At 70.3% G+C, this 56477-nt stretch carries 53 protein-coding genes (2 of these 53 cut by a window edge); 25 read left to right on the forward strand and 28 right to left on the reverse strand.

Going from position 1 to position 56477, the window contains the following annotated elements:
* The 3 genes from treZ to LW587_RS03705 form a co-directional block, all read right to left on the reverse strand.
* Nucleotides 1–1502 carry the 5' portion of a malto-oligosyltrehalose trehalohydrolase gene (gene treZ / locus LW587_RS03695; RefSeq protein ID WP_232628246.1) on the reverse strand. 304 nt of this gene lie to the left of the window's left edge, so the window shows 1502 of its 1806 coding nt (coding positions 1–1502); the start codon lies at nt 1500–1502; its stop codon lies beyond the left edge, outside the window.
* Between the two features lie 253 nt (nt 1503–1755).
* The gene (locus tag LW587_RS03700; RefSeq protein ID WP_232628247.1) at nt 1756–2232 is read right to left on the reverse strand and encodes a DUF2852 domain-containing protein; all 477 of its coding nucleotides are present in this window, start codon (nt 2230–2232) and stop codon (nt 1756–1758) included.
* A gap of 60 nt (nt 2233–2292) precedes the next feature.
* On the reverse strand, nt 2293–2919 hold the full coding sequence (locus LW587_RS03705) for a TetR/AcrR family transcriptional regulator (protein ID WP_232628248.1): 627 nt from the start codon (nt 2917–2919) through the stop codon (nt 2293–2295).
* A 189-nt stretch (nt 2920–3108) separates the two neighbouring features.
* Here LW587_RS03705 and LW587_RS03710 point away from each other — a divergent pair, with 189 nt between their 5' ends.
* The 3 genes from LW587_RS03710 to speG all read left to right on the forward strand — a co-directional run bounded on the left by LW587_RS03710 (nt 3109) and on the right by speG (nt 4254).
* Nucleotides 3109–3324 (forward strand): hypothetical protein, encoded by a 216-nt coding sequence (locus LW587_RS03710; RefSeq protein WP_232628249.1) that lies wholly within the window; start codon nt 3109–3111, stop codon nt 3322–3324.
* 5 nt (nt 3325–3329) lie between these two features.
* Nucleotides 3330–3617 carry a hypothetical protein gene (locus LW587_RS03715; protein WP_232628250.1) on the forward strand — a complete coding sequence of 96 codons (288 nt, stop codon included), beginning with the start codon at nt 3330–3332 and terminating at the stop codon, nt 3615–3617.
* 88 nt (nt 3618–3705) lie between these two features.
* The gene (speG, locus tag LW587_RS03720; protein ID WP_232628251.1) at nt 3706–4254 is read left to right on the forward strand and encodes a spermidine N1-acetyltransferase; all 549 of its coding nucleotides are present in this window, start codon (nt 3706–3708) and stop codon (nt 4252–4254) included.
* A 4-nt stretch (nt 4255–4258) separates the two neighbouring features.
* On the opposite strand, the gene zwf is transcribed toward speG, so the two are convergent.
* The 6 genes from zwf to LW587_RS03750 form a co-directional block, all read right to left on the reverse strand.
* Nucleotides 4259–5764, reverse strand: coding sequence for a glucose-6-phosphate dehydrogenase (gene zwf / locus LW587_RS03725; RefSeq protein WP_232628252.1), 1506 nt, complete (start codon nt 5762–5764; stop codon nt 4259–4261).
* Nucleotides 5765–5870: 106 nt separating this feature from the next.
* Nucleotides 5871–7466 (reverse strand): efflux transporter outer membrane subunit, encoded by a 1596-nt coding sequence (locus LW587_RS03730; RefSeq protein ID WP_232628253.1) that lies wholly within the window; start codon nt 7464–7466, stop codon nt 5871–5873.
* Nucleotides 7466–10756: an efflux RND transporter permease subunit gene (locus LW587_RS03735; RefSeq protein WP_232628254.1), complete on the reverse strand. Its 3291-nt coding sequence runs from the start codon at nt 10754–10756 to the stop codon at nt 7466–7468. Before LW587_RS03735 ends, LW587_RS03730 begins: the two co-directional genes overlap by 1 nt.
* An 88-nt stretch (nt 10757–10844) precedes the next feature.
* Nucleotides 10845–13985 carry an MdtB/MuxB family multidrug efflux RND transporter permease subunit gene (locus LW587_RS03740; RefSeq protein WP_232628255.1) on the reverse strand — a complete coding sequence of 1047 codons (3141 nt, stop codon included), beginning with the start codon at nt 13983–13985 and terminating at the stop codon, nt 10845–10847.
* A 133-nt stretch (nt 13986–14118) separates the two neighbouring features.
* Entirely contained in the window at nt 14119–15531 is a 1413-nt protein-coding gene (locus LW587_RS03745; protein WP_232628256.1) for an MdtA/MuxA family multidrug efflux RND transporter periplasmic adaptor subunit, read from the reverse strand.
* Between the two features lie 167 nt (nt 15532–15698).
* On the reverse strand, nt 15699–15893 hold the full coding sequence (locus tag LW587_RS03750; protein ID WP_232628257.1) for a hypothetical protein: 195 nt from the start codon (nt 15891–15893) through the stop codon (nt 15699–15701).
* A gap of 531 nt (nt 15894–16424) precedes the next feature.
* Here LW587_RS03750 and LW587_RS03755 point away from each other — a divergent pair.
* The 3 genes from LW587_RS03755 (at nt 16425) to LW587_RS03765 (ending at nt 19355) form a co-directional block, all read left to right on the forward strand.
* Nucleotides 16425–17582 (forward strand): aminotransferase, encoded by a 1158-nt coding sequence (locus tag LW587_RS03755; protein WP_232628258.1) that lies wholly within the window; start codon nt 16425–16427, stop codon nt 17580–17582.
* 84 nt (nt 17583–17666) lie between these two features.
* Nucleotides 17667–18104, forward strand: coding sequence for a DUF4112 domain-containing protein (locus LW587_RS03760; protein WP_232628259.1), 438 nt, complete (start codon nt 17667–17669; stop codon nt 18102–18104).
* A gap of 36 nt (nt 18105–18140) precedes the next feature.
* A complete protein-coding gene (locus LW587_RS03765) occupies nt 18141–19355 on the forward strand; it encodes an ABC transporter permease (protein ID WP_232628260.1) in 1215 nt (404 codons plus the stop codon).
* Between the two features lie 6 nt (nt 19356–19361).
* Here the strand turns inward: LW587_RS03765 and LW587_RS03770 are convergent, their stop codons facing one another.
* The 5 genes from LW587_RS03770 to gloB all read right to left on the reverse strand — a co-directional run bounded on the left by LW587_RS03770 (nt 19362) and on the right by gloB (nt 25225).
* Complete coding sequence (locus LW587_RS03770; protein WP_232628261.1) at nt 19362–21599, reverse strand: glycoside hydrolase family 3 N-terminal domain-containing protein; 2238 nt, start codon at nt 21597–21599, stop codon at nt 19362–19364.
* 232 nt (nt 21600–21831) lie between these two features.
* Complete coding sequence (locus LW587_RS03775) at nt 21832–23034, reverse strand: GGDEF domain-containing protein (RefSeq protein ID WP_232628262.1); 1203 nt, start codon at nt 23032–23034, stop codon at nt 21832–21834.
* 119 nt (nt 23035–23153) lie between these two features.
* On the reverse strand, nt 23154–24131 hold the full coding sequence (locus tag LW587_RS03780) for a tyrosine recombinase (RefSeq protein WP_232628263.1): 978 nt from the start codon (nt 24129–24131) through the stop codon (nt 23154–23156).
* The gene (locus tag LW587_RS03785) at nt 24128–24280 is read right to left on the reverse strand and encodes a histidine kinase (protein WP_232628264.1); all 153 of its coding nucleotides are present in this window, start codon (nt 24278–24280) and stop codon (nt 24128–24130) included. The genes LW587_RS03780 and LW587_RS03785 overlap by 4 nt, the downstream gene beginning before the upstream one ends.
* 165 nt (nt 24281–24445) lie before the next feature.
* Complete coding sequence (gloB, locus tag LW587_RS03790) at nt 24446–25225, reverse strand: hydroxyacylglutathione hydrolase (protein WP_232628265.1); 780 nt, start codon at nt 25223–25225, stop codon at nt 24446–24448.
* Between the two features lie 297 nt (nt 25226–25522).
* On the opposite strand from gloB, the gene LW587_RS03795 reads away from it, so the two are divergent.
* The 4 genes from LW587_RS03795 (at nt 25523) to LW587_RS03810 (ending at nt 28787) form a co-directional block, all read left to right on the forward strand.
* Nucleotides 25523–26257, forward strand: coding sequence for a class I SAM-dependent methyltransferase (locus tag LW587_RS03795; protein ID WP_232628323.1), 735 nt, complete (start codon nt 25523–25525; stop codon nt 26255–26257).
* Between the two features lie 150 nt (nt 26258–26407).
* Complete coding sequence (locus LW587_RS03800) at nt 26408–27085, forward strand: MarC family protein (protein WP_232628266.1); 678 nt, start codon at nt 26408–26410, stop codon at nt 27083–27085.
* A 65-nt stretch (nt 27086–27150) separates the two neighbouring features.
* Nucleotides 27151–27948: a 4-hydroxy-tetrahydrodipicolinate reductase gene (gene dapB / locus LW587_RS03805; protein WP_232628267.1), complete on the forward strand. Its 798-nt coding sequence runs from the start codon at nt 27151–27153 to the stop codon at nt 27946–27948.
* Nucleotides 27949–28148: 200 nt separating this feature from the next.
* Nucleotides 28149–28787: a 2,3-bisphosphoglycerate-dependent phosphoglycerate mutase gene (locus LW587_RS03810; protein WP_232628268.1), complete on the forward strand. Its 639-nt coding sequence runs from the start codon at nt 28149–28151 to the stop codon at nt 28785–28787.
* A 10-nt stretch (nt 28788–28797) separates the two neighbouring features.
* On the opposite strand, the gene bchI is transcribed toward LW587_RS03810, so the two are convergent.
* Nucleotides 28798–29811 (reverse strand): magnesium chelatase ATPase subunit I, encoded by a 1014-nt coding sequence (gene bchI, locus LW587_RS03815; protein WP_232628269.1) that lies wholly within the window; start codon nt 29809–29811, stop codon nt 28798–28800.
* 199 nt (nt 29812–30010) lie between these two features.
* Here bchI and LW587_RS03820 point away from each other — a divergent pair, with 199 nt between their 5' ends.
* From LW587_RS03820 to lptB, 5 genes are all read left to right on the forward strand, one after another.
* Complete coding sequence (locus LW587_RS03820; RefSeq protein ID WP_232628270.1) at nt 30011–30367, forward strand: ComEA family DNA-binding protein; 357 nt, start codon at nt 30011–30013, stop codon at nt 30365–30367.
* Between the two features lie 72 nt (nt 30368–30439).
* The gene (locus tag LW587_RS03825) at nt 30440–31066 is read left to right on the forward strand and encodes a ribonuclease D (protein WP_232628271.1); all 627 of its coding nucleotides are present in this window, start codon (nt 30440–30442) and stop codon (nt 31064–31066) included.
* A 208-nt stretch (nt 31067–31274) separates the two neighbouring features.
* On the forward strand, nt 31275–32030 hold the full coding sequence (locus LW587_RS03830) for a lipopolysaccharide-assembly, LptC-related protein (protein WP_442919088.1): 756 nt from the start codon (nt 31275–31277) through the stop codon (nt 32028–32030).
* Nucleotides 32027–32767: an LptA/OstA family protein gene (locus LW587_RS03835; protein ID WP_232628273.1), complete on the forward strand. Its 741-nt coding sequence runs from the start codon at nt 32027–32029 to the stop codon at nt 32765–32767. The genes LW587_RS03830 and LW587_RS03835 overlap by 4 nt, the downstream gene beginning before the upstream one ends.
* Nucleotides 32768–32784: 17 nt before the next feature.
* A complete protein-coding gene (gene lptB / locus LW587_RS03840; protein ID WP_232628324.1) occupies nt 32785–33648 on the forward strand; it encodes an LPS export ABC transporter ATP-binding protein in 864 nt (287 codons plus the stop codon).
* 320 nt (nt 33649–33968) lie between these two features.
* Here lptB and LW587_RS03845 read toward each other — a convergent pair whose 3' ends face one another.
* Nucleotides 33969–35165 carry a lytic murein transglycosylase gene (locus LW587_RS03845; RefSeq protein ID WP_232628274.1) on the reverse strand — a complete coding sequence of 399 codons (1197 nt, stop codon included), beginning with the start codon at nt 35163–35165 and terminating at the stop codon, nt 33969–33971.
* 287 nt (nt 35166–35452) lie between these two features.
* Between LW587_RS03845 and rpsD the strand changes: the two genes are divergently transcribed.
* The gene (rpsD, locus tag LW587_RS03850; protein ID WP_232628275.1) at nt 35453–36070 is read left to right on the forward strand and encodes a 30S ribosomal protein S4; all 618 of its coding nucleotides are present in this window, start codon (nt 35453–35455) and stop codon (nt 36068–36070) included.
* Between the two features lie 99 nt (nt 36071–36169).
* On the opposite strand, the gene LW587_RS03855 is transcribed toward rpsD, so the two are convergent.
* Both LW587_RS03855 and LW587_RS03860 read right to left on the reverse strand, forming a co-directional pair.
* Complete coding sequence (locus LW587_RS03855) at nt 36170–36349, reverse strand: DUF1328 domain-containing protein (RefSeq protein WP_232628276.1); 180 nt, start codon at nt 36347–36349, stop codon at nt 36170–36172.
* Between the two features lie 73 nt (nt 36350–36422).
* Nucleotides 36423–37748 (reverse strand): chloride channel protein, encoded by a 1326-nt coding sequence (locus LW587_RS03860; protein ID WP_232628277.1) that lies wholly within the window; start codon nt 37746–37748, stop codon nt 36423–36425.
* Between the two features lie 335 nt (nt 37749–38083).
* Here LW587_RS03860 and LW587_RS03865 point away from each other — a divergent pair, with 335 nt between their 5' ends.
* Nucleotides 38084–38521 (forward strand): DUF3429 domain-containing protein, encoded by a 438-nt coding sequence (locus LW587_RS03865; RefSeq protein WP_332839817.1) that lies wholly within the window; start codon nt 38084–38086, stop codon nt 38519–38521.
* 85 nt (nt 38522–38606) lie between these two features.
* Here the strand turns inward: LW587_RS03865 and LW587_RS03870 are convergent, their stop codons facing one another.
* From LW587_RS03870 to LW587_RS03890, 5 genes are all read right to left on the reverse strand, one after another.
* Nucleotides 38607–40550, reverse strand: a complete 1944-nt coding sequence (locus LW587_RS03870; protein ID WP_232628279.1) for a PAS domain S-box protein — start codon at nt 40548–40550, stop codon at nt 38607–38609.
* Nucleotides 40547–41335, reverse strand: coding sequence for an alpha/beta fold hydrolase (locus LW587_RS03875; RefSeq protein ID WP_232628280.1), 789 nt, complete (start codon nt 41333–41335; stop codon nt 40547–40549). Before LW587_RS03875 ends, LW587_RS03870 begins: the two co-directional genes overlap by 4 nt.
* A gap of 117 nt (nt 41336–41452) precedes the next feature.
* Nucleotides 41453–42166 (reverse strand): ligase-associated DNA damage response endonuclease PdeM, encoded by a 714-nt coding sequence (pdeM, locus tag LW587_RS03880; protein ID WP_232628281.1) that lies wholly within the window; start codon nt 42164–42166, stop codon nt 41453–41455.
* Between the two features lie 42 nt (nt 42167–42208).
* Nucleotides 42209–44737 carry a ligase-associated DNA damage response DEXH box helicase gene (locus LW587_RS03885; protein WP_232628282.1) on the reverse strand — a complete coding sequence of 843 codons (2529 nt, stop codon included), beginning with the start codon at nt 44735–44737 and terminating at the stop codon, nt 42209–42211.
* A 39-nt stretch (nt 44738–44776) separates the two neighbouring features.
* Entirely contained in the window at nt 44777–45739 is a 963-nt protein-coding gene (locus tag LW587_RS03890; protein ID WP_232628283.1) for an alpha/beta hydrolase, read from the reverse strand.
* 172 nt (nt 45740–45911) lie between these two features.
* Between LW587_RS03890 and LW587_RS03895 the strand changes: the two genes are divergently transcribed.
* From LW587_RS03895 to LW587_RS03915, 5 genes are all read left to right on the forward strand, one after another.
* Complete coding sequence (locus LW587_RS03895; RefSeq protein ID WP_232628284.1) at nt 45912–46265, forward strand: DUF6460 domain-containing protein; 354 nt, start codon at nt 45912–45914, stop codon at nt 46263–46265.
* 205 nt (nt 46266–46470) lie between these two features.
* Complete coding sequence (locus LW587_RS03900) at nt 46471–47871, forward strand: heterodisulfide reductase-related iron-sulfur binding cluster (RefSeq protein ID WP_232628285.1); 1401 nt, start codon at nt 46471–46473, stop codon at nt 47869–47871.
* A 111-nt stretch (nt 47872–47982) separates the two neighbouring features.
* A complete protein-coding gene (locus LW587_RS03905; RefSeq protein WP_232628286.1) occupies nt 47983–48369 on the forward strand; it encodes a response regulator in 387 nt (128 codons plus the stop codon).
* Between the two features lie 126 nt (nt 48370–48495).
* The gene (locus LW587_RS03910; protein ID WP_232628287.1) at nt 48496–49791 is read left to right on the forward strand and encodes an O-acetylhomoserine aminocarboxypropyltransferase/cysteine synthase family protein; all 1296 of its coding nucleotides are present in this window, start codon (nt 48496–48498) and stop codon (nt 49789–49791) included.
* A 6-nt stretch (nt 49792–49797) separates the two neighbouring features.
* On the forward strand, nt 49798–50343 hold the full coding sequence (locus LW587_RS03915) for a L,D-transpeptidase family protein (RefSeq protein ID WP_232628288.1): 546 nt from the start codon (nt 49798–49800) through the stop codon (nt 50341–50343).
* A gap of 73 nt (nt 50344–50416) precedes the next feature.
* Here the strand turns inward: LW587_RS03915 and LW587_RS03920 are convergent, their stop codons facing one another.
* Nucleotides 50417–51292 carry a hypothetical protein gene (locus LW587_RS03920; protein ID WP_232628289.1) on the reverse strand — a complete coding sequence of 292 codons (876 nt, stop codon included), beginning with the start codon at nt 51290–51292 and terminating at the stop codon, nt 50417–50419.
* Between the two features lie 283 nt (nt 51293–51575).
* Between LW587_RS03920 and LW587_RS03925 the strand changes: the two genes are divergently transcribed.
* On the forward strand, nt 51576–52589 hold the full coding sequence (locus tag LW587_RS03925; protein ID WP_232628290.1) for a zinc-dependent alcohol dehydrogenase family protein: 1014 nt from the start codon (nt 51576–51578) through the stop codon (nt 52587–52589).
* Between the two features lie 14 nt (nt 52590–52603).
* Complete coding sequence (locus tag LW587_RS03930; RefSeq protein WP_232628291.1) at nt 52604–52954, forward strand: hypothetical protein; 351 nt, start codon at nt 52604–52606, stop codon at nt 52952–52954.
* 43 nt (nt 52955–52997) lie between these two features.
* On the opposite strand, the gene LW587_RS03935 is transcribed toward LW587_RS03930, so the two are convergent.
* Together LW587_RS03935 and LW587_RS03940 are read right to left on the reverse strand one after the other, a co-directional pair.
* Complete coding sequence (locus LW587_RS03935) at nt 52998–53732, reverse strand: RNA methyltransferase (protein WP_232628292.1); 735 nt, start codon at nt 53730–53732, stop codon at nt 52998–53000.
* A gap of 55 nt (nt 53733–53787) precedes the next feature.
* Entirely contained in the window at nt 53788–54336 is a 549-nt protein-coding gene (locus tag LW587_RS03940) for a formaldehyde-activating enzyme (RefSeq protein ID WP_003597938.1), read from the reverse strand.
* Nucleotides 54337–54609: 273 nt separating this feature from the next.
* Between LW587_RS03940 and LW587_RS03945 the strand changes: the two genes are divergently transcribed.
* A complete protein-coding gene (locus LW587_RS03945; RefSeq protein ID WP_232628293.1) occupies nt 54610–55821 on the forward strand; it encodes an NADP-dependent isocitrate dehydrogenase in 1212 nt (403 codons plus the stop codon).
* 44 nt (nt 55822–55865) lie between these two features.
* Here LW587_RS03945 and LW587_RS03950 read toward each other — a convergent pair whose 3' ends face one another.
* Nucleotides 55866–56162 (reverse strand): hypothetical protein, encoded by a 297-nt coding sequence (locus LW587_RS03950; protein ID WP_232628294.1) that lies wholly within the window; start codon nt 56160–56162, stop codon nt 55866–55868.
* Between the two features lie 242 nt (nt 56163–56404).
* On the reverse strand, nt 56405–56477 hold the end of the coding sequence (locus LW587_RS03955) for a plasmid stabilization protein (protein WP_232628295.1). 245 nt of this gene lie beyond the right edge of the window; the window shows 73 of its 318 coding nt (coding positions 246–318); the start codon falls outside the window, past its right edge; its stop codon occupies nt 56405–56407.

A 56477-nucleotide genomic window follows, 5' to 3' on the forward strand; every position in this document is an offset into this window, starting at 1 on the left:
TCGGCCTCGTCCCAGTCGATCTTGGAATCGGTGAAGGTCTTGGCCTCGGTCGGATCGGGGATGACGGACGTGTCGTCGGCGAAGGCCGCGAAGCTCTTGAATTCGCGGCGACGCCCCTCGCGCACCGCCTTGTTGAGGTCCTCGTCCGGCGCGAAATCGACGAAGAACAGGAACGGCGCGGAGGCCGACCATTCCTCGCCCATCCACAGCATCGGGATCTGCGGCGCGAGCAGTAGCCCGGCGCGGGCGAGCGCCAGCTTCGACGGGTCGGACAGGTGGCTCAGCCGCTCGCCGAGCGCCCGGTTGCCGACCTGATCGTGGTTCTGGAGGAAGGTGACGAAGGCCGAGGGCGGCAGGTGGCCGGACGGTTCGCCCCGGGGGTGGTTGTCGAGGGCCGGGAACGGCTCGCCCTGGTAAGCGAAGCCCTCGGCGAGGCTGCGCGCCAGATGTTCGAGGGGCTTGTCGGCGAAGCTCCCGTAATAGCCCGCACTCTCCCCGGTCAGCAGAACGTGCCAGCCGTGATGCAGATCGTCGGCCCATTGCGCCGTGTGCAGGGCCGGCTTGCCCGCCGTGTCGCGCTCGAGCCAGCGCGCTTGATTCGCCTCGTTCTCCAGGATCAGGTGAACATGGCGATCCGGGAAGGTCCGGCGGATCGTGGCGCCGAGTTCGCCCAGGAAATGCGTCTCCGAATCGTCGAGGATCGCGTGCACCGCGTCGAAGCGGATGCCGTCGAAATGGTATTCCTCGAGCCAGTACAGCGCGTTCTCGATGAAGAAATCGCGCACGATCCGGCCCGATTCTTCGCCGTCGAAATTGATCCCGGCTCCCCAGGGGGTCTGGTGGCGCTCGGTGAAGAAGGTCTTGGCATAAGCGTGGAGGTAGTTCCCCGCCGGCCCGAAATGGTTGTAGACGCAATCGATCAACACCATCAGGCCTTTGGCATGGGCCTGATCGATCAACCGCTTCAGGTCCTCCGGGCGGCCGTAGACGGAATCCGGCGCATAGGGCAGCACGCCGTCATAGCCCCAGTTGCTGGTTCCCTTGAAGTCGGCGAGCGGGAGCAACTCGATGGCGGTGATGCCGAGATCGACGAGGTCGTCGAGCTTCTTCTCCAGGCCGGCATAGGTGCCCTCGGGCGTCGCGGTGCCGACATGCACCTCGTAGACGACCGCCTCTTCCCAGGCGCGGCCGCGCCACGCCCCGTCGGTCCAGTCATAGGCCTGCGGGTCGATCACCTCGGAGAGGCCGGACACGTCGTCGGGCTGGAAGCGGGAGGCCGGATCGGGCACCACCAGATCGCCGTCGATGCGGAAGCCGTAGCGCGCTCCGGCGCCGACCCCCGGCACCGTCGCGACATACCAGCCATCGCCCGTCTCGAAGGCGGGACGATCGGCGCCGTCCACCACCAGGGTCACGTCCTGGGCGGTGGGCGCCCAGAGCGCGAACCGCACACCATCCTCGGCCAGCTCGCTGCCGAATCGCATCGTATGGGCGCGCCGCATCAGGCCACCGCTCTCCGCTAAAAAGTCGAAACGTCGTCGAGGCGTGGCCGCCGCTGCCTCGTGTCTCACAAGGCGCCGGGCCAAGGCTTGTTCCCCGACCGGGCAGTTATGGCGCCGGGCGCCTGCGACAACCGGCTTGCACCGGGAATCGCTGCACTGCACACACAATCCTCGCGGATACGCGAAGGGCTCCCCGCCAGCTTGGCGGGGAGCCCTGATCGTCGCGTCAGCCGGGGAGACGAGCGGGACCGGATCAGGCCTCGATGGTCGGCCCGCCGCCTTCCGAGCGGCGCTTGGCCATGAAGGCGTCGAACTGCTCGCGGTCCTTGGCCCGCTTCAGCTCCTCGACGAACTCGGCGAAGGCCCGGCTCTCTTCTTGGAGGGCCCGACGACGGGCCTCCAGCCGATCGAGCTCGGCCTTGCGGTATTCCTCGAAGGCCCAGTTGCCGGTCGTGGCGCGGTAGACGCCGCTTTCCTTGGCCGTCTCGAAGGCACGGGCGAAGCGCGATTGACCTTCGCCGCTGGCGAAGCTCCAAGAGCCGCTGCGGGCGAACTCGCGCATCCGGTCGAGGGCGGGGTAGCCCGCGATCTTCCAGGCCACATAGGCGACGGCGACGGGCCAGACGTAGATGAAGCTCACCACGATCGCACCGATCTCGAGGGAGCGCTTGGGGAAGGGGCCACTGCGCGACGCGCCGCAGGACCAGGGAGAGGTAGAGGACGTGTTCACGGCTGGGGGCTCCGGGTGTGAATGTGAACAACATTCACATGCGGGCCCGCTCCAACCGTTTCAAGGGGCGGCTCTCGGCCTTTCGCCGGCCCCGTGCACCAGGGCAAGCACGCCCGCACGCAGCAACTCGTATTTGTCCGGCCCGCCCTTCGGCAACTGGCCCGCCGCCGCCAGCGTCGCGATGCCGTGGGAGAGCGCCCAGACCTCAAGCGCCAGGAAGCGGGGATCGACACCGTTGAAGCCGTCCGGAAAGGTCGAACGCAGGGCCTCCACCAGCAGATCGAAGGGGTTCGGCCGGTCCGGAGCGGGTGATGCCACCGCGGCGCCGCGCACCTCGAAAATGGCAGCGTAATAGCCCGGCTCTTCCTCGGCGAAGGCGAGGTAGGCCTCGCCCATGCGGGTGAACCGCTCCAGGGGCGTGCCGCGGCCGCCGAGTGCCCGGGCCAGCCGCTCGGCCAAATCCGAGAAGCCGCGACCGGCCACCTCCTCGAGCAGCGCTTCGCGGCCGCGGAAATGGCGATAGAGGGCGGCCGGCGTCACACCGACGAGGCGGGCGGCATCGACCAACGTGAAACCGCCGATCCCCCGCTCGGCGATGAAGCGGCGCGCGGCCTCGATCAACGCCTCCTTGAGGTTGCCGTGGTGATAGCTGCGCCGGTCGCCCGGTCCCTCACGCCAGGGTCGCACCCCGCTCCTCCCGCCTCTCGAAACCGCTCGCCGGTCCGTCCTCCAGTGACGCGCGGACCGGCCGCCGGTTTCCCGCACTCGCGCCTTTTCCCGCGACTCGCTTAGGGAGTCGACCGTCTTTCCTCGCAGACCGGGCTTGACGGTGGCAGACTACGCAACGTTATAAAGTTGCGAATATCAGGAGCGCCGATGTCATCCGCCGATTCCCGCCTGCCCGTGACCGGACTGATCGACGAAGAATGGGCACCGGAACACCCGCTCTGGTTCGAGGAACGCGACGACACCCGCGCGCACCTGCCCGAGGCCTACGGCATCGCTGCCTTCGTCGACCGGCTCCACCGGCCCTTCGACCCGGGACGGTTGCAGGCCGTCGTGAACACCCCTGGGCGCATAGGGGCGGGCTGACCGGGATGGGTCTCGTCAGCCTGACGGCATGGCGTGCCCGCTCGGCGGGACTCGCCGCCGCGGCCACCCGAGCCAAGGCTCTGATCCGCCCGGCGCTCGGCCTCTCCGAGGGGGACGCGCTCTCGGTCAACGAAATCGTCTGCGCCGATCCGGCCTGCCCGGGCATCGAGACGGTGGTGCTGGTGATGCGGGCCGGCGAGCCGACCCGGGCCCTGCGCCTACCCCGCCCCCTCGCCGAACTCAGCGAGGCAGACGCGCGGGTGCTTGCGGGAGAGGAGGCCGCTTTGCGCTAATTTTGAGAGCCGACTTTCATCATTCCGTCTTGGGACGAGTGGAGGTAAGACTCTCGAACCACCCGTCACCACTGACCGAGTCTGGGATATGTCGATTAAACTGAGACCGCTGGAGCGCGAAGATCTGCTCTTCGTGCACCAGCTCAATAACAACGACAGCATCATGCGCTACTGGTTCGAGGAGGCCTACGAGTCCTTCGCCGAGCTGGCGCAGCTCTACGAGCGCAACATCCACAACCAGACCGAGCGTCGCTTCATCATCGCGTCCGAGCGCGGCGAATCGGCCGGCATGGTCGAGCTCGTCGAGATCAACCACCTGCACCGACGCTGCGAATTTCAAATCGCGATCCACCCGGACTATCAGGGCAAAGGCTACGCCAAGCGCGCCACCCGCATCGCCATCGACTACGCGTTCAAGGTACTTAACATTCACAAGTTGTATCTGCACGTGGACAAAGATAATCAGCGGGCGGTGGGAATCTACGAGAGCTGCGGCTTCCGTCCCGAGGGGCTCCTCAGGGACGAGTTCTTCGTGAACGGCCGCTACCGCGACGCGGTGCGCATGTGCCTGTTCCAGCCGGACTACCTCGCCGAGCGCGGCGCGGGGGACGTGGCCGAGCCGGTCCTGAAGACCTGAACCCTCAGATCCCGTCGAGGGGCTGCCATGCGTGGCCGTCACGGGCGAGCAGCGCGTCCGCCGCCTGCGGCCCGGCGCTTCCCGCCTCGTAGAGGGCGACGGGCGCGTCCTTCCAGGCGTCCAGCAGCGGTTCGACGGCGGCCCAGCCGGCCTCGATGGAATCGGCCCGCTGGAACAGGGTCACGTCGCCCATCATGCAGTCGTAGATCAGGGTCTCGTAGCCGACGGTGGGGGCGGGATCGAAGAAGTCGCCGTAGCGGAAACCCGTCTCGACCGGCGCGATGTGCATCTGCGGCCCAGGGCGCTTCACATTCAGCGACGTGACGATGCCGGGATCGGGGCTGATGCGCAGGCGCATGACGTTGGGCGCCGGTTCGGTCACCGGCGTGTCGCGGAACAGGCGGAAGGGCGGCGGCCGGAAATGAACCGCGATCTCCGTGCGGTGGGCCCCCATCCGCTTGCCGGTGCGCAGGTAGAACGGCACGCCGGCCCAGCGCCAGTTCTCGATCTCGAGCTTGAGGGCGACGTAGGTCTCGGTGCGCGACTGCTCGGACACGCCCGGCTCGGCGCGGTAAGCCGGGACATCATGCCCGCCGATCCGACCGGCGGCATACTGGCCGCGCACCGCCTTGTCGGGGCTGACCGGGCGGACGGCTTCGGCGAGCTTCGCCTTCTCGTCGCGCACGGCTTCCGCATCGAAGGAGTTCGGCGGCTCCATCGCCACCATACAGAGCAGCTGGAATAGGTGGTTCGGCACCATGTCGCGCAAGGCGCCGGTGGGCTCGTAGAAGCCACCGCGCCCCTCGACCCCGATGCTCTCGGCGGCGGTGATCTCGATATGGCTGACATGCTCGCGCCGCCAGACCGGCTCCAGCATGCCATTGGCGAAGCGGACCGCCATGATGCTCTGAACCGTCTCCTTCCCGAGGAAGTGGTCGATCCGGTAGAACTGGCTCTCGTCCCCATAGCCGAGGATCGTCCGGTTCAGGGCCCGGGCGGAGGCGAGGTCGGCGCCGAACGGCTTCTCGATGATGACGCGGCGGAACGCGCCTTCCGTCTCCGCTAGGAGGCCGGCCTTCCCCAGACCCTCGACCACCGGAGCGAAGAAGCGGGCGGCTACCGCGAGGTAGAACACGACGTTGCCGCGCACGCGCCCGGCCAGCGCCCGATAGGTCTCCGGCTCGGAAAAATCGCCCTGCATGACGTGCAGGCGTTCGCGCACGAAGCCCCAGGTGGTCGGGTCGATCCGGTCGGCGTGGAACTCGGCGGACGGATCCCGGGTGAAGGCGTCCATCGTCTCGGTGAGGTCCTGGCGCCAGCCCGCGTCGGTGAGCGGGTTGTGATCGACGCCGAGAACCGAGAACCCCGGGTCGAGCAGGCCGCCGCCGGCGAGGTTGTAGAGGGCCGGCATCAGGAGCCGCTTGGTGAGGTCGCCGCCGGCTCCGAAGACCACGAGGGTGCAGGGCGGCGCGGGCGGGCTCGCGGGTTGCGTCGTCGGCGCATCGGCCATGGGCGGCTCCGGGTCGTCGGCCGGGGGAAACGCGACGACAACAGGCCGACGCGGGCGGTGTTCCGGCAGACGGTGTTCCGGCAGACCTGCCCCGCTCCCGCCGCGCCTATTCCTCGGTTCGGACGGCCTGCCCGCGATCGATCGGCAGGCGGGGGCCCTTCAGCTCCTCGCCGGTCGGCAGCGAGCGGGCGTCCCAGCCTCCGCCGAGGGCGCGGATCAGGGAGACCGCCGTGCTAAAGCGGTTGAGCCGCACCTGCAGGGCCGTGATCTCGTTGCTGATCTGGAGCGACTGCGCCGTGACGACGGTGGTGTAATTCTGCGTGCCGGCCCGATACTCGTTCAAGGCGATCTCGACCGCGCGCCGGGCGGAGGCGACGGCCTCGTCCTGCTTGGCCTGTTGCTGAGCCAGGATGCGCACGCCCGCCAGCCCATTCTCGACCTCGCCGAAGGCGGTGAGCACGGTCTGGCGGTAGCTCGCCACCGCCGCGTCATAGGCAGCCCGCGCCGATTGCAGCACCGCCGCCCGCGCGCCGCCGTCGAAGAAGACCTGCTCGCCGGCCGCGGAAACCGACCAGACCCGGTTCGCCGCCGAGAACACGCCGTTGCTCGCTAATCCCGAGAAGCCACCGGAGGCCGAGAGCGTCACGGTCGGGTAGAAGGCCGAGACCGCGACCCCGATCTGCTCGCTCTGCGACTGCACCAGCCGCTCGGCCTGGGCGATGTCGGGGCGCCGCTCCAGCAGGTCGGAGGGAATGCCGACCGGCACCGCCGGGGAGCGCGCCGGCAGGGGCGAGAACGGCAGGTTCAGCTCGGAGGGCGGGCGCCCCGTGAGGATCGCGACTGCGTGCTCGAAGGTGGCGCGCTGGAGATCGACCGCGATCAGGGTCGCCTGCGTGGTCTGGAGCTGCGTCTGCGCAGTGATGACGTCGGACCGGGCGGCGACGCCGGCATTGTACTGGTTCTCGGTGATCGCGAGGCTCTTCTTGAAGCCCTCGACGTTCTCGCGGAGCACCTGCTTGAGCGCGTCCTGGTAGCGCATCTGCAGATAGGCGGTGGCGAGTTCCGCCTGGAGGCTGAGACGCACCGAGGCGAGATCAGCGGCCGAAGCCTGGGCGGCGGCGACATCGCTCTCGATCTGACGGCGGATGCCGCCGAACAGATCGAGCTCCCAGCTCGCCTGTCCCTGGAGCGAGACGGTGGTGCGCTCGACGCCGAGGGTGCGGGAGCGGGTGATGCTCGGAGCGCCGATCACCGTCGGGAACAGGGCGGCCCGCGATTGCGCCACGAGCGCCCGCGCTTGGTCGTAGAGCGCGATTTGGGCCCGTAGATTCTGGTTGTCCACGTCGACCGAGCGGATCAGCCGGTCCAGCGTGGCATCGTTGAACACCCGCCACCAGTCGCCGCGCTCGGCCGCGTCGCTCGGATTGGCGATCCGCCAGCCCTTCTTCGACTGGACATGAGCGAGGCTGTCCTCGCGCAGGCCGCCCTGCTTGAAGCCCAGCGGCGTCTCGACCGAGGGGCGCGTGTAATCGGGACCGACGAGGCAGCCGGAGGTGGAGAGGGCGAGGGCGGCAGCGAGAGCGAGGCGGCAGGGGGAAGTGACCCATCGCCCCCCCTCCCCCCGGCATGGTCCGCCGGCACCCGCCCCCGCAGGGGGAGAAGGGTTTCGATGCGGCTGACTGGTCACGAACGGATCATCCATCACTCGGCCGGCACCGCCGCGCCACCCGGGCGACGCTTCGCCCAGAGCCTGAGCCGGTCGAGATACAGGTAGACCACGGGGGTGGTGTAGAGGGTCAGGATCTGACTGACGATGAGCCCCCCGACAATGGCGATGCCGAGCGGCCGGCGCAGCTCGGCGCCCTCCCCGCCCGCGATGATGAGCGGCGCCGCGCCGAGCAGGGCGGCGAGCGTCGTCATCATGATCGGGCGGAAGCGCAGGAGGCAGGCCTCATAGATCGCCTCGCCCGGCGTCAGGCCGCGTTGGCGCTCGGCGTCGAGGGCGAAGTCGATCATCAGGATGGCGTTCTTCTTGACGATGCCGATCAGGAGGAAGACCGCGATGAGCGCGATGATGGTGAATTCGGTGCCCGTGGAGAGCAGGGCCACGATCGCCCCGATCCCGGCCGAAGGCAGGGTCGAGAGAATCGTGATCGGGTGGATGTAACTCTCGTAGAGGATGCCGAGCACGGCGTAGACGGCGAGCAACGCGGCCAGGATCAGGAGCGGCTGACGCGAGGCGGAATCCTGGTAGCTCTTGGCCGCGCCGGCGAATTCGCCGTGGATCGTCTGCGGCAGCTGCAGTTCCGCCATGGTCTGCGTGATCACCTGGGTCGCATCGCTGAGGCTCTTGCCCGGTACGAGGTTGAACGAGATCGTCGTCGCCACGAACAGGCCCTGGTGGGACACCTGCACCGGCGCGTTGCCGGTTTCGAATCGGGCGAAGGCCGAGAGCGGCACCATCGTCTCCTTCGAGCTCGACACCGGCGCGCTCGACGAGGCCCCCCCCTTGCCGCCCGCGATGGCGTTGGAAGCGGCGTTGCGGGCCGAATCCGCGGCGAGGCTGGCGGCGGTGTCGGTGGCCGTGGAATCGGTGCCGGTCGTCTCGGCGGTCACCGTGCCGGCGACCGCGTTGGTCGTCGCCGAGCCCCGCGCCCGGCCGCCCCGGGTCGAGACGTAGATCGACTTCAGAACCTCCGGGTTCTGCAGGTATCGCGGCGCGATCTCCATCACCACGTGGTACTGGTTGAGGGGGTTGTAGATCGTCGACACCTGACGCTGGCCGAAGGCGTCGTAGAGGGTGTTGTCGATCTGGTCGGGGGTGATGCCGTAGCGGAAGGCCGTGGCCCTGTCGATGACGAGCCGGCTCTCCAGCCCGCCCTCCTGCTGGTCGGAGGTCACGTCGGCGAAGAGGTCCGTGCGCTTTTGGAGCGCCTGCAGCACCTTGGGCGCCGCCGCGTAGAGTTCCGCCGCCGTGTCGCCCTGGAGGGTGTACTGATACTGGGCGAAGCTCTGGCGGCCGCCCATGCGCAGGTCCTGCCGGGGAAACAGGAACAGCCGCGCCCCCGGTACCTGGGCGAGCTTGGGCCGCAACCGCGCCATGACCTTCTCGATGGGATCGCGCTCGCCCAGGGGCTTGAGGCCCACGAAGACGTTGGCCGAGTTGGTGCCGCGCCCGCCCGTGAAGCCGACGATGCTGGCCACCGCCGGATCGGCCTGCACGATGGCGCTCGCCTGTTCCAGCTTCTGCTTCATCGACTGGAACGAGATGCGCTGGTCGGCCTGGATGCCGCCCATGAGCTGGCCGGTATCCTGGTCCGGGAAGAAGCCCTTCGGCACGATGACGTAGCCGTAGACCGTCAGGCCGATGGCGACGAAGACGCTGAGCAGGGTCAGCCGGCGGTGGTCGAGGGCGAAGCGCAGGGTCCGCTCGTAGCCCCGCAGGGTCGCGTCGAACCCGCCCTCGAGCATCCGCAACACCCAGTTCGGGCGCCGGCCGGCATGGGCCTCTTTTTCCGGCCTCAGCAGCAGCGCGCACATCATCGGCGTCGTCGTGAGAGAGAGCACGAGCGAGACGAGGATCGACATCGACAGGGTGACGGCGAATTCCTCGAACAACCGGCCGACGATGCCGCCCATGAGCAGGATCGGCAGGAACACGGCGATGAGCGACAGGCTCATCGAGACGACGGTGAAGCCGACCTCGCGGGCGCCGACCAGGGCGGCCTCGACGCGCGGTTTGCCGGTCTCGATATGGCGCTGGATGTTCTCGAGAACGACGATGGCGTCGTCCACCACGAAACCGGTGGCGATGATGAGCGCCATCAGCGAGAGGATGTTCAGGGAATAGTCGAGCATCCACATCGCCGCGAACGTGCCGACGATGGAGATCGGCACGGCGACTGCCGGGATCAGCGTCGCCCGCCACGAGCGCAGGAAGATGAACGTCACGAACACCACGAGGGCGATCGCGATGAGCAGCGTCTCTTCCGTAGTGGCCAGCGAGGCGCGGATCGTGGCGGAGCGGTCGCCGGAGATGCTGAGGTCGATGTCGCCGGGCAGGGCCGCCTTCACCTGCGGGATCGCCGCGCGCACCCGCTCGACCGTCTCGACCACGTTCGAGCCCGGCTCCTTGTAGATGAACAGGATCACGCCGGGCTTGCCGTCGATGAGGCCGAGATTGCGCTTGTCCTCGACCGAATCCACGACCTCGCCGACATCGGAGAGGCGCACCGCCGCGCCGTTGCGGTAGGCCACGACGATGTCGCGGTAATCGGAAGCCTGCCGGCCCTGGTCGTTGGCGTAGAGCTGGTAGCGGCGCGCGCCCGCCACGATGTCGCCTTTCGGCGAGTTGGCGTTGGCCGAGGCCAGTCCCGCGCGGATGCCCTCCAACCCGATTCCGTAATGGAACAGGGCGGTCGGATCGAGCTCGACCCGCACGGCGGGCAGCGAGGAGCCGCCGACATCGACATTGCCGACGCCCTCGATCTGGCTCATCCGCTGCTGCACGACGGTGGCGGCGGAATCATAGAGCTGGCCCGGCGTCAGGGTGTCGGAGGTCAGCCCCAGGATCAGGATCGGCGAATCGGCCGGGTTGAACTTGCGGTAGGTCGGGTTGGTGCGCAGCGAGGTCGGCAGATCCGCCCGCGCGGCGTTGATCGCCGCCTGCACGTCGCGCGCCGCGCCGTCGATGTCGCGATTCAGGCCGAACAGCAGGACGATCCGCACCGTGCCTTGCGAACTCGTCGAGGTCATCTCGTTGACGTCGGCGATGGCGCCGAGACGGCGCTCCAGCGGCGCCGCCACCGTGGTCGCCATGGTCTCCGGCGAAGCGCCCGCCATCTGCGCCTGGACCAGGATGACGGGGAAGTCGACCTGCGGCAGGGGCGCGACGGGCAGCCGGACATAGGCGAACAGGCCGGCGAGCAGCAGGCCGATGGTCAGGAGCGTCGTCGCCACCGGGCGGCGGATGAAGGGTTCGGAGAGGTTCACGAGAGGCCGCCCAACCCCGAGCTTCCGGTTCCTGCCTCGCCCCGCCTGCGGGGAGCGCATTTGCACGGCACCGTTCGGGCCCCGCGCATCACGGCACCGCCTCACCCGGGGCGAGGCGGCTCCCGCCCTCCCGCCGTCCGGTGATCCGCCGCTCCAGCCGGTCGAAGGCGAGGTAGATCACCGGCGTGGTGAACAGCGTCAGCGCCTGACTGACGATCAACCCGCCCGCGATGACGATGCCGAGCGGCTGGCGCAGCTCGGAGCCGACGCCGCTGCCAAAAATCATCGGCAGGGCCGCGAACAGGGCGGCCAGCGTCGTCATCAGGATCGGACGAAAGCGCAGCAGGCAGGCCTCGTAGATCGCCTCCTGCGGCGCCTTGCCCTCCTCACGCTCGGCCTGGAGCGCGAAGTCGATCATCATGATCGCGTTCTTTTTCACGATGCCGATCAGGAGCACGATGCCGATGATCGCGATGATGTCGAGGGAGAGCCCGAACCACATCAGCCCGAGGAGCGCACCGATCGCGGCCGACGGCAGGGTCGAGAGGATGGTGATGGGGTGGATGAAGCTCTCGTAGAGCACGCCGAGCACGATGTAGACGGTGACGATCGCCGCGCAGACGAGGAACAGCTCGTTCGAGAGCGCTGATTCGAAGGCGAAGACCGAGCCCTGCGGCACCACCCGGACGCTGCCGGGCAGCTCGATCTCGCTCCGGGCCGCCTCCAGCGCCTCCACCGCCTGCCCCAGGGCGGCGCCGGGTGCGAGGTTGAACGAGACCGTGGTGGCGGGAAACTGGCCGAGATGGCCGATGAGGAGCGGGGCCCGCCGCTCCTCGACCCGGGCCACCGCCGACAACGGCACCTGTCCCGAGGGTGCGGTCGAGGAGGGCAGATAGAGGGTGTTGAGCGAGTCGAGCGACGTATGGAGCGCCGGGTCGGCCTCGAGGATCACCCGGTACTGGTTCGACTGGGTGAAGATCGTCGAGACGATGCGCTGGCCGAAGGCGTTGTAGAGCACGTTGTCGATGGTGGCCGGCGTGATGCCGTAGCGGCCGGCGGTCGCCCGGTCGATGGTGACGTAGGCGGCGAGCCCGTTGCCCTGATAGTCGCTGGTGACGTCGGCGAGCAGCGGGGACCGGCGCAAGGCCTCGACGTAGCGGGGCACCCAGGTCTCGAAATCGGAGAGGTTCGGGCTCTCCAGCATGACCTGGTACTGCGTGGCGGAGACCGCCGTGTCGATCGTCAGGTCCTGCACCGGCTGCATGTAGAGCCGCACGCCCGGCACCCCGGCCGTCGCGGCGGTGAGGCGGCGGATGATCTGGCTCGCATCCGACTGCCGCGCCTCGCGGGGCTTCAGGTTGATGAGGAAGCGGCCGGAATTGAGCGTCACGTTCTGCCCGTCAACGCCGATGAACGACGACAGGCTCGCCACGTCCGGATCCTGGAGCACGAGGTCGGCGAGCGCCTGCTGGCGCGTGGCCATCGCCTCGAACGACACGCTCTGGTCGGCCTGGCTGATCCCCTGGATCACGCCCGTGTCCTGCACGGGGAAGAAGCCCTTCGGGACGACGACGAACAGGTAGGCGGTGAGCGCCACGGTGCCGAGCGTCACCAGCAGGGTCAGCCCCTGATGCGCCAGCACGACGCGCAGGCACCGGCCATAGGCCGCGATCACGCCGTCGTTCAGCCGCCGGCCGAAGCGGGCGAATGCGCCCTCGCGCCGCGCCACCGGGCTGTCGGCGCCGTGCCCGACGGGCTTCAGGAGCCGCGCGCACATCATCGGAACGAGCGTCAGCGAGACCACCGCCGAGATCACGATCGTGGCCGACAGGGTGATCGCGAATTCGCGAAACAGGCGCCCGACCACATCCGCCATGAACAGGAGCGGGATCAGCACCGCGATCAGCGACACGGTGAGCGAGATGATCGTGAAGCCGATCTCCCGCGAGCCCTTGAGCGCCGCCTCGAAGGGCGTCTCGCCCTCCTCCACGTGGCGGGCGATGTTCTCGATGACCACGATGGCGTCGTCGACGACGAAGCCGGTGGCGATGGTCAGCGCCATCAGCGACAGGTTGTCGAGGGAGAAGCCCCAGGCATCCATGATCGCGAGAGCGCCGATCAGCGAGAGCGGCACCGACAGGCTCGGGATCAGGGTCGCCGAGACACTGCGCAGGAACAGGAAGATCACCATCACGACGAGGCCGATGGCGAGCATCAGCTCGAACTGCACGTCGTGCACGGAGGCGCGGATCGTCACCGTGCGGTCGGTCAGGATCGCGACCGTGACGGCGGCCGGCATGGTCGCCTGAAGCTGCGGGAGGAGCCGCTTGATGCGGTCGACCGTGTCGATGACGTTGGCGCCGGGCTGGCGCTGGATGTTGAGGATGACGGCCGGGGTCCGGTCGGCCCAGGCGCCGAGCCGGGTGTTCTCGGGGCCGTCCACCACCTCGGCCACGTCGGTGAGGTGGACCGGGGCGCCGTTGCGATAGGCGATGATCGCGCTGGCATAGACCGCCGGGTCGCGGACCTGATCGTTGGCGTTGATGGTGTAGGACTGGGTCGGCCCGTCGATGTTGCCCTTGGGCGTGTTGACGTTCAGGTTGGCGATCGTCGTGCGCAGGTCGTCGATGTTGAGGCCGTAGGCGGCGAGCGCCCGGGAGTTGAACCGCACCCGCACCGCCGGCCGCTGCCCGCCGCCCATGCTGACGAGCCCGACGCCCGCCACCTGGCTGATCTTCTGAGCCAGACGCGTTTCGGCCAGGTCCCTGACCTGGGTCAGGGGGATCGTCGCGGAGGTCAGTGCCAGCGTCAGCACCGGCGCATCGGCCGGATTGACCTTGGCGTAGATCGGCGGAGCGGGCAGGTCGGAGGGCAGCAGGTTGCCCGCCGCATTGATCGCCGCCTGAACCGACTGCTCGGCGATGTCGAGGGGGATGTCGAGATTGAACTGAAGCGTGATGACCGAGGCCCCCGCCGAACTTTGCGAGGACATCTGGTTGAGGTTGGCCATCTGGCCGAATTGCCGCTCCAGCGGCGCGGTGACGGCGGAGGTCATCACCTCCGGGCTCGCCCCCGGATAGAAGGTCTGGACCTGGATCGTCGGGTAATCGACCGCCGGCAGGGCCGAGACCGGCAAGTTGAGATAGGACACCGCGCCGACGATCAGGATCGCCAGCATGGTCAGGGTCGTGGCGACCGGGCGCAGGATGAAGAGGCGGGACGGGTTCATGAGCAACCCCCACGCGCCGAATGTTCATCCCTCGCCCCGCCGTTGCTCGGGCCTCGCCGACCAAGGCAGGCCTCCGCGCCCGCGCCGGAGACGCCCGACGGGAGTCTCGGCGTCGCGCGCGATACGGGCCCCATCACTGCGGCCGCCGGCGGCCGCGGCCCTCGGGGGTGCCGGTCGGGGTCGAACCGGTCGCGCTCGGCGGGCTGCTCGACGCGGCAATCGGCGCTCCGGGCGCGGCAGGTCCGGCAGCGGCGCCGGGAGCGCCGGGAGCGGGCGTGCCCGCCTGCGGCCCCGGCGTCTCGCCGACCACCCGCACCGGGGCGCCCTCCCGCAAGCGGTCGGTGCCGTCGGTGACGACCCGGTCGCCGGGGGCGAGGCCCGACAGGACGACGCTGCGGGTGCCGTCGGTCTCGCCCGTCGTGATCGGGCGGACCGTGACCTTGTCGTCGCCGTCCATCAAATAGACGTAGGTGCCGGGCGTGCCGCGCAGGATCGCCGCGTTTGGGACGACGGGGGCGTTCTCGATCGTCTCGACGGTGAGGCGCGCGTTGACGAACTGGTTCGGGAACAGTTCCTCTTCGTCGTTGTCGAAGAGCGCGCGCAGTTTCACCGTGCCCGTGGTCACGTCGATCTGGTTGTCGATCGTGTCGAGCCGGCCGGTGGCGATCTCGTGCTGATCGCCGCGGTCATAGGCGCGCACAGTGAGCTTGGCCCCCTGGCGGAGGCGGCGCATCACCCGGGCCACGTCGTCCTCGGGCAGGGTGAACACCACCGAGATCGGGTGGAGCTGGGTGACGACGACGATGTTGGTCGAGCCGGCGGTGATGTAGTTGCCGAGATCCACCTGCCGCAGGCCCACACGCCCCTCCACGGGCGAGATGATGCGGGCATAGGTGAGATTGAGACGCTGCTGGTCCACGAGCGCCTGATCGGCGGCCACCGTGCCCTCGTTCTGCTTCACCAGAGCCGCCTGGGTGTCGACGTTCTGCTTCGAGATCGAATCCTGCCGATTCAGCGTCTGATAGCGTGTCAGGTCGAGCCGCGCGTTCTGAAGCAGCGCCTGATCGCGGGCGAGCTGACCCTGGTACTGGGCCAGCAGCGCCTCGTAGGGCCGCGGGTCGATCTGCGCGAGGAAGTCGCCTCGCTTCACCGTCTGCCCCTCGCGATAGCCGATCTGGGTGAGGTAGCCGGAGATCTGCGAGCGGACCGTGACGGTCGCGAGCGGGGTCACCGTGCCGAGGCCCTGCAGCACCACCGGCATCGAGGCGGTCACGATCGGGGCGATGCCGACCGCCTGCTTCATCTCGGTGGGTCGTCCGGGACGACCCGCACCGCCGCGGCCCGGCGCGGCGGCCGTCTCCTCGGTCGGGGCGCGGCGCGCCTCGTAGGTGCGGTGGGCGACGGCCCCCACGCCGCCGAGCGCCAGGAGCACGAGCATCCAGCGGCCCAAGCGGTTGCGGCGCCGGGTCGGGGCGGGCGGTGGAAGCGTCGGAACCTCCCGGTATTGCCGGGCCGTGTCCGTGCGGATCGGAGAACTCTCGTTCATCCCTCAAACTCGTCGGAGCAGATCGGTCGGACGGCGGTTCACGTCCCCTCCCCCTCCGAAGATAATGGCGAATCGTCCCGGTGACGGCGCCGTCGATGCCGCATCCCCAGCGCTTCCTCGCGGAAGGCTGCGGAATCGGCCGAACCTCGCCCGGCAATACGGTCTCTCTAGGGCGCCGACGTTTCCGGCGTGTTGCTGGGGACCGGCGGGGACCGACCGGGCTCCGGCGGATGCCCCGCCTGGTACCAGGGCAGAAGGTCGCGGAACCCCTGGTCCACCGGCGTCACCGGCACGGCGGCGCGCAGCAGGAATCCGGCGATTCCGGTTCCAAGCGCGAGCAGGAGGCAGGTGATCAGACGCATGGGATCAGACGCATGAGCCGAGGGAAACCTCACGGCATCGCCCTGGCCAGGATGACGGATGGACGAGAGAGACGGCCGGGATCCCGCGCCGGTTTCCCGAAGAGCGGATACGAAGAAGAGCGGACACGAAAAAGGCCGCCGTGTCGAGCGGCGGCCTCTTCTGTACACGACCGGACCGGCCTCCACTTGGGAGAAACGAGGGGGCGAAGTCCCTCCCCGGTGGTGGCCGGTCCGACCGTGTCCTGAACATGCGCTCACGACTGACGATCGTCAACATTCGTCAGCGCCCGACAGGCGACTTTCGCGCAGATTTCGCCCCCGAACAGCAGGATCGTGTGCGTGAACGCACTTCGAATGTCGCGGTCGCGAAGATTTCGACCAGTTCTCCCGCGCCGGGCCTTGTCCTTCTCCGACGGGACACAAGCAGCGGGCCAGTCTCCAAAGTGGACAGTGTCGGGACGCCTTGCGGGGCCTATCGGGGGCTTGGCAGGGGCCTTGGAGCCGGCTTCGGGTTCTGCGAAGACGCCCGCCATGGACCGCACCTTCAATCCCGTCTTCGCCGAGCTGCCCGAGACCGTGTTCGAGAGGATGTCGCGCCTCGCCCGCGAGCGGGGGGCGATCAATCTCGGCCAGGGTTTTCCCGACGGGCAGGGTCCGGACGACGTGCGCGCCGCCGCCGCCCGGGCCCTGGAGAACGTCAGCAACCAGTATCCGCCGATGATGGGGCTGGCGTCGCTCCGCGCCGCCATCAGCGCCCATTACCGGCACCATCAGGGCCTCGAACTCGATCCCACGAGCGAGGTGATGGTGACCTCCGGCGCCACGGAGGCGTTGGCCGGCGCCCTGATGGCGCTCCTGCGCCCGGGCGACGAGGTCGTGCTGTTCGAGCCGATGTACGACGCCTACCTGCCGCTGGTGCGTCGCGCCGGGGGCGTGCCGCGCTTCGTCACCCTGAAGCCTCCCCATTTCCGCCTCGACGACGCGGCCCTCGCCGCGGCCTTCTCTGAGCGCACCCGCGTCGTCGTCCTCAACGACCCGCTCAACCCGAGCGCCACGGTGCTGCCGCAGGAGGATCTCGCGCGTCTGGCCGCCTATTGCTGCCGCTTCGACGCGATCGCGCTCTGCGACGAGGTGTGGGAGCACGTCGTGTTCGACGGCCACCGCCACCGGCCGCTGATGGCGCTGCCGGGGATGCGCGAGCGCACCGTCAAGATCGGCTCGGCCGGCAAGATCTTCAGCCTGACGGGCTGGAAGGTCGGGTTCGTGATGGCCTGCGAGCCGCTGATGCGGGTGCTGTCGCGGGCGCACCAGTTCCTGACCTTCACGACGCCGCCGAACCTGCAGGAGGCCGTGGCCTACGGGCTCGCCAAGGACGACGCCTATTTCACCGCGATGCGCGCCGGCCTCGCCCGCTCGCGGGACCGGCTCGCGGCGGGGCTGGCCGGACTCGGCTTCACCGTTCTGCCGAGCGCCGGCACCTATTTCCTCTCCATCGACATCGCCGCGTGGGGCGAGGACGACGAGACCGTCTGCCTGCGGATGGTCCGGGAGCACGGCGTCGCCGCCATCCCGATCAGCGCGTTCTATCAGGAGGGGGCGGTGCGCAGCCTCGTGCGCCTGTGTTTCGCCAAGACCGACGCGACCCTGGATGCGGCCCTGGAGCGTCTGGCCAGAATGCGGCCGGCGTGAGGAAACCGTGCGCGCGCTTCCTTGCCGAGCGGGTCGGCCAGGGCCACATCCTCGCACATGACCACGCAAGCCGACACCCCCCGCATGGCCTTCCGCGACCCCGCCGGCTCCGCGCAGATGCGCCGATTCACCGACGCCAGCCCGGAGGCGAGCCTCCAGCGCCTGGAGCAGCTCGCGCATCTGATGGATTCGGCCTTCGTCCTGCCGGGCATCAACCGCCGCGTCGGCCTCGACGCGGTGATCGGTCTCGTGCCGATCGTGGGCGACATCGCCGGCATGGCGATCGCGTCCTACATCGTCTACGAGGCCAGGCGCCTTGGCGCGCCGCGCTGGCTCGTCTGGCGGATGATGGCCAACGTCGCCCTCGACGGCGCGGTGGGGGCGGTGCCGCTGGCCGGCGACCTGCTCGACGCCGCCTTCAAGGCGAACCGCCGCAACGTCGCCCTTCTGCGCCGCCACCTGGAGCGCAAGGGCGGCCTGCGGCCGAGCGAGATCGAGGGCACCGCCATCCGGCTCGATTGAGCCGGGGACCCGGCCGCCCGACGGAGGGGTGAGCCGATGAACGAGAGGCCGCGACCCGAGCCCGACGCGGTGCCCGTCACCGCGCCGGCCCCCGTGCCGCAGGCGCAGGCCCTGCCGCGGGACGCGTCACCGCCCCGCCGTCGCGGCCTGTCGCCGCTCAACCGGCGCCGTCTCGCCAATTTCCGCGCCAACCGCCGGGGTTCGTGGTCGGCGATGATCTTCGCCGCCCTCTTCGTGGTGAGCCTCTTCGCGGAGGTGATCGCCAACGATCGGCCGATCATGGTGGAATACAAGGGCGAGTGGCTGTTCCCGGTCCTCGTCGACTACCCGGACGAGAAGTTCGGCGGCTTCCTGGCGCAGACCGATTACCGGGCGCCGGAGACGCGGCGCGAGATCGAGTCCAACGGCTGGATCGTGTGGCCGCCGATTCCCTACGCCGACAACACCTTCATGAGCGACCTGCCGACGCCGTCGCCCTCCCCGCCGACCTGGGCGCTGTCGGACGCGCAATGCCGCCCCGTCGCCGAGCGGGCGGGCGTCACGGTCCAGGGCCGCGAGCTCGGCTGCCGCGACATCGAATGGCACTGGCTCGGCACCGACAACGCCTCGCGCGACGTGCTGGCCCGGGTGATTTACGGGTTCCGCATCTCGGTCCTGTTCGGCCTCGTGCTCGCCGGCATCTCGTCGGTGATCGGCGTGATCGCCGGTGCCGTGCAGGGCTATTTCGGCGGCTGGACCGACCTGATCTTCCAGCGCGTCATCGAGATCTGGAGCGCGATCCCGACGCTCTACCTCATCATCATCATGTCGGCCTTCCTCGTGCCGAGCTTCTTCACATTGCTGGCGATCCTGACGCTGTTCGCCTGGACCGCCCTGGTCGGCGTCGTCCGGGCCGAGTTCCTACGGGCCCGCAACTTCGAATACGTGCGCGCGGCCCGCGCCCTCGGTCTGTCGAACATCCGCATCATGACGCGCCACCTCCTGCCCAACGCGATGGTGGCGACGCTGACCTTCCTGCCGTTCATCCTGAACGGCTCGATCACGACCCTGACCTCGCTCGACTTCCTCGGCTTCGGCCTCCCGCCCGGCTCCCCCTCGCTCGGCGAGTTGCTGGCGCAGGGCAAGGACAACATCAACGCGCCCTGGCTCGGCCTCACCGGCTTCTTCGTGGTCGCTGCCATGCTGAGCCTGCTCGTGTTCGCGGGCGAGGCGGTGCGCGACGCGTTCGATCCTAGGAAGACCTTCGGCTGAGCGGGCTCAGCGCAGGGCCTGATCCCCACCGGGGGGACCGCGCCAGCCCGTATCCACGGTTACGCCGGCGCTGCGGGTGGCCGTGGAATCGCCGCCGACGGTGACGCGGTATTCCCCGGCCTCGACCACCAGGGTTCCGTCGGGCTCGTGGTAGCCGAGATCCCGCACGGGGATGCGGAACTGCGCATAGCGCGTCTCGCCCGGGGCGAGATCGAGGGGGACGGCGCCCTTGAGCAGGCGTTTCGGGCGGCTGCGAGCCGCGACCGGCTGGCTCAGGTAGAGTTGCGCCACCGCCCGGCCCGGCCGCGCGCCGATATTGGTCACCGCGGCCCGCACCTCCAGCGCCGCGTCGGACTGATCGCCCGGACCGACGCGGGGCGTGAGCACCTCCGGCTCCCCGTAATCGAAGCGGGTGTAGGAGAGGCCGTGGCCGAACGGGAACAGCGGCAGGGGCGAGGCGTCGGCATAGCCCATGGTCCATCGGCTGTTGGGCTGGTGCGGGCGCCCGCCCGGCAGGACGTCGTAGGTCAGGGGCATCTGCCCCACCGACCGCGGCCACGACACGGGTAGCTTCCCGGACGGATTGGCATCGCCGAACAGCGTCTCGGCGATCGCCGGACCGCCTTCGGTCCCGGGGATCCAGGCCATCAGCACGGCATGGGCCCGCTCCAGGGCCGCGCCGAGTTCGGTCGGGCGTCCGCCGAACACCACGAGCGCCACGGGCTTGCCGGGCGCGGCCACCGCCGCGAGCAGGTCATGCTGCAGGCCGGGCCAATCCAGATAGGCCGTCGAGGAGCCCTCTCCCGAGCGGTCGCGCGGTTCGCCCATCACCGCGACGACGAGGTCGGCCTCCTGCGCCGCGCGCACCGCCGCCGGGAAGCCCTCGCGGTCCAGGCAGGTGCGGGAGCACCCCTCCGCGAAGACGACCTCCACGCCGGCTGCGGCGGCCCGTTCGCGCAGGCCGGCCAGGATCGTGACCGTGTCGTGCGGCTGGCCGGTCCCCTCATGGGGCCCGACCTGATCCCAGGCCGCGTCGGCGAAGGGGCCGACCAGGGCGATCCGGCGCACCTTCTTGGGATCGATCGGCAGCACCTCCTCCCGATTCTGGAGCAGGACGAGGCTGGCGCGCGCCGCCTCGCGGGCGATCCGGCGCGTCTCCGGCAGGAGCAGCCGTGCCTCCGCGCCCGCGGGATCGAGGAGCGGCTTGTCGAAGAGGCCGAGGCCGAACTTCAGCCGCAGGACGCGCCGCACCGCCGCATCGACGGCGCCCTCCGGCACCCGGCCCGACCGCACCTCCTCGGGGAGATGGCGCAGGTAGAGACCGCTCGTCATGTCCATGTCGACGCCGGCCAGCATCGCCTTGCGGACGGCCTCCGCCCCGTTGCGGGCGACGCCGTGCTTGACGAGGCTCGAGACCGCCTGCCAGTCCGCGACGACGAGGCCGGAAAACCCGAGCTGGCGCCGCAGGATGCCGGTCATCAAGCCCGTATCGGCGGTGGTCGGCACGCCGTTGAGGGCGGTGAGCGCCGTCATCACCGCATCCGCGCCGGACCGGATGCCGGCACGGAACGGCGGCAGGTGAAGGTCGTGCAGCTCGGCTCCCGACACGAAGGTGGCGTCGTAATCGCGCCCGCCGAGCACCGCCCCGTAGCCCGCGAAATGCTTGAGCGTGCTGGCCAGCCCCCCGTCGCGGAACCCCTCGACCTGGGCCCCGGTGAGCCTCCCGGTCAGCCAGGGATCCTCCCCGAGCCCCTCGACGACCCGGCCCCAGCGCAGATCGCGAGCCACATCCGCCATTGGTGCGAAGGTCCAGTTGATGCCGACCGCGGCCGATTCCCGGGCCATGGCTGCCGTCGACCGGCGGACGAGGAGCGGATCGAAGCTCGCCGCCAGCGCGAGCGGCAACGGGAACACCGTGCGGTAGCCGTGGACCACGTCGAGGCCGACGAGGAGCGGGATCCCGAGCCGGGAGGCGCGGGCGAGCCGGTCGGCGTCGGCGGCGAGCCAGGCATTGCTGAAGTTGATGACCGCCCCGACCTCGCCTCGCGCAAAGGCCCCCGAATCGAGGATCGGCTCGTTGGAGATCAGGTTGAGCTGGCCGGCCTTCTCCTCCAGCGTCATCTGGGCCAAGAGCGCCTCGACCCGCTCCTCAAGGGGGGCGGCTGCGGCGGGGGTGGCGACGGCCCCGAGGGACAGGCAGGCCGCCACCACCCGGCGGACCCACCGCGACACCTGACCCCGCATCGATCCCTCCCGCCCCCGGCCCGGTTCGTGGCCCGCGCCGAAGCGCGGCCGTACGCCGCGACCATGCGACAGGCAGGATGAACGAAGTCCCTCAACCGGAGGTATCGCGATGAGGTCGTCCTCGGAAACGGGACCCATTCCCCGGCCGCCTCGGCATCGTTCGCGCCACGGCGGCCCGCTCACCGGCTACGGTGCGCGCCGTTCGGATCGGAGATTCGCGCGAGACGGATGCTCATCCGGGGGCGCCTGTCGCGAACCGGGATCCGCTTCGGCGTAGAACTCTCTGAGCGGCGAGGTCGACGGCGGCGCGTTCGACCATCACTTGGTCGCGGCCGGCATGTTTGGCGCCGTAGAGGGCGGTATCGGCCCGGCGCAGCAGATCGTCCAGGCCGCCCCCCTGCCCGGTCGCGGCGATGCCGACGCTGACGCTGATGCGCAGATCGGGGTAGTCCGGTGGCGCGATCCGGCCGACGGCGCCGCGCACCGCCTCGGCGATCCGGGCGGCGGCGACCGTGCAGGCCTCCGGCAGCAGGCAGGCGAATTCCTCGCCGCCGAGCCGCCCGAACACGGCCCGGCGCGGCAGCATCGGCAGGGTGGCGTGGCAGAAGGCGGCCAGCACGGCGTCGCCGATGCTGTGGCCGTAATCGTCGTTGATCGCCTTGAAGTGATCGAGGTCGAACAGGAGCAGCGTCGCGGGGCCGGCGGCGAGCCGATGTCCCGCCCGGTCGACGAAGGCCCTGCGGTTGGCGATGCCCGTGAGCGCGTCGGTCTCGGCGGCGAGGCGCTGCTCGTGCTCGGCCCGCTCCTTGGTCAGGGCCATGAACACGAAGGCGATGGCCACCGAGAACAGCGTTCCCGTGAAGCAGAGCGCGGCAAACCAGGGCGACTCGAAGGTGGGCCGGAGCGGGGGCGTCGGCAAGGTGAACGCGAGCGGGATGCGCACCCAGTAGATCCCCGCATAGGCCGCGAGCAGGAAGACAGCCGGATAGCGGGAGACCAGCGGCTCGCTGCGCCCCTGCCAGACCGCGCGCGCGCCCAGCGCGCAGTAGAGGCCGGCGATGGCCGAGGCGAGGATCACCCGAGCGGGAAGGGAGGCGTAGAAGTCCGGCACGAGGCAGGCCGCACCCCAGAGGAGGCCACCCGCGACCGCCCAGCCGACCAGGGGACGCCGCCGCTCGAACGCGCGCACGCCGCTCCAGATCAGGCCATAGGCACCGATCATCAGCGCATTGGCGAACCCGATCGAGACGGCGTCAGGGATCTGGCCGCGCAGAGCCAGAAGGCAGGAGGCGCAACTGCCGAGCAGATGGGCGATGCCCCAAATCTTGAGAGCGGATTCCTTCTGGCTCTGGTTCCACGACAACAGGAACAGCACCCCCACCAAGAAGGTGACGGCTGCGGTCATCAGGAAGAGCGTGGGCACATCGAGGCGCATCGTTGCCCTGGATCAGTGCGGCGGGAAGGGAGCCATCCGCTCTGGGGAGTCTACAGCATCATGTGCAAATGAATTGCAACCTCAGTGCAAGGCTGTGCGGCCGCGGCGTGTCGCCCACCTCAAGAGGTTGCAGTGTCGGGGCCCGCAGCATCGTTGAGTGGGTGCAAATCCCGCACCATTCCCTTCAGCCGCGCATCAAGCACGTGGGTGTAGATCTGGGTGGTGGCGATGTCGGCGTGGCCCAGCAATTCCTGCACGATGCGCAGGTCGGCCCCGTTCTGAAGCAGATGGCTCGCGAAGGCGTGGCGCAGGACGTGCGGGCTGACCCGGTCGGTGCGCAGGCCGGCGGCGGCGGCCACCGTCTTCAGGTCGCGGGCGAAGGCCTGCCGGGTCAGGTGCCCGCTCTCGCTGTCGGCGGGAAACAGGAAGGGGCCGTCCGCGGGCCCGAGCGCCACATGGGCGCGCATCGCGTCCCGGGCGAGGTCGGTGAGCGGCACGAGACGTTCGCGCCCGCCCTTGCCCTTCACGACGAGGTAGCGCTCGCGGGCCGCCGCGGCCGTCCGCGGCAGGGCGATCAGCTCCGAGACGCGCAGACCCGTGGCATAGAGGAGTTCGAGCAGGCACAGCATCCGGACCGCCGCGCGCTGCTCGGCCCGGTCCTCGCCCGCGGCCTCGACCCGCGCGCGGGCGGTCGCGAGCAGGCCGTCGACTTCGGCCACCGACAGCACCTTCGGCAGACCCTTGGTGCGCCGCGGGGCGGCGACCGGCGCGGTCGGGTCGGTCTCCGCGAATCCTTCCGCGTAGAGAAAGCGGTGGAAGCCGCGGATGCAGGAGAGGCGCCGGGCCGCCGACGAGGCCTTGAGGCCGCGCGGCTCCAGGGAGGCGATGTAAGCCCGGACGGTTTCCGCCTCGAGCGCCGCGGGATCGAGGCCGTCCTCGGCGAGGAAGCCGAGATAATCGTCGAGGTCGCGCCGATAGGCCGCCAGGGTGTTGGCCGCCGCGCCGCGCTCGGCGGCGAGCATGTCGAGATAATCCGCGGCCCGATCCAGGTTCCCCGCGATGCCTCCCGGCCCGGGTCCGTCCGGGCGCGCGCTCATCGATTGGCCGGCTGCAGCTTCGAACTCGGGATCGCGACGCTCATCTCGCGGGGCGTCGGCGCGACGAAGTTCGCCAGAGCGAACATGCCGGCGAAGATCAGACCCGCGATGATCGCGATCGTGGCAAGAAAACGGAACAGGGTAGGCAAGGGAACCGGCCTTTCGCCGAAGCTACGCGGACGAGCGGGTCGTGTTGCAATGCGGGACCGTGGGCTTCGATCACACGGGCCCGCCGCGAAGGCAAGATCCGCGAAAGCACAGGCGGCCCCTCAAATCGGAGCCCCCGCCCCCCATCCACGGTCTCGGTCGCCGTCTCAGAACCGGTTCTTCCACGCCCGCAGAGCCGTGAACACCGCCTCGGGGTCCGCCCCCTCCGGCAGGTCGACGGCACGCGCCAAAGCCGGCTCGGCCGAGCGCAGGAAAGGGTTGGTGGCCCGCTCCGCGCCGATGCTCGAGGGGATCAGGAAGCGGTTCTGCGCCGCGAGGCGCTCGGCCTCCGCGGCCCGCGCCGCCAAAGCGGTATTGTCCGGGTCGGCGGCCAGGGCGAACCGGGCATTCGAGAGCACGTAATCGTGTCCGCTGTAGACGGCCGTGTCGTCGGGCAGGGCGAGGAAGCGCCGCAGCGAGCGCCAGAGCGTCGCCGGCTCGGCCTCCATCACCCGGCCGCAGCCAAGTGTGAACAAGGTGTCCCCGGCGAAGACGACGCGGGCCCCGGCGAAATGGTAGGTCACGTGGTCGCTGCAATGCCCCGGCGTCTCCCACACCGCGGCCTCCAAGGCCCCGACCGACACGCGGTCCCCTTCCGCGACGTGACGGGCGGCCCCCGGAACGGACGCGGCGGCCTTGGCCGGCACCGTGACCCGGGCCCGGGTCCGCTCGACGACCTCGGGAATGCCCTCGATATGGTCGGCGTGGCGGTGGGTGACGAGGATGTCGGTGAGGGTCCAGCCCTCGGCCTCGAGCACGCGGAAAACGGGCGCGGCCTCCGGCACGTCGATGGCCGCGCAGGCGCCGGTCTCGGGATCGCGGATCAGCACCCCGATATTGTCGCTCCGGCAGAGGAAGGCGCGAATCTCGGGTGCGGCGTTCGGCATCGGCATGTCTCTCGCGGTCGGACGGTGCTGAGGGTTCGGGAACGGATCGGCCAGGGAAGGGAGTCGAGGAGGGCATCGACCGACCATCGGCGGAACCGGCGCGTCGTGGGGACGGTTCCGTTCGCCGGGCGTCGCCCGGCTTGCCGGGGGGGCCTGCGATCCCCATTGATGCCCCTCAATCGCGTCTCGCGACACGACCCCCGCGCGCCGCGCGGGATGGGTTTCGGCCCTCGGACGTTTCGCGAAGATGGCCTGAAACCCCCGGGAGGACAACCGGCCGTGCCGGCACCCCATCCGATGCGCCTCGACGTGACGGACCTGCGGGCGTTCTATGCGAGCCCGCTCGGCGTCGTCACGCATCGGGTCGTCGCCCGCTCGATGCACGCTTTCCTCGGCTCGGTCTCCGGCCTGCGGGTGCTCGGGCTCGGCTACGTCACGCCCTATCTCGGGCCGGTCCACGTGATTGCCGAGCGAACCCTGGCCTTCATGCCGGCGACGCAGGGGGTGGTGAACTGGCCCTCCAGCGGACGCTCGGTGACGGCGCTCGCCGACCCGACCATGCTGCCCTTGCCGGAGGCCGCGGTCGACCGGGTCATCCTGGTCCACGCCCTGGAGGCGGTCGAGAGTCCGAGCGAGCTGCTCGCGGAAGTCTGGCGGGTGCTGACGCCGGGCGGGCGCCTCATCCTGGTAGTGCCCAACCGCACCGGGGTCTGGGCGCGGCGGGACGCGACGCCCTTCGGCCACGGCCAGCCCTATAGCCGCTCGCAGCTCGTCCGGCTGATGCGCCAGACCCTGTTCTCGCCGGAGGGCTGGGCCGAAGCCCTCTACATGCCGCCGGTCCGCAGCCGCTTCTGGCTCGGCACCGCGGGCGCCTGGGAGCGGCTGGGCACCGGCCTCTCCTTGCCCTTCGCGGGCCTGCACGTGGTCGATGCGACGAAGCAGCTGTACCGCCCGGTCGCCGTGCGGCAGGTGCGCCGGCTGGAGACCCGCGTGCCGGCGCGGGTCCTGCTGCCGGCCGGTCAGCCGGGCTGAGACGGAGCCACCGGAGACAGGGCCGCCGGTCCTGTCTCCTTGCATCCAGCGGACGCGCGCCGCCCCGCCGCCGGGGGGGGCTCTTGACGATGCGGCCTCGGCATCGTGGAGGGATATGCGTCCGAGCGATCCCGGCGGAGCCGTCCACCCATGAATGTCGAGACCGCGCTGACGAGCTTCCTGCTCGCGCTCTCGGGCCTGTTCTCGATCGTCAATCCGGTCGGCTCGGCGCTGATCTTCGCGCAGATCACGGCTGAGCGCACGGGTGCCGAGCGGGCGGAACTCGCGCGCCGCATCGGCTTCTACGCGGCGCTCATCATGCTCGCCGCGCTCTGGGCCGGGGCGCCGATCCTCAACTTCTTCGGCGTGTCGCTGGCGGCCCTGCGCATCGCGGGCGGCCTCGTGGTGGCGGCCTCCGCCTGGTCGCTGCTCTCGGCGCCCGAGGCCCGGGAGGCGCGCAAGCACGCCGAGGCCGGCCCCGAATCGGGGGAGGGATTGGCGGAGGTCGCGTTCTTCCCCCTCACCCTGCCCTTCACGACCGGGCCCGGCACCATCGCGGTCGCCATCGCCCTGGGTGCCAACCGTCCGGCGGAGGGACCGGAGCGGATCGGCTTCTACCTCGGCGCCTCCCTGGCGGCGCTCGCCATCGCCGGGATGGTGCGCCTCGCCTACGGCTCCGCCGACCGGGTCGTGACCCTGATCGGGCCGGTGCGGGCGCGGGTGCTCGGGCGGCTCTCCGCCTTCCTGCTCCTGTGCGTGGGCACGCAGATCACCGTGAACGGCGTCACCGACGTCCTCGAGCCGCTTCTCGCCGCCCGACGCGGCTGACAGGCTTGATCTTCCGGCGATTGCGGTAGAAGCGCCCCTCGGGGACGCCGTTCGGAGCCAAGGTGATGAAGCTCGTCGTTGTGGGCGCCGAGGGGCGCATGGGGCGGATGCTGATCCGCGCGGTGGCCGAGGCCGAGGGCTGCAGCCTGCACGGGGCCGTCGAGCGCGCGGGCTCGCCCGCCATCGGCCGGGATGCGGGCCTGCTCGCAGGCGTGGGCGAACTCGGCGTGTCCGTCTCCGACGATCCGCTGGCGCTGTTCGTGGCCGCCGATGGCGTGCTCGACTTCACGACGCCGGCCGCGACGGTCGCCTTCGCCGAACTCGCCGCCCAGGCCCGGATCGTCCACGTGATCGGCACCACCGGCTTTTCGCCGGACGATCTGAGCCGGCTCGAAGCCGCGAGCTACCATGCCCGGATCGTGCGCTCGGGCAACATGTCCCTCGGGGTGAACCTGCTCGCCGGCCTCGTGCGCCGGGTCGCGGCGACCCTGGGCGAGGAATTCGACATCGAGGTGCTGGAGATGCACCACCGGATGAAGGTCGACGCCCCCTCCGGCACCGCCCTGCTGCTCGGCGAGGCGGCAGCGGAGGGACGGGGCGTGTCCCTCGCCGACACGCGCGTCTCGACCCGCGACGGCCATACGGGGGCGCGCCGGCCCGGCGAGATCGGCTTCGCGACCCTGCGGGGCGGCTCGGTGGTCGGCGACCACAGCGTGCTCTTCGCCGGTCCCTCCGAGCGGATCACCCTCTCTCACCATGCTGAGGACCGGGCAATCTTCGCCCGCGGCGCACTCAGGGCCGCCCAATGGGCCTTCGACAAGCCGCCGGGCCAGTACGGCATGGCCGATGTGCTGGGATTGTAGCGGTCAAAGTCCAGCGCGGGGGCCTGACAGGCTCGGCGATCCGTAGCCAACCCCCGTCATGATGCACTGCAGCACGCTTGGGGCGGGGCGAAGCCTCTGCTAAGCAGCGCGGCCATTCGGCCTCGGCGCTTCGGCAGCGACCCGCGGCATTCCGGCGCCGGCTCGCTCGGGCCCCGCCCCTCCAGGAGACGGACCTCACCATGGAGCGCACGCTCGTCCTCGCTCGCCACGGCCAGAGCGAGTGGAACCTCAAGAAGCTGTTCACCGGCTGGCGCGACCCGGACCTGACCGAACTCGGCGTCGCCGAGGCGCGCAATGCCGGGCGCTGGCTCAAGGCGCAGGGCTCCGGCTTCGACGTCGCCTTCACCTCGAACCTCAAGCGCGCCCAGAAGACCTGCGCCCTGATCCTGGAGGAGATGGGCCTGTCCGGGATCGAGACGATCCGGTCCGAGGCGCTGAACGAGCGCGATTACGGCGACCTCGCGGGGCTCAACAAGGACGATGCCCGCGAGCGCTGGGGCGACGCGCAGGTCCACGAGTGGCGCCGCTCCTACGACGTGCCGCCCCCGGGCGGCGAGAGCCTGAAGGACACCGCGGCCCGGGTCCTGCCCTACTACATCCAGACGATCCTGCCCCGAGTGATGCGCGGCGAGCGGGTCCTCGTGGCGGCCCATGGCAACTCGCTGCGGGCGCTGGTGATGGTGCTCGACGGCATGACGACGAAGACCATCGCCAGCCTCGAGATCGCGACCGGTATCCCTCTGGTCTACCAGCTCAAGGCGGACACCACGGTGGATTCCAAGCTGATCCTCGACAAGGACATCGACCACGACACCTGAGCCCCGGGGCTCAGGCGGCGCCCAGCACCTCCTCGACCGCCCGGGCGACCCGGGCCGTCGAGCCCGATTCGTCGAGCGGGTTGCGGCGCAGGCGGTGGCGCAGTGCGCTCGGCGCGACCTGCCGGAGATGGCTGAGGGCGACGGTGTCGGCGCTGTCCAACGCCGCGGCGGCGCGGGCAGTCCGCATCAGGGTGAGTTCGCCGCGCAGGCCGTCGGTGCCGAGCGCGAGGCAGAGCCGGGCCGCCGCTTCGAGCACCGCATCCGGCACCGCGACGCCCCGGAGACGCTCGCGGGCTGACAGGATCGTCTTCTGTAACGCCTTTTCCGGCTTCGCCTGCGCCGCGCAGAACCCCTCCGGGTCGCGCTCGTAGGCGTCGCGGCGGCGCACCACCTCGATCCGCGTGGCGATGTCGGTCGGCGTGCCGACCTCGCAGGCGAGGCCGAACCGGTCGAGAAGCTGGGGGCGAAGCTCCCCCTCCTCGGGATTGCCGCTGCCGACGAGCACGAAGCGGGCCGGATGGCGCAGGGACAGGCCCTCGCGCTCGACGGTGTTGACCCCGGAGGCCGCCACGTCGAGCAGCAGGTCGACGAGATGGTCCTCCAGCAGGTTGACCTCGTCGATGTAGAGGAAGCCGCGATTGGCCCGCGCCAGGAGGCCCGGCTCGAACGCCTTCTCGCCGCGTGTGAGCGCCCGCTCCAGGTCGAGGGCGCCGACCACCCGATCCTCGGTGGCACCGAGCGGCAGATCCACCACGGGCACGGGGATGAGGTGGCTCTTGCCCCGCCCTTCGGCGCAATGCGGGCATTCGGCGGCGGGGGCGTCCGGGGCGCAGGAATAGGGACAGCCCGCCACCGCCCGGATCTTGGGCAGGAGCGCGGCCAAGGCCCGGATCGCCGTCGATTTGCCGGTGCCGCGATCTCCGAAGACGAGGACGCCGCCGACCGACGGATCGACCGCCGCAATCAGCAGGGCCCGCTTCATCTCCTCTTGGGCGACGATGGCGGTGAAGGGAAAAGCTGGCACCGAGAGGGCGATCCGTGGCTCGAGCGCCGGACCGAGAGGCGCTCGGCGGGCGGGCGCGATCATGCACGATTCCGCCGGGGGAGCCAGCCACGCTTGCGCTGATCGGTGGAGGTCGCCGCCTCGACCCTGGACACGACGCGCGCCCGGGCGTCCAGTGGCGTCCCTCGTCCCTCGTCCCTCGTCCCTCGGGAGACCCGACATGCGTGCCCCGCTCCTGCGCACCCTCGCTTTGCTGAGCCTCCTCGCCGCGGCGCCGGCCCTCGCCCAATCCCCGAGCTCGGTGCCGTCCCCGGGCGCACCCAAGCCTCCCACCGCCCCCGCGGCGCCGACGGCACCGGCCAAACCCGAGGCCGCGGGCGAGAAGACGGCCCTCATCGACATCAACACCGCGAGCGCCCAGGAACTCAGCGCACTCAAGGGCATCGGCGAGGCACGCTCGGCCGCGATCGTGAAGGGCCGGCCCTACCGGGCCAAGGACGAGCTCGTGCACAAGAAGATCATCCCGGAGGCGGTCTATGCCGAGATCAAGGACCGGATCATCGCCCGGCAGAAGTAGGCGGGCTTTCCCAAGCGGGCCTGAGGATGCTAGGCGCGGGAGCCCCGCTTCGCCGCCCGATCGTTCCGTCCCATGGCCGCCCAGACCTCGCGCATCCGTCTCCACCGGGGCGACCTGCCCGCCGATTTCGCCCCCGGTGCGGCGATCGCCATCGACACCGAGACCCTGGGCCTGAACCCGCGCCGGGACCGGCTCTGCGTGGTCCAGGTCTCCCGCGGCGACGGGAGCGCCGACGTGGTGCAGATCCGGCCGGGCGACGCCGCCGAGCGGCTCAAGGCGGTTTTGGCCGATCCGCGCGTGCTCAAGATCTTCCACTTCGCCCGCTTCGACCTCGCGGTGCTGTTCCAGGCCTTCGGGGTGATGCCGGGCCCGGTCTACTGCACCAAGATCGCCTCCAAACTCGCTCGCACCTACACCGATCGGCACGGGCTCAAGGACGTGGTCCGCGAACTCGTCGGCGTCGACCTGTCGAAGCAGCAACAATCCTCGGATTGGGGGGCGGACACCTTGAGCCAGGCGCAGGTCGATTATGCGGCCTCCGACGTGCTCCATCTCCACGTCGCCCGCGAGCGGCTCGACGCCATTCTGGCCCGCGAGGGCCGCACGGCGATGGCGGAATCCTGCTTCGCCTTCCTGCCGACCCGGGCCCGACTCGACCTCGCCGGCTGGCCGGAGACCGACATCTTCGCCCATTCCTGAGAGGTCCGACCCCGCCGCAGCTGATGCGGCGGCGCCACGGGGCGGGAGAGAGTACCGAGACGGTCCATTTCGGATCGCCGCCGTGCGGGGGCGCACGCGGGCGCTGTTGATCATTTCTTGCAGGCGAGGCCATAACTTCGCCACCGCGCCGGGTGATCCGGCCGGCCCTGGCGCGACCGCTCAGCGCGCCGACCCTTTCGGGAACGCGATGCAGGTGGCCGACCCCCCCCGGACGGACCTCGACGCCCTGGCTGCGAACGAGAACGCGCGCCGCCGCCGGGCGCATGGCCGCGCGCGCCGCCACAGCGCCCAGGTGCGCACCCTGCGCCGGGTGATTCCCGCGGCGGCGGGCCTCGCCGTGTTGGGCCTCGCGGCCGTCGTGCTCTGGGGACCCCTGGCGGGAAGCCTGCCCGACGTCGAGATCGGGCCGATCTCCGTCTCCGGCAGCAAGGTGACGATGGAGAGCCCACGCCTGTCCGGCTTCCGCAAGGGCGAGCGCGGCTACGAGGTCACCGCCTCGGCGGCGCAGCAGGACGTGCGCAAGCCCAGCATCATCGAACTTCAGGCCATGAAGGGCCACGTCGCCACCGACGATCGGGGTGGGCGGGCCTATCTCCAGGCGCAGGGCGGCGTGTTCGACTCCACCCGAGAATCCCTGACCCTGGAGCGGAACATCCGGGTCTGGACCGACAAGGGCGAGGAGATCCAGCTCTCCGTCGCGACCGTCGATTTCAAGGCCGGCAGCCTCCACTCGTCCGAACCCGTGAAGGTCACCGTGCCGGCGGGCTCGATCGTGGCCGACACCCTCGACGTCGTCGAGAACGGACGGGTCGTCTCCTTCGTCGGCCGCGTGCAGGCCGTGTTCCACGAGGCGGCGCCCGACGCGACCGTGGTGGCGAGCCGCCACGAGGCGGCCGAGCGCATCCGCACGTCCGCGGCGGAGCCGCCGGAGGCCAACCGATGAGCGCGCTCGCCACCCGGGCGCTGCTCGCCGCCCTCGCTCTGGCGCTCACCGCCCCCGGCGCGGGCGCCGTGGCGCAGGCGCCGGCTGGCGCGACGGCCAAGGACGTCTCGAAGGATGCCGGGAAGCCGGCGCCCCTCGGCACGGTCGGCGGCGGCAAGGGCCCGATCAAGATCGACGCCGACCGGCTCGACGTGTTCGACAAGGAGAGCAAGGCGGTTTTCGCCGGCAACGTCGTGGCCGTGCAGAGCGACAGCACGATCCGCTGCTCGGCGCTGACCGTCCATTACAAGCGCGACCGGGACAAGGATCCCGGCCGGACCGGCGGCGCCGAGGCTGCGGCTCCGAAGGACGCCAACGCCCTCGCCGGCAACGGCATCCGCAAGGTCGAGTGCGCCGGCCCGGTCACCGTCTCCCAGAAGGATCAGGTCGCCACCGGCGACAACGCGGTGTTCGATCAGGAGGCCAAGCGCATCATCCTCACGGGCAACGTCGTGCTCAGCCAGTGCCAGAACGTCACCCGCGGCTCGCGCCTCGTCTACGACATGACGACCGGCCGGGCGAACATGGATCCGGTGGCGGGCGGGCGCGTCTCGGCGATGTTCGTGCCGGGCCAGGGCGGCGAGGCCAAGGGCGGCAGCGGACCGAAGGGCTGCGCGCAGCCGGCCGTGGCCGGTAAGCCCGGCGCCCGGCCGGCCGCCGAGAAGCCCCCGGTCAAGACGCGGGCTCAGGCGAACTGACCATGGCGGGTGTTGCGATGCCCGCCGCGGTGCCGTTGCGCGCGGGCGCCGACGCCGCCCCCGCTGGCCGAGGCCGCAAGGGCTCGCTGTTCGGACGGTGGCTGGGCCGTGCCGCCCCCCGCAGCGAGGCGCGCGACCCGACCGCCGAGGGCGGAGGGCCCGGCATCCTGCAGGTGCGGGGTCTGCGCAAGAGCTACGGCACCCGCACCGTCGTCCATGAGGCGGGCCTCACCGTCCATAACGGCGAGGCGGTCGGCCTGCTCGGCCCCAACGGCGCGGGCAAGACCACGATCTTCTACATGATCACCGGATTGGTGCCCGCCGATCGCGGCTTCATCAGCCTGGACGGTCTGGAGATCACCCATCTGCCGATGTACCAGCGGGCGCGCCTCGGCATCGGCTACCTGCCCCAGGAAGCCTCGATCTTCCGCGGCCTCACGGTGGAGGACAACATCCGCGCCGTGCTCGAGGTGGCCGAGCCCGACCGCAAGGCGCGCGAACGCAAGCTCGAATCCCTGCTCGAGGAGTTCGACATCGCCCGTCTGCGCAAGTCGCCCTCGATCGCGCTCTCGGGCGGCGAGCGCCGCCGCTGCGAGATCGCCCGAGCGCTCGCCTCCTCGCCGACCTTCATGCTCCTCGACGAGCCCTTCGCCGGCATCGACCCGATCGCGGTCGGCGACATCCAGGACCTCGTCAAGCACCTGAAGCAGCGCGGGATCGGCGTGCTCATCACCGACCACAACGTGCGCGAGACGCTGGGGCTGATCGACCGCGCCTACATCGCCCATTCGGGCCGCATCCTCACCGAGGGCACGCCCGAGCAGATCGTGGCGAACGAGGACGCGCGGCGGCTGTATCTCGGCGAGGATTTTCGCCTCTAGGTCCCCGCCGGCTGGCTCTCGTCAGAAACCCGAGCGGACAACGTGCGGGATCGCGCCCCGACTCACAGAAGGCTCGTCATTCCGGAGCGCTGATCGGCGAACCCGGACCCGCAGGGGCGCGACGGAGGCTGCCATAGACGGACTGTCGGCGACGCGGGTTCAGCCGCGCATTCCGGGTGGATACCGGGTTCCGCGGAGCGGCCCCGGAATGATTGCCATGCGTGACCGCAGGAGTCTTCCCAATTCATCCGTCCGGGTTCGAACGATGGGTCGCGGTGGCGGGTGCGCGAAGTTTTGCCACCGCCACTTCCTTCAGGCCGTCAGCCCCGCCGCAGCGCCTCCAGCACCTTACCGCCCGGCCGGCCGGTGGCCGGCATGCCGAGCCGGCGCTCCACGTCCTTGATCGCCTCGCGGGTCTTCGAGCCGACCTTGCCGTCCGGCTCGCCGACATCGTAGCCGCGGGCGATCAGGCGGGATTGCAGGTCGCGGCGCTCGGCGCGCGACAGCGGCGGATCGTCGGTCGGCCAGTCGGCCTGGACGCCGGGGCGCCCGCGCAGGCGGTCGGACAGGACGGCGATGGCCAGACCGTAGGATTCGGCGGCGTTGTAGGAGTAGATCGCGTCGAAGTTGCGCGTCACGAGGAAGGCCGGGCCGTTGATGCCGGCGGGCGCGATGATCCCGGCGGGGCCCTCCCCGCTCAGCGGGCGACCATCGACCCGCGTGACGCCGAGGGAGGCCCAGTGGCCGACGGCATGCTTGTTCTTGCGGCCGGCGCCCGCGACGTTGAAGCCGCGCGGCAGCTTCACCTCGTAGCCCCAGGGCTGCCCGTTCGACCACTTGGCGACCCGCAGGAAGTTGGCCGTGGAGGCGACCGCGTCGGCGACCGAGTCGACCACGTCGCGGCGCCCGTCGCCGTCGCCGTCGACCGCGAGGCGCTGGTAGGTGGTCGGCATGAACTGGGTCTGGCCGAAGGCCCCGGCCCAGGAGCCGGTCAGCCGCGAGGCTTCGATGTCGCCCCGCTCGATGATCTTCAGGGTGGCGATGAGTTCGCCGCGGAAGAAGTCGCGGCGGCGGTTGCCGGAGCAGGCAAGGGTGGCCAGCGACTGGATCAGCGGCATCTTGCCGAGATTCTTGCCGAAATTCGACTCGACACCCCAGACCGCGGCGATGGTGTGGCGGTCGACGCCGTAGCGCGCCTCGGCATTGGCGAGGGCGGCAGCGTGCTGGCGCATGGCGGCGCGCCCGTCCTCCACCCGCTCCTCGTCGACCAGCGCGGACATGTAGTCCCAGATCGGCGTCTTGAACTCGGGCTGGGCCTGGGACAGCTCGATCACCTTGTCGTCGAAGGTGATGCCGCTCGTCGCCGCCCGAAACGTCTGCGCCGAGACGCCGGCGCCGGCCGCCTGGGCCTGGATGCCGGCGAGGCAGGACGGGAAGTCGGCCCGCGCGGGCGTGGCGGCGAGGCCCGTGGCGAGCGCCAGGGCGATCAGGCTGGCGCGGGGCGGCGGCGTCGGCATGGTCGGGTCTCTCCGGCGAGTCAGCGGCTTTTCGGGGCCAAATCAGGCGATACGAGGGTTAACGAAGCGTGACGAACCTCCATCCCGGCGCGCCGACGGCGTTCGGATTTGACGCGGCCGCCCTTCTCGTCTAGCACGCCGCCTGCGGTCGGGGCTCCTCAGCGGGGCCCCGCATCGTTTTCATGCGCACCCGCGAGCGGCAATGTCCGCTCTGTCGCCCGCGCGGCTCCGGCCGGGCAGGAGAGGAGGGCGCGTTCCTCACCAGTCTTGTTCCAGAGGAACAGCGAATGTCAAAACGCGTCCAGGCGAAGCACAAGCTCGATCGCCGCATGGGCCAGAACATCTGGGGCCGCCCGAAGAGCCCCGTGAACCGCCGTGAATACGGTCCCGGCCAGCATGGCCAGCGCCGCAAGGGCAAGATGAGCGACTTCGGCACGCAGCTGCGCGCCAAGCAGAAGCTCAAGGGCTATTACGGCAACATCACCGAGAAGCAGTTCCGCCGCTACTACGCCGAGGCGATCCGCCTGCGCGGCGATTCCGGCGAGAACCTGGTCGGCCTGCTGGAGCGTCGCCTCGACGCCGTCGTCTACCGGGCGAAGTTCGTCGCGACCCCGTTCGCCGCGCGCCAGTTCGTCAACCACGGCCACGTCAAGGTCAACGGCCGCCGGGTCAACATCCCGAGCTACCAGGTCAAGGCCGGTGACGTGATCGAGGTGAAGGAAGCCTCCCGCCAGCTCGAGTTCGTCGTCGTGGCGAGCCAACTCTCCGAGCGCGACGTGCCGGACTACATCGAGGTCGATCATCAGAAGATGACCGCCCGCGTCACCCGGATCCCGGGCCTCTCCGAGGTGCCCTACCCGGTGCAGATGGAACCGAACCTCGTCATCGAGTTCTATTCGCGCTGATCGGTTTCCCGATCTGCCAACAACGGAACAGGGCCGCCCCTCGGGGCGGCCCTTTCTCGTTCACGCAGTGTTTCTCGTTCACGCACCGCGCGGAGCGGTTCAGAAGACCGCCTGGCCGATGGCGAGGGCGATGACCACGATGATGATCGCCAGGACCAGGAAGAGACCGAACAGGATGCGGGCGATCGAGCTCGCCCCGGAGGCGATGCCCGTGAAGCCGAGCCCGCCGGCCACCAGGGAGATCACGAAGGCGATGGCGGCCCATTTCAGGAGGGTCATGACGGAAGACTCCACAACGTAAGCGGAGCAGGAATTCCCGTGGGGACCGGGGCGTTCCGTCGCCGGGCCGGATTCATCGCTTCTCCGCCTCCGCCGCCTGCCGCACCAGGAGCTCGGCGAGGGCGTGGTAGAGCCCGTGGCGGCAGACGAGCTTCGACACCGCGTCGGCGATCAGGGCGGCCAGCATCAGCGGGATCATCATGGCGTGGTCCTGGGTCATCTCGGTGACGATGACGAAGGCGGTGATCGGCGCCTGGAGCACGCCGGTCAGGTAGGCGACCATGCCGACGAGCACGAGCGCGCCGACGGGCGCCTGCGGCAGCAGCAGGGCGACCTCCGCGCCGAGGCCCGCGCCGACGGCGAGCGAGGGCGCGAACAGGCCCCCCGGGATGCCGCTGATCGAGGAGAACACGGTCGCCAGGAACTTGAGCGGGGCGAAGTCCCAGCGCGGCGCCTCCTGCCCGTGCAGGATCGCCCGCGCCTCGTCATAGCCGGTGCCGTAGGCGCTTCCCCCGGAGGCGAGGCCGCACAGTGCCAGACCGAGCCCGCACAGGGCCGCGAACAGGATGGCATGGCGGCCGATCCAGGCGCCCGCCCGGCCCGGCAGGCCGCGGGCGACGGCGATGACGATGCGGCTGAAGACACCGCCCGCGAGGCCGCCCACGACGCCGAGCAGGGGCACCGCGATCCAGCCGGCTTCGAGGGGCAGCCGCGCCTCCGTCTTCCCGAAATACGAATAGTCCCCGAGGATCGCGAGGGAGGTCAGGCCGGCGGCGACGATGGTCGCCACGACGAGCCCGCTGCCGCTCCGGTCATAGGCCCGGCCGAGTTCCTCGATGGCGAACAGGATGCCGGCGAGCGGCGTGTTGAAGGCCGCCGCCACCCCGGCGGCACCACCGGCCAGGAGGAGGCCGCGCATCCGCTCCGGGCTCAGGCGGCCGAAGGCGGCCATGATCGCCGCCCCGACCTGGACCGTCGGCCCTTCCCGCCCGACCGATGCGCCGCAGAGCAGGCCGAGCAGCATGACGACGATCTTGCCGAACGCGACCCGCAGCGAGATCAGGGCGTGACGCGCCCCCGCGTCGGTGATGGCCCGGGCGGCGATGACCTGCGGGATGCCCGACCCCTGCGAGTTCGGGAAGACGGTTCGGGCAAGCCACGCCGCGAGGGCGAACCCGGCCGGGCAGAGCACCAGCGCGAGAGCCGGCGACAGCGTGAGCAAGTGGCGAAACACCGCCTGCGCGGCGTCCGCCGCCATGGCCATCAGGACGGCCGCCAGACCGACGCCGATGCCGCCCGCGACGAACAGGCCGCGCCGCCGCCAGACCGTCCAGCGGCCGCGGGACGGATCGTGCAGCCGGCGCAGGGCCGCCTGGAGGGCCGGGAGGGGAAGCGGCATGGGATCGCGTTGGCGGGAGGGCGTCGGCCGGGGATAGCAGGTATCCTGCCGGCCAAGCTCGGGCGCAATCCCGCGGCACCCTTCGGAGGGACGTCGGAGCGGCGCCGGTGTTCCCCGGGGGCGGGCCGTCGACCCGCGTTTGCTGCCCTGGTGTGCCCCGCCGGACCTTGCGCACGACTTTTTCGCCATGGCAGCGTCGCCGTGCGCTGCGGCGATGCAGCAAATGGTCCCGGTTGCCGGAACCGTCGGAAGCCGCAGGTATGGATGCGGCGGAAACCGCAGCGTCGGCACGGGCCGGCGCGGTGTCGGGCATCGGGATCGACCGGGGAGACGGCATGGGGCGGCTGACCACGGTTCCGGCGAGCGCGGTGCTGCTCGGCATCGCCGGACTGATCCCGTTCATCGGCTTCGCGGCCCTGTCGGTCAGCGGGTCCGATGTCGGCCTCGGTATGATCGGCCTGTCGCCGCGGACCATCCTCTCGGCTTACGGAGCGGTGATCGCCTCGTTTCTCGGCGGCATCCGCTGGGGCGTCGCGGCGGCGCGCGGCGCCGGCTGGCCGGATTACCTCCTCGCCATCGTGCCCTCGCTGCTCGCCTGGACGGCGCTCGCGGCACCGGCGCCCTGGGACCTGCGCATGCTGGGCGTCCTGGTTCTGGTCTGGGGCCTCGTCGACCAGGATCTCTCCCGCCGGGGCCTCGTGCCCGTCTGGATGAGCCGGATGCGGCTGGTGCTGTCGGGTGTCGCGGGGGCCTCCCTGCTGGTCGCGGCCTGAGGCCGTCTCGCGCCGGCCCGGGCAGCCATCTCGGAACGACAGCCCTGCGGCGCAGGACCCGAGAGCGGCGTTCCCGGCCTTCGGATTACGATCGGCGCGGCGCCATCCGGCCGAGGATGCGTCCGAGCTGGTCGGCCGAGTAGGGCTTGTGCAGCACCTCGAAGCCGCCGGCCCCGTCCTGCGCCAGCACGTGGCTGTAGCCGGAGGCGAGGAGCACCGGCAGCCCCGGCATGCGAGACCGCAGGATCCTTGCCAGGGCGATGCCGCCCATGCCGGGCATCATCACGTCGGAGAACACGACGTCGAAGCCGGCGCCGTCGTCGCCGAGCGTCTCCAACGCGTCCTCGGCATTGGCCGACCACGTCGTCCGATAGCCGAAATCCTCGAGGATCTGGGTGGCGAAGCGCCCGACCTCGATATTGTCCTCCACCACCAGCACCCGCTGGCCGTCGCCGGTGGGGAAGCCCTCGTCCTTGCACTCCGGCACCGGCTCCTCGCCCGCACCGCCCTGGAGCATCGGCAGGTAGAGGCGGAAGGTCGTGCCCCGGCCGACTTCGCTCTCGACCGCGACATCGCCACCCGATTGCTTGGCGAAGCCGAACACCTGACTGAGCCCGAGCCCCGTGCCCTTGCCGATCTCCTTCGTCGTGAAGAACGGCTCGAAAATCCGGTCGATCTGCTCGGGGGCGATGCCGCCGCCGGTGTCGGTGAGCGAGACGCTGGCGAAGGGTCCGGGGGCCGCGGCATGCCCGCGGATGGGCGGAAGGGTCCCGGCGCGCTCCAGGCGGAGGGTCAGGACGCCCTGGCCGTCCATGGCGTCGCGGGCATTGACCGCCATGTTGACGAGCGCCGTCTCGAACTGGCTGACATCGGCCCGCACCCGACAGGGCGCGTCCGGGATCTCGGCCACGACGCGGATCCGCGCACCGGTGACGGTGTCCAGCATTTCCCCGACGCTGCGCAGCCGCTCGCCGACATCGAAGGCCTCGGGATTCAGCGCCTGGCGCCGGGCGAAGGCGAGGAGCTGGCCGGTGAGCTTGGCGGCCCGGTCGACGGTGTCGGACACCGCGTCCATGTAGCGGCGGCGGCGCTCTTCCGGCAGGTCGGGCCGACGCAGGAAGTCGACGGAGGAGCGGATGATGGTGAGCAGGTTGTTGAAGTCGTGGGCGACGCCTCCGGTGAGCTGGCCCACCGCTTCCAGCTTCTGCGACTGGCGCAGGGCTTCCTCCGCGCGGGCCAGGGCCGCGGCCTGCTCGTGCTCGGCGGTGGTGTGCCGGCCGGTCGCGTAGACCTCGCCGTCCTCGAACGCCCCCGTCCACGAGAAGCGCCGATACGAGCCGTCGGCGTGCCGCAGGCGAAATTCGTGCGGGGTCACCAGGGGCGCCGTCACGATACCGGCGAAGGCGGCCTTCGTGGCCGCGACGTCCTCCGGATGCGTGAAGTCGAAGACACTGCGCCCGATGAGATCGGGCGCCTCCCGGCCGAGCAGGCCGGCCCAGGCGGCGTTCACCGATCTGAGGCATCCCTCGGTATCGGCGACGACGAGAAGGTCGGGCGAGAGGCGCCAGGCACGGTGGAGCGCGCGGGTCCGCTCCGCCACGCGCGCCTCGAGCGCCTGATTGAGGTCCCGCAACTGCCGCTCGTACCGCCGCCGCTCGGAGGCGTTGAAGACCGTGATCCGGATGAAGCGCGCGCTGCCGTCGCCATCCTTGCGCACCACGGCGTTGACCAGAACGGGCAGCACCGTGCCATCGGCCTTCAGCAGGTCGAGGGCGACCTCGTGGAAGAAGCCCTTGATGCGCAGCAGCGGCGCGAAATGGGTCTCGTAATAGACCTTGCCGGCGATCGTCAGGAGATCGAGGAAGCGGCGACCGACCAGGTCCCCCGATGCGTATCCGAGCCAGGTCGAGAGGGTGTGGTTGACCTTCGAGATCCGCCCGTTGGGCAGCGCGGAGGCATAGCCGCACGGCGCGTTCTCGAACAGATCCTCGAGGTCCTCGGTCTCCGGGCCCAGCGTCCGGCCGCTCAAAGGAACGCCTCGATGGCCGCGATGGTCTCCTTGGGGGCGGACAGGTTCGGGCAGTGCCCCGTCGTGTCGAGGATCGCCAGCGTGCTGTTCGGCAGATGGCGATGCATGTAGGCGCCGACTTCGGCGGGGGCGAGGATGTCCTCGGCGCACTGGATGACGAGGCACCGGGCCTGCACGTCGGCGAGGTCCGCCCGGTTGTCGGAGAGGAAGGTGGTCCGGGCGAAGCGCTTGGCGATGGCCGGATCCATGCGGCAGAAGCTGTCGGTCAGCTCCTCGCCGAGTTCAGGGCGATCCGCATGGGCCATGATGGCCGGCGCCATCGCCTGCGACCAGCCGATTTGGTTGTCGTCGAGGAAGTCGAGCAGTTCCTCGACCTGTGCGGCGCTGAAGCCGCCGACATAGTCGGTATCGTCGAGATAGCGCGGGGACGGACAGATCAGGATCAGGCTCTCGAACAGCTCCGGGGCCTTCTTGTAGGCCAGGATGCCGATCATGGCGCTGACCGAATGGCCGACGAAGACGCCGCCGGTCACGGACACGGCCCGACAGATCGCGACCACGTCGTCGGCATAGCCGTCGAGCACGGCGTATCGCACGGCGTCGAACGCCGCCGGGTCGGAGCCCCCGGCGCCGATATGGTCGAACAGGACCGTCCGGTATCGGTCCTCGAAGGCGGGAGCCACGAAGCGCCACATGTTCTGATCGCAGCCGAAGCCGTGCGCGAAGACCATCGCGGTCCCAGCGCTCCCTGCCACCTTGACGTTGTGCCGCCGAACGATCGACACGCTCCGACTCCCGAACGGGAGCGATCTAGCATCGATTCCCGTGTCCCGCCCCAACCGTTTACCGTCTTCGACACCCGCCCCGGCATGGGTCGCCCCCCTATTCCGGGGCGCTCGACGCTACGCCTTGCCCAGCATGGCTCGGCCGATGGCGAAGACTCGACCGTCACCGAGGAGATAGGCGGTGAAACCGTCGGGAAACAGCGGTTCGAAGACGGCATCCCGCACGTTGAGCCCGCCCGTATAAGCGCCGAAGGCCGGCATCACGAGGCGGCGGCCGTCGCCGATGAAGCAGCGGCGCCGCACCGAGCGCCCGCGCATGCTGACCTTGCCGCACGGATGCAGATGGCCCGCGACCTCGCCCGCCTCGGCCCCGGGCCGCGGTTCGTGGCGCAGGGTGAGGCCGCCGAGGGCGAGGGTCTCGCAATAGCGCCCGCCGACGCCCTCGCTCACCGCGGCGTCGTGGTTGCCGGCGATCCAGACCCAGTCGCGCCCCTCTTGCAGGGCGGCCACCATGGCCCGGTCGCCGGGCTCCATCCGCTCGGGCCCGCGGGCGTCGTGGAAGGAATCGCCGAGGGCGACGACGCAGGCGGGATCGAGCCGCTGGATGACCTCGTGCAGAAGGCTCAGGGTCTCGCGGGTGTCGTAGGGCGGCAGGAACTGGCCCGAGCGGGCGGCATAGGCCGAGCCCTTCTCCAGGTGGAGGTCCGACACGACCAGGGTGCGGTGCCCCGGGAGCCAGAGCGCGCCGGTGCGATCGAGGCTCAGCGCCTCGCCGGCCAGCGACAGGTCGGTGCCTTTCACGGTCTTCTCGAGTCGGCTGGCCAGTGCCAAGGTCGCATCCTCATCGGGGCATGGAGGGGACGACCCGCCACCTCAAGCCAGCGCCTCTTCGAGCAACGCGGCTTCGGCCTCCGCCAGAATCTCGTCGGCCCCCTCCCCGTAGACCCGCTCGCGCCCGATCTCGAGCATGACGGAAACGGAGAGGGGCGAGACACGGTCGAGTGACCTGTGGATGATTCGCCCCCGGATGCGCCTCAGCATCATGCCGAGCCGGGTCACGTCGAGGAGTCCCGTTGCCGCATCCTGGCGCGCGGCCCGCAGGAGCAGGTGGTCGGGCTGGTGGCGGCGCAGCACGTCGTAGATCAGATCGGTCGAGATCGTGACCTGCCGCCCGGTCTTCTTCTGGCCGGGAAAGCGCCGCTCGATCAGCCCGGCGATCACCGCGCATTGCCGGAAGGTGCGCTTCATCATCGCCGATTCGTCGAGCCACGCCTCGAGGTCGTCGCCGAGCATGTCCTCGTCGAACAACGCCTCGACGAAGCCCGGGGCGAGGGCGGCGCGCTCGCCGACGTCCCGCGTGCCCCAGATTGCGATGCCGTAATCGTTGGCGGCAAAGCCCAGGGGCCGCAGCCCGGCCCGCTCGAGGCGCCGGGTGAGGAGCATCCCCAGGGTCTGGTGGGCGAGCCGCCCCTCGAACGGGAAGGCGGTGAGATAGTGGCGTCCCGCCCTCGGAAAGGTCTCGACCAGCAGGTCGCGCTCGCCCGGCAGCACCGAGTGGCGGCGCTGCTGGGCGAGGTATTCGGAGAGCTGGCGGGGCAGCCGGTCCCATTCGAACGGGTCGGCGATGATCGCCCGCACCCGCGCGGCGAGGAAGGTCGAGAGCGGGAACTTCGAGCCGGCATAGGACGGGATGGCCGGATCGGTGCCGGGCCCGGCCCGGGTGACCAAGCATTCGTCCTCGGCCAGCCCCTCGAAGCGCAGCACCTCACCGGCGAACAGGAAGGTGTCGCCCGGCGTCAGCGTTTCACAGAAATCCTCCTCGATCTCGCCGAGCACCCGGCCGCCCCGCGGCAGCACGGTGCCGGGTTTCCCGCGCAGCTGGCGGCCGAGCCGCACCTTGACGTGGGTCGATTCGATGATGGTGCCGATGTTCATGCGGTATTGCTGCGCCACCCGCGCATCGCGCACCCGCCATTTCCCATCGGCTCCTCGGAGGATCTTGGCGAAGCGCTCGTAGGCGCGCAGCGCGTATCCGCCGGTCGCCACGTAATCGACGACCGCCTCGAAATCCTCCCAGGACAGGGTCGCGTAGGGCGCGGCGGAGACGATCTCCGCATAGAGGTCCGGCGGATCGAACGCGTCGGCGCAGGCCATGCCGAGGATGTGCTGGGCCAGCACGTCCGGGGCACCGATCCGGGCGTCGGGGGTGTCCTGGGCCGCCTCCTCCACCGCGTCGAGGGCGGCGCGGCATTCCAGCATCTCGAAGCGGTTGCCCGGCACCAGATAGGCCTTCGACGGCTCGTCCATCCGGTGGTTGGCCCGGCCGATCCGCTGCATGATCCGGCTCGCCCCCTTCGGCGCCCCGACATTGACCACGAGATCGACGTCGCCCCAGTCGATGCCGAGATCCAGCGTGGCCGTGCAGACGATGGCCCGCAGCTGCCCCGCCGCCATCGCGGCCTCGACCCGTCGGCGCTGCGAGGCGTCGAGCGAGCCGTGATGGAGGGCGATCGGCAGGGTGTCGTCGTTGAGCCGCCACAGCTCCTGGAAGGTGTATTCGGCCTGGAGCCGGGTGTTGACGAAGACCAGCACCGTGCGGTGCTGACGGATCAGCGCGTAGATCGCCGGCATCGCGTGCCGGGCGGTGTGCCCGGCGAGCGGGAGCGTCCGGCCGATATCGAGCATGCGCAGCTCGGGCCGCGCGCCGCCGGTCGCGACGACGAGATCGGCCAAGTCGGGGAGCGGCACGGGGAGCGGCGTCCCGTCCGCCTCTGCGGAGGGCGGCGGCGTCTGCGCCACCAGGTACTGTCGCAACGCGTCCGGCTCGCGCACCGTCGCCGACAGCCCGATGGCGCGGGCCTCCGGCGCCAGACGCCGCAGCCGGGCGAGGGCCAGCGAGAGGAGGTCGCCGCGCTTCGAGGTGACGAGGGCGTGCAGCTCGTCGAGCACCACGGTCCGGAGACCGGCGAAGAAGCTCTCGGCCTCCCGGTGGGCGAGCAGCAGCGAGAGCTGTTCGGGCGTCGTCAGCAGGATGTCCGGCGGGCGCTGGATCTGGCGGGCGCGCTTGTGGGCGGGCGTGTCGCCGGTGCGGGTCTCGACCGTGACCGGCAGCCCCATCCCCTGGATCGGCGCTTCGAGGTTGCGGGCGATGTCGACGGCGAGCGCCTTCAGCGGCGAGACGTAGAGCGTGTGGAGGCCCCGCTTGCCGGGCGGCGTCGCGGCGAGTTCGACAAGGCTCGGGAGGAAGCCCGCCAGGGTCTTGCCGGCCCCCGTCGGCGCCACGAGAAGCGCCGAGCGCCCGGCCTGCACCGTGGCCATCAGGGCGAGCTGGTGCGGGCGCGGTGACCAGCCGCGGGCGGCGAACCAGTCGGCGAAGGGTCTCGGGAGGTCGGAGGACGGCACGCCCCTCAGGTAACGGGCCCGGAGCGGCCCGTCACCGTGTCACGCCAGCGCCATCAGGAAGCGGTCGATGAGCTCCAAGGCCCGCTCGGTCATGGCCCCGGGATAGCGCACGAAGATGTGGCAGCCACCGGGATAGACCGCAGTGTGGCCGCCATTGCCCGCCGCCGCCCAGCGTGCGGCCATGTAGAGGGTGTCATCCAGGAGCGGGTCGGCGGTGCCGATGGTGAAGAGCGCCGGGGGCAGGCCCTTGAGATCGGCGTAGAGCGGCGAGACGTCGGGACGGCGGCGGTCGATCCCGTCGCGCACGTAGTCGTCGGCGAAGCGCTTGAGATCCGTCGTGTTCACGACGAGCCGCTCCTCACCCCAGAGACGCACGCTCGGGGTCAGGCCGAGATCGTAGAAGCCGGCGTTCAGGTTGGCCCCGCGGAAGGCGCGGATCAGGTCGTGCCGGTCACGCAGGCGGAGCAGCACCATCACGGCGAGATGGGCGCCGACCGACTCGCCGCCGATGGTCAGCGCCGCGACGCCGAGTTCCGCCCGGCCGGGGCCGGCGAGCCAGACGGCGGCCGCCTCGCAATCCTCCAGCGCGGCCGGGTAAGGATGCTCGGGCGCGAGCCGGTACTCGACGGAAAGACAGACGAAGCCGCAGGCATCGGCGATGCGCTCGAGCCAGGGATCCTGCTCGTCGGCCGCGCCCCAGACCCAGCCGCCGCGGTGGATGTGCAGGTAGGCCCCCCGCGGCTTGCCGGCGAAGCGCCCTTGCGGCCGGATCACCCGAAGGGTCAGCGGTCCGCCGGGGCCGTCGATCGTCAGGATCTCGGCCCGGGCGCTGCGCGGCATCGCGGGCGACGCCTTTGTGCCCTCCCGCCGGCGCGCGCGCACCTCCGCGATCGGCAGCGTCCAGGGATCGGCCTGCGCGGCATGGGCGGCGATGATCTCGGCGTTGAGCGCCTTGGTCTCGGCGTCGATCGTCGCCGGATCGAACAAAGCGTGGTCGATCATAGCCTTCCCGGGGATGCGCGTGGATGCAGCCCGCCATCTTGAGCGGAATGGGTTCGGATGCCATGTGGCGGGGGCCGCGATACCGCCCAACTCCTGCCGGCTTGAGGCGGTTTCAAACGAGTTGTGGCGGGCGGGCAACGTTCCGGCGGCGGCGCGAAGGATTGAGCACGGTATGATCGGCGACCACGACCCGCGGCGGCGCGCCCCCCTCGATCACGGCGCCTATGCCGATCCGCGCGCCGGCACCCAGCATCGGCGCTCCGCCCTGAACCGCTTCCTCGGCGGATCGCCCGCCGCGGTGGTGGTGAAACTCCTGTTCCTGTCGGTCCTCGTCGGCGCCGTGATGGCGATGTTCGGCCTGACGCCGGGGCTGCTGTTCTGGCAGGTCTACGACGTCGCCCGGAACCTGATCGACCTCGGGATGGAGACCTTCCACGATTTCGGCCGCTGGATCCTGGCCGGCGCCCTCGTGGTGGTGCCGATCTGGTTCGTCGCCCGGCTGCTCACGGTCTCCCGGGAGCGCTGACCGCCGGAGCCGCGCCCCATCCTGGTGAGCCGTGCCCACGGCTCTCGGCCTCTATCGTGACGCGCTCGCATCAGCCGAGCCGGCCTGCCCATCGGCGGAGGCGTCCTCACCCGGCCGGCGGACCAATCGCCGCTCCCGATTGCCTCGTGATCGAGAGCGGTTCTAAGAAGCACGGACAAGAAAGAAGAAATCCGAGGACGGCGCCGTGCAGACCAGCTTCTCTCCCGCGCAGCTCGCCGATCCCGCCATGGCGGCCTCGGAGAAGATTCTGCGCACCTGCGTGCATTGCGGCTTCTGCACCGCGACCTGCCCGACCTACCTGCTTCTCGGCGACGAGCTCGATTCACCGCGGGGGCGGATCTACCTCATCAAGGACATGCTGGAGGGCGGCAAGCCGGCCAGCCGCGAGGTGGTCAAGCATGTCGACCGCTGCCTCTCGTGCCTGTCTTGCATGACGACCTGCCCGTCGGGGGTGCACTACATGCACCTCGTCGATCACGCCCGCACGCATATCGAGAAGACCTACCGTCGCCCCCTCTCGGACCGGTTGCTGCGGTCGGTGCTGGCCCTGGTCCTTCCCTATCCCAACCGCTTCCGCCTCGCGCTGCTCGCCGCCAAGATCGGCGCACCGCTCCGGCCGCTCGCCGCGCGGGTGCCGCGGGTCGGCAACCGGCTGGCCGCGATGCTCGACCTCGCGCCGCCGCAGCTTCCCAACCGTAATCCGACCGACCGGCCCGGCGTCTTCCCCGCCGACACCTCGGCCCAGGAGATCAGCGACCTGTTCCAGACCGGCCGCGACGCCGGGCCGGGACGGCGACGCGGTCGCGTCGCCCTGCTGCGCGGCTGCGCCCAGAGCGTGCTGCGGCCCGACTTCAACGAGGCGGCGATCCGCCTCCTGACCCGCCACGGCATCGAGGTGGTGCAGCCGAAGGGCGAGGGTTGCTGCGGTGCACTCACCCATCACATGGGCAAGGAAGACTCCGCCCGTGCCCATGCCAAGCGGACCATCGACGCCTGGATCGCCGAGATCGACGGCGAGGGGCTCGACGCCATCGTGGTGACCGCCTCGGGCTGCGGCACGACGATCAAGGATTACGGCTTCATGTTCCGCGACGACCCGGCCTATGCCGAGAAGGCGGCGCGGGTCTCGGGGCTCGCCCGGGACGTGACCGAGTACGTCACGCAGATCGGCCTCCTGCCCCCCGTGGCGGAGACCGACCTCGTCGTCGCCTACCACTCCGCCTGCTCGATGCAGCATGGCCAGGCGATCCGCACGGAGCCGAAAACACTTCTGAAGCAGGCGGGCTTCACCGTGAAGGACGTGCCCGAAGGCCATATCTGCTGCGGCTCGGCGGGGACCTACAACATCCTCCAGCCCGAGATCGCCGGTCGCCTGCGGGCCCGCAAGGTCGCCAATATCGAGCGGATGCGGCCCGACGTCATCGCCACCGGAAACATCGGCTGCGCCACGCAGATCGGGAAGGGAACCGACATCCCGATCCTGCACACGGTCGAGCTGCTCGACTGGGCGACCGGGGGCCCGCGGCCGGAGGCCCTGGAGGGGGTGATCGCGGCCGCCGCGGCACCGCAGCGGCGGCTCGCGTGAGCCTTGCGCGCCCTGCGCTCTTCCACCGCTCCTGGTGGAGGTTTCCTTGACCTCGCTGCAGGTGCGAATTAGGCCGCAACCAGCCCCGGCCCGAGATCGTTTGCATCGCTGATGACAGAAGAACCCGCAGAGCCGCCCGTGGTCCTCCTCGTCGAAGACGACGGTCTGCTGCTGATGGAAGCCTCGGACACGCTGGCCGAGGCCGGGTTCAGCGTCCTAGAAGCCTCCCACGCCGACCGGGCGCTCGACGTCCTAGAAGGCCGTCCCGACGTCGAGGTGCTGATGACCGACGTCGACATGCCGATGGGCTCGATGGACGGTTTCGCGCTCGCCCGCCTCGTCGCCCACCGCTGGCCGAAGATCCCCGTCCTGATCGTCTCCGGCATGGGCACGCCCGGCCCCGGCGACATGCCCGAGGGCGCCCGCTTCATCCCGAAGCCCTACGCACCGAGCATGCTGGTGCGCACCCTCAAGGCCTGTCTCCGGCGCGCCGCCTGAGGGTTCGGGACGTCTCGGAGCGACGCCCTCCGCCGGCGGGGTCCCCCTGTCGGCGGCTCCGGGGTATCGCGAAAAAACGTTTCGCGGCAGAAGAGCCGCCGAGACGCGCGAATGTCAGGTCGATCCATGAGTGCCGAGCCCAAACCCTTCCGACTCGCCACGCAGGCGGTCCATGCGGGCGCCGCCCCGGACCCGGCCACGGGTGCGCGGGTGCAGCCGATCTACTTCACGAACGGCTTCGTGTTCGACTCGACGGAGCAGGCGGCCGACATCTTCGCCATGCGCAAGACCGGCTTCTCGTACTCGCGGGGCTCGAACCCGACGGTCGCCGCCCTGGAGCGCCGCGTCGCCGCGCTGGAAGGCGCCAAGGCGGCGGTGGCGGTCTCGTCGGGCCAGTCGGCCGTGCTCCTCGTGATGATGACGCTGATGCAGTCGGGCGATGCCTATGTCGCCTCGCCGCGGCTGTTCGGCGGCTCCCTCGGGCTGATGCGCCGCCTCGACGGGCGCTACGACCTCAAGCCGCATTTCGCCGCCGACCTCACGCCGGAGGCCTTCGAGGCCGCGATCACGCCCGAGACGAAGGCGATCATCTGCGAGTCGATCGTCAACCCCTGCGCCACCGTGATGGACCTCGAGGGGATCGCCGCGGTCGCCAAGCGGCACGGCCTGCCGCTCGTGGTCGACAACACCCTCGCCTCGCCCGCCCTGATCCGGCCGATCGCGTACGGCGCCGACATCGTCGTGCATTCGACCTCGAAGTTTCTCGGGGGCTCGGGCCAGGTCATCGGCGGCATGATCTGCGACGCCGGCACCTTCGACTGGGCCTCGAAGGGCTCGCGCTACAACCTGATCAACGATCCCTGGCCGGATTACGACGACCTGATCGTCAGCGATCGCTTTCCCGAGACCCCCTTCGCCGTCGCCTGCCGCCTGTTCGGCCTGCGCGACCTCGGCCCCGGCCTCTCGCCGATGAACGCGTTCCTGACGCTCACCGGGATCGAGACCCTGCCGCTGCGCATGGCGCGCCACTGCGCCAACGCCCGGACGATCGCAGCGTACCTGCAGGCCCATCCGGCGGTCGCCTGGGTGAGCTATCCGGCCCTGCCCGGTCAGCCCGGCGAGGCCCTGGCCAAGCGCTACGTGCCGCAGGGGCCGGGCTCGATCTTCACCTTCGCGCTCAAGGGGGGCGAGCCGGCCGCGCTCGCCTTCATCGCCGCCCTCGAACTCGTCTCCCACCTCGTCAACATCGGCGAGATCAAGTCGCTGGCGATCCACCCCGCCACCACCACGCACCGGCAGCTCCGCCCCGAGGAGCGGGAGGCCGCCTGTGTCGGCCCGGAGACCGTGCGCCTCTCGATCGGCCTGGAGGATCCCGAGGATCTGATCGCCGACCTTGAGCAGGCTCTGGCGAAGGTCGGCTGAGCGCCGATGGGCCGGCGGCGCGCCGCGCTCTGGCTTCTCGTCCTGGTCGGCCTCGGCGCGGCCGGGATCGTCGCCGCCGACGGTCTCCAGATCGGCCGGACCGAGCCGGCGCTCGTCGCCGCACCGGAGCGCGCCGACCGCGTCGTCGTCGAGAAAGGGGCCCGCCGCCTGACCCTGCTGCGGGAGGGCCGCGTGCTCGCGACCTATCCGGTCTCCCTCGGATTCACGCCTTTGGGCCACAAGACCCGCGCGGGTGACGGGCGGACCCCGGAGGGGACCTACGCCATCGCCTACCGCAACCCGAAGAGCGTCGCGCACCTCTCGCTCAAGGTCTCCTATCCCTCCCCGGCCGACGAGGCCGCCGCCCGATCCCGCGGCGAGCCGCCCGGCGGCGACATCATGATCCACGGGTTGATGCGCGGGTTCTCCTGGGTCGGCCCGCTCCACCGCATGATGGACTGGACGCAGGGCTGCGTCGGCGTGACCAACGCCGAGATGCGCGCGATCTACGCCCGCGTCGATGTCGGCACGCCGATCGAGATCCGGCCCTAGAACGCCGGTTCGGCGGCGCAGAGGGTCCCTGCGGGCCCGTGCCGTCACGGCGCGGCGTCCCGGGCAGGGCTTCTCAGAAATGGGTGCCGATTCTCAGGCGCACCTGATGCCGGTCGAAATTGGTGAGGTCGCGATCCTCGCCCCTGCGGGCCTCGCTGCCCGAGACCTGCGTCCCCCAGGTGACCGAGATCCAGGTCGCCTCGGTCAGTTCCTTGTAGACCGTCGGCCCGAGATAGACCGCCTGCCCCGCGAAGCGGTCGAGCCCGAGCCCGTGATAGGCGCGCAGGTAACGCGCCTCCAGGCCGAGGAAGAGGCCGGGTCCGAAGCGCCGCGCGACGGCGCCGGAGACCTCGACATTCGAGGCTCTCTGGTCGGAATTTCCTCCGTCGAGCCGGGACCGGCCCAGGGCGTAGACGACGTTGACCGCGCCCACGACCTCGCCCGGCACGATCTCCCGGTCCATCAGGAGACCGGCCTCGACCGAGACGCCGCGGGCCCCGAGACCGGTCGCGGCGTCGAGGCGGCTCCCGCCGATCACCGTGTTGAGGGTCAGGCCGAACGGCGCCTCCTCCCGCGTCAGCAGCCGCGCCCGCGTCTCGACGAAGCCGCCCGCCAGCGCGGCGACCGACCGGTCGTCGAGTCCCGGCACGTCCCGCATCGCGTAGCCCGCGAAGGCGAGGCCGGGGGCGACGCGGAAGCGGTCGCTCAACGGAAGCTTGAGCACGAGGGCGCTGTCGACGGCGCGGAACGACCCGCCGCGTTTGCCGAGCCGGGCCGTGGTTTCCGATTCGAGCTCCTTCTCCGGCGGGGCGCCGAGATCCGAGCCCTCGGTGAAGCCGAACAGGTGCTCGGTGTCGACGCCGTGATCGGACGATCGGGCCGGGGACGCGAGGGCAGACGCGGCAAGGAAAGCCGCGAGGCTGGCGAGCCGGAGGGAGGGGCGCTTCACAGGAGGGACTCGCGTCGAACATTATGCATGATGCTATAACTGATAGATCTTGCGCAGACATACAGTCAAGGCTGATCCACAGGTCGATCAGGAGGTGCCCCGTCGCTCCGTTGGCCGGCGGGGTGATCCGTTCGAGGCTTGGCCCGACGAGCTTCGGGAGACCGGCCTCCATCGCGGCGGCGCGGCGGCATCCACCGCCTCCCTCGGGAAACGCGGCGGAAGCGGTCGCCTTCGGGCGTCCCTCTCCCATATGCGCTCCCGATCGAATCGCGGAGTGAGCCCCATGCGCGCCTACGAGATGTCCGCCGCCGCCGGCCTCGGCAGCTGGACTCTGGCCCAGCGCCCGACGCCGGAGCCGGGCCGCGGGCAGGTTCTCGTGCGGTTGCGGGCCGCCTCCCTGAATTACCGCGACCTGCTGATCGCGCAGGGCCACTACCCCTTCGCGGTCCATCTCGACCGGCTGATCCCGGTCTCCGACGGCGCCGGCGAGGTCGTGGCGGTCGGACCCGGCGTGCGTCGCTTCCGGGGCGGAGAGCGCGTCGCCGGCATCTTCTCGCAGAGTTGGCTCGGCGGGGCGCAGGTGGCCGACATGTGGCAGACGGCGCTCGGCGGTGCCATCGACGGCGTGCTGGCCGAGTATCAGCTCTTCGACGAGGACGGTCTCGTCACGCTTCCCGACGGGCTGAGCTTCGAGGAGGGGGCTACCCTCCCCTGCGCGGCGGTGACCGCTTGGAACGCCCTCTACGGCCTGAAGCCGCTCAGGGCCGGCGAGACCGTGCTGACGCTCGGCACCGGCGGCGTCTCGATCTTCGCCATCCAGTTCGCCCGCGCCGCGGGGGCTCGGGTCATCGCGACCTCATCGAGCGACGCCAAGCTGGAGAAAGCCCGCGCGCTCGGCGCTCACGACACCATCAACTATCGCACGCATCCGGATTGGGAGCGCGAAGTGCGCCGGCTGACCGATGGCGTCGGCGTCGACCACGTGGTGGAGGTCGGCGGCACCGGCACCCTTCCCCGCTCCATCGCCGCGACCCGAGCCGGCGGCCAGATCGGGCTGATCGGCCTGCTCGCGCAGGGCGAGGCGATCGACCCGCTGGCCATCCTCGGTGCGAGTTGCATCGTGCGCGGGGTCGCCGTGGGGTCGCGGGAGATGTTCGAGGACATGAACCGGGCGATCGCCCTTCACCGGATCGCGCCGGTGATCGACGCGGTCCACGCCTTCGACGCGGCCCCAGCCGCCCTGGCGGCCTTGGCCGAGGCCGCGCATGTCGGCAAGATCGTGGTCCGGATCGGTTGAGCGAGGGGACGGATATGCGTCGCGCGGTCTTCCTGCTCCTTCTGGCGCCGCTTCTTCCGCCCTCGGTGTCCCGGGCGGGGGATGGAACGGAGGCGATCACGGTGCGGACCGAGTCGTTTCCCCGGCCGCCCTATTCCGGGGCGACCTACTACGTCTACCAGCAGGGGGACCGGACGATCTGCACCAAGCTCGCGGTCTGCAATAAGTTCGACCAATGCGAGACGAGCTACGTCCCGGGCGCCTTCCGCGCGCCCGAGGACACGGCGACGGGCATACCCTACGACACGACCCCGGCGGTGACGATCGCGGCATCCTCGCTCGCCAAGCATGTCTGCCTGACGCGGTTCGGGCTGGTGGCGCGGTAAGCCGTCCGGGCGCCGCGGTGAGCGACAAAGCCGGGGCGCGGGGCTACCCCGCGTCCGGCTTCGCGCGGCGGTTCAGCGCCCGCAGCGCCCCACGGAAGGTGCGCACGTCCTGCTCGGTCATCGCCATGCGGTGGAGCATGTCGCGCATGTTGCGCGCGATGATCTCGCGTTTCTCCGGCGGGTAGAAGCCGGCCTCGGCCAGGGTGTCCTCCAGGCTCGCAAACAGCGACAGCACCGCCTCCCGGGTCGCGGGCGGCGAGAGCATCTCGCCGGAGAAGCGCAAGGCGGCGAGCCCAGCGGCCCGGCGCCATTCGTAGCCCATCAGCAGCACCGCCTGGGCGAGGTTGAGCGAGGGAAATTCCTCCGTGACCGGAAAGGTCACGATGGCGTCGGCGAGCGACACCTCGTCGTTGGTGAGGCCGACCCGCTCCCGCCCGAACATGAGCCCGACCCGCTCGCCCCGGCCGATCCGCTCGGCGACGCCCGCGAGGGCGGGCTCGGGGGCCAGGACGCGCTTCATCTGGCCGCGTTCGCGGGCGGTGGTGGCGAGCAGATGGTGCAGGTCGCCGATCGCCGCGGGCACGGTGTCGTAGAGCCGGGCCCCGTCGAGGACATGGGTGGCGCCGGAGGCCGCCTCCCGCACGCCCTTCTTCGGCCAGCCGTTCTTGGGCGCCACGAGGCGCAATTCGGACAGGCCGAAATTCGCCATGGCGCGGGCGGTCATGCCGATGTTCTCGGCGAGCTGCGGTTCGACCAGGATGACGATGGGGGCGGTCATCTCACACTCGAGGTCGGGCGCCGCCAGCGAGGCCGGCAGCGCCCATGCCGGACAATCAGATCTTCCCGTCGAGGCCCATCTGGTAATACTTGTGGACGATCTTGTCTTGGTTCTCGAGAAGCCAGTCGATCGACGGCTCGTTGGTCATCGCCTTGCGGATCGCCTCGGTCATGCCCTTGCGCTGGATCTCGAACAGGGCCTTGTGATCGACGCTCTCGGCCTGGATCACGCCGGGGCTCAGCCAGACCGAGCAGATGATGCCCAGGTCGTTGGCCTTCTCCTTGGGGATGTAGCCGGCGCGCACGGCGTCGAGCACGCCGTTGGCGATGGCGTATTGCACCGTGCCCATCAGGATCGAGGTGTACTTGTTCTCGGTGACGCTGACCTTGGAGACGCACAGCGTCACCGGGCGCACCATGATGTCGGTGTTCAGCAGCGCGAAGACGCGGGAATGGCCGACGACCTGATCGCCGGTGAGCGTGGCGAGCGCGGTGCCGACCGGCCCGTCGAGTTCGCCGATGATCACTTCCGGTTCGGACGCGGTGTTGGGCGGGCCGCCCGCGACGAGGGCCTCGCCGGCGCGCAGGATGATGCGGTCGCTCATGATGTCTCCTCCCTGTTTCTGTTTTGGCGTGGAGGGCCGTCGCAGCCGGGACGGCGTTTGTCCAGAGCACGATGCGAATGGCGGCTCGGCTCTTGCTTGGGCTCGCGCCGGAGCGTGGCGTGGGCCCCGTGACAGATCGCGACGTCCGAAACCCGCTCCAGAGGCCCGGCTTTGTCGTGATGCTGCGGCGCGTTATAGGGGCGCCGGTAGGGTCGCGGGGCTGCGTGCGGCCGGGTTCGCGGCGGCACGCCAACAGGCAACTGAGGAACCGACATGGCGAAGATCAAGGTGGCCAATCCGGTCGTCGAGCTCGACGGCGACGAGATGACCCGGATCATCTGGGCGGACATCAAGAACAAGCTCATCCACCCCTACCTCGATCTCGATCTGGACTACTACGATCTCGGCGTCGAGCACCGCGACGCCACGAGCGACCAAGTGACGGTCGATGCGGCCGAGGCGATCAAGCGCCACGGCGTCGGCGTGAAATGCGCCACCATCACCCCCGACGAACAGCGGGTGGAAGAGTTCAAGCTGAAGGAGATGTGGCGCTCGCCCAACGGCACGATCCGCAACATCCTCGGCGGCGTCATCTTCCGCGAGCCGATCATCTGCTCGAACGTGCCGCGCCTCGTGCCGGGCTGGACCCAGCCGTTCGTGATCGGGCGCCATGCCTACGGCGACCAGTATCGCGCCACCGATTTCAAGGTGCCCGGCAAGGGCCGCCTGACGATCAAGTTCGAAGGCGACGACGGCACGGTGATCGAGAAGGAGGTGTTCAAGTTCCCGGACGCTGGCGTCGCGATGTCGATGTACAACCTCGACCAGTCGATCATCGATTTCGCTCGGGCCTCGTTCAACTACGGCCTCGCCCGCAAGTACCCTGTCTACCTCTCGACCAAAAACACCATTCTCAAGGTCTATGATGGCCGCTTCAAGGATCTGTTCCAGAAGGTTTTCGACGAGGAGTTCAAGTCGAAGTTCCAGTCCCTCGGCTTGACCTACGAGCACCGCCTGATCGACGACATGGTGGCGTCGTGCCTCAAGTGGTCCGGCGGCTATGTCTGGGCCTGCAAGAACTACGACGGCGACGTGCAGTCGGACACCGCGGCGCAGGGCTTCGGCTCGCTCGGCCTGATGACCTCGGTGCTGATGACGCCGGACGGCCAGACCGTCGAGGCCGAGGCCGCCCACGGTACCGTGACGCGCCATTACCGCGAGCACCAGAAGGGCAAGGCGACCTCGACCAACTCGATCGCCTCGATCTTCGCCTGGACCCGCGGCCTGTCCCACCGGGCCAAGCTCGACGGCAACGCGGACCTCGCGAAGTTCGCCTCGACACTGGAGAAGGTCTGCGTCGATACGGTCGAGGCCGGCCACATGACGAAGGACCTCGCCCTGCTCGTCGGCCCGGACCAGAAGTGGCTCACCACCGACGGCTTCCTCGACAAGGTTGACGAGAACCTGAAGGCTGCGATGGCGTAAGGCGCGACCGCCAAACGCCGGCCCGTCCCGCCACGACCTCCGCGTCATGTCCCGACGCGGAGGTCGTCGTCTTCCTGAGCGCGGGAGACGGCGAGGCGCAGGATCGCGGCGGAGGCCTCGTAGCGCTCCCGCCGTTGGTCCGGCTCGGGAAGGGCCCGGGCCGGGTCGAGGTTGTCCTCGTTGTCGGCCGAGCTTGACGATGGTGGCGAGGCGATCGTCGGTCTCGGCGATCGCCTGGACCCAGGCGACATCGTTCGAGCCTTCAGGACGGCCCAGCCGCTCGACCGCCGCGACCACGGGCGGATCGAAGCCGGCGCGCGCAGGTCGTCGGCGGTGGCCATGGCTCGAATCCTTCATGTGCAGGGTGATGGCGCCCGGCCTCCGCCCCGATGTCGAACGGATCGATCGGCGCGCCGGTCACGGAGCACGTCGCGGGGAGGGTTCCCCGACGCGACGTGCGGGGGCTGCGATCCCGCTGCGGCGGTTCAGCAAGAGGAGCGCGACTTCCGAAAAACCCGGAGCCGGCTTCTTGAACGCCCGATCCGCAGGCGCGCCCCCTGCAAACGAGGACGATTCGGCGTCCTCAGCCCGTCTTCTTCGCCGCGTTGCGCTTGCGGGTCTCGGCGGCCTTCTTCGCCGAGGCCGAACGCTGCTCG

It is taken from the genome of Methylobacterium sp. Leaf118 (assembly GCF_920984675.1).
GTDB lineage: Bacteria > Pseudomonadota > Alphaproteobacteria > Rhizobiales > Beijerinckiaceae > Methylobacterium.

Bases quoted from the DNA above. Each gene is read 5' to 3' on its own strand.
- LW587_RS03750 (WP_232628257.1), bottom strand. From the start codon at position 15,893: ATGCGTCTGATCACCTGCCTCCTGCTCGCGCTTGGAACCGGAATCGCC.
- LW587_RS03835 (WP_232628273.1), top strand. From the start codon at position 32,027: ATGAGCGCGCTCGCCACCCGGGCGCTGCTCGCCGCCCTCGCTCTGGCG.
- LW587_RS03915 (WP_232628288.1), top strand. From the start codon at position 49,798: ATGGGCCGGCGGCGCGCCGCGCTCTGGCTTCTCGTCCTGGTCGGCCTC.
- LW587_RS03940 (WP_003597938.1), bottom strand. From the start codon at position 54,336: ATGAGCGACCGCATCATCCTGCGCGCCGGCGAGGCCCTCGTCGCGGGC.
- LW587_RS03935 (WP_232628292.1), bottom strand. From the start codon at position 53,732: ATGACCGCCCCCATCGTCATCCTGGTCGAACCGCAGCTCGCCGAGAAC.
- LW587_RS03740 (WP_232628255.1), bottom strand. From the start codon at position 13,985: ATGAACCCGTCCCGCCTCTTCATCCTGCGCCCGGTCGCCACGACCCTG.
- LW587_RS03830 (WP_442919088.1), top strand. From the start codon at position 31,275: ATGCAGGTGGCCGACCCCCCCCGGACGGACCTCGACGCCCTGGCTGCG.
- LW587_RS03820 (WP_232628270.1), top strand. From the start codon at position 30,011: ATGCGTGCCCCGCTCCTGCGCACCCTCGCTTTGCTGAGCCTCCTCGCC.
- LW587_RS03745 (WP_232628256.1), bottom strand. From the start codon at position 15,531: ATGAACGAGAGTTCTCCGATCCGCACGGACACGGCCCGGCAATACCGG.
- LW587_RS03775 (WP_232628262.1), bottom strand. From the start codon at position 23,034: ATGCGCCTCGATGTGCCCACGCTCTTCCTGATGACCGCAGCCGTCACC.
- LW587_RS03710 (WP_232628249.1), top strand. From the start codon at position 3,109: ATGTCATCCGCCGATTCCCGCCTGCCCGTGACCGGACTGATCGACGAA.
- LW587_RS03760 (WP_232628259.1), top strand. From the start codon at position 17,667: ATGGCCTTCCGCGACCCCGCCGGCTCCGCGCAGATGCGCCGATTCACC.
- rpsD (WP_232628275.1), top strand. From the start codon at position 35,453: ATGTCAAAACGCGTCCAGGCGAAGCACAAGCTCGATCGCCGCATGGGC.
- LW587_RS03765 (WP_232628260.1), top strand. From the start codon at position 18,141: ATGAACGAGAGGCCGCGACCCGAGCCCGACGCGGTGCCCGTCACCGCG.
- LW587_RS03730 (WP_232628253.1), bottom strand. From the start codon at position 7,466: ATGGATGATCCGTTCGTGACCAGTCAGCCGCATCGAAACCCTTCTCCC.
- LW587_RS03825 (WP_232628271.1), top strand. From the start codon at position 30,440: ATGGCCGCCCAGACCTCGCGCATCCGTCTCCACCGGGGCGACCTGCCC.
- dapB (WP_232628267.1), top strand. From the start codon at position 27,151: ATGAAGCTCGTCGTTGTGGGCGCCGAGGGGCGCATGGGGCGGATGCTG.
- LW587_RS03910 (WP_232628287.1), top strand. From the start codon at position 48,496: ATGAGTGCCGAGCCCAAACCCTTCCGACTCGCCACGCAGGCGGTCCAT.
- LW587_RS03770 (WP_232628261.1), bottom strand. From the start codon at position 21,599: ATGCGGGGTCAGGTGTCGCGGTGGGTCCGCCGGGTGGTGGCGGCCTGC.
- LW587_RS03890 (WP_232628283.1), bottom strand. From the start codon at position 45,739: ATGATCGACCACGCTTTGTTCGATCCGGCGACGATCGACGCCGAGACC.
- LW587_RS03865 (WP_332839817.1), top strand. From the start codon at position 38,084: ATGGGGCGGCTGACCACGGTTCCGGCGAGCGCGGTGCTGCTCGGCATC.
- lptB (WP_232628324.1), top strand. From the start codon at position 32,785: ATGCCCGCCGCGGTGCCGTTGCGCGCGGGCGCCGACGCCGCCCCCGCT.
- LW587_RS03930 (WP_232628291.1), top strand. From the start codon at position 52,604: ATGCGTCGCGCGGTCTTCCTGCTCCTTCTGGCGCCGCTTCTTCCGCCC.
- LW587_RS03810 (WP_232628268.1), top strand. From the start codon at position 28,149: ATGGAGCGCACGCTCGTCCTCGCTCGCCACGGCCAGAGCGAGTGGAAC.
- LW587_RS03795 (WP_232628323.1), top strand. From the start codon at position 25,523: ATGCGCCTCGACGTGACGGACCTGCGGGCGTTCTATGCGAGCCCGCTC.
- LW587_RS03950 (WP_232628294.1), bottom strand. From the start codon at position 56,162: ATGGCCACCGCCGACGACCTGCGCGCGCCGGCTTCGATCCGCCCGTGG.
- zwf (WP_232628252.1), bottom strand. From the start codon at position 5,764: ATGGCCGATGCGCCGACGACGCAACCCGCGAGCCCGCCCGCGCCGCCC.
- LW587_RS03860 (WP_232628277.1), bottom strand. From the start codon at position 37,748: ATGCCGCTTCCCCTCCCGGCCCTCCAGGCGGCCCTGCGCCGGCTGCAC.
- gloB (WP_232628265.1), bottom strand. From the start codon at position 25,225: ATGCCGAACGCCGCACCCGAGATTCGCGCCTTCCTCTGCCGGAGCGAC.
- speG (WP_232628251.1), top strand. From the start codon at position 3,706: ATGTCGATTAAACTGAGACCGCTGGAGCGCGAAGATCTGCTCTTCGTG.
- LW587_RS03800 (WP_232628266.1), top strand. From the start codon at position 26,408: ATGAATGTCGAGACCGCGCTGACGAGCTTCCTGCTCGCGCTCTCGGGC.
- LW587_RS03895 (WP_232628284.1), top strand. From the start codon at position 45,912: ATGATCGGCGACCACGACCCGCGGCGGCGCGCCCCCCTCGATCACGGC.
- LW587_RS03845 (WP_232628274.1), bottom strand. From the start codon at position 35,165: ATGCCGACGCCGCCGCCCCGCGCCAGCCTGATCGCCCTGGCGCTCGCC.
- LW587_RS03945 (WP_232628293.1), top strand. From the start codon at position 54,610: ATGGCGAAGATCAAGGTGGCCAATCCGGTCGTCGAGCTCGACGGCGAC.
- LW587_RS03925 (WP_232628290.1), top strand. From the start codon at position 51,576: ATGCGCGCCTACGAGATGTCCGCCGCCGCCGGCCTCGGCAGCTGGACT.
- LW587_RS03905 (WP_232628286.1), top strand. From the start codon at position 47,983: ATGACAGAAGAACCCGCAGAGCCGCCCGTGGTCCTCCTCGTCGAAGAC.
- LW587_RS03855 (WP_232628276.1), bottom strand. From the start codon at position 36,349: ATGACCCTCCTGAAATGGGCCGCCATCGCCTTCGTGATCTCCCTGGTG.
- LW587_RS03715 (WP_232628250.1), top strand. From the start codon at position 3,330: ATGGGTCTCGTCAGCCTGACGGCATGGCGTGCCCGCTCGGCGGGACTC.
- LW587_RS03755 (WP_232628258.1), top strand. From the start codon at position 16,425: ATGGACCGCACCTTCAATCCCGTCTTCGCCGAGCTGCCCGAGACCGTG.
- LW587_RS03780 (WP_232628263.1), bottom strand. From the start codon at position 24,131: ATGAGCGCGCGCCCGGACGGACCCGGGCCGGGAGGCATCGCGGGGAAC.